General features: G+C 61.1%; 56 protein-coding genes and 2 pseudogenes (1 of these 58 cut by a window edge). 29 read left to right on the forward strand and 29 right to left on the reverse strand.

Features of this window, described 5'->3' with window-relative positions:
• Window positions 1–245, forward strand: a 245-nt coding sequence (locus tag HMPREF2526_RS13495; protein WP_210384408.1) for a hypothetical protein, incomplete at its 5' end; no start/stop codon positions are given.
• Between the two features lie 43 nt (window positions 246–288).
• Here the strand turns inward: HMPREF2526_RS13495 and HMPREF2526_RS08515 are convergent.
• Genes HMPREF2526_RS08515 through HMPREF2526_RS08525 form a run of 3 tightly spaced genes read right to left on the reverse strand, consistent with a single transcriptional unit; the run spans window position 289 to window position 2,446 of the window.
• Complete coding sequence (locus HMPREF2526_RS08515) at window positions 289–1,275, reverse strand: hypothetical protein (RefSeq protein ID WP_070547006.1); 987 nt, start codon at window positions 1,273–1,275, stop codon at window positions 289–291.
• Window positions 1,272–2,075 carry an ATP-binding cassette domain-containing protein gene (locus HMPREF2526_RS08520; protein ID WP_070547008.1) on the reverse strand — a complete coding sequence of 268 codons (804 nt, stop codon included), beginning with the start codon at window positions 2,073–2,075 and terminating at the stop codon, window positions 1,272–1,274. Before HMPREF2526_RS08520 ends, HMPREF2526_RS08515 begins: the two co-directional genes overlap by 4 nt.
• Window positions 2,072–2,446: a GntR family transcriptional regulator gene (locus tag HMPREF2526_RS08525; protein ID WP_046648800.1), complete on the reverse strand. Its 375-nt coding sequence runs from the start codon at window positions 2,444–2,446 to the stop codon at window positions 2,072–2,074. The genes HMPREF2526_RS08520 and HMPREF2526_RS08525 overlap by 4 nt, the downstream gene beginning before the upstream one ends.
• Window positions 2,447–2,671: 225 nt before the next feature.
• On the opposite strand from HMPREF2526_RS08525, the gene HMPREF2526_RS08530 reads away from it, so the two are divergent.
• Window positions 2,672–3,910 (forward strand): NYN domain-containing protein, encoded by a 1,239-nt coding sequence (locus tag HMPREF2526_RS08530; RefSeq protein WP_046648799.1) that lies wholly within the window; start codon window positions 2,672–2,674, stop codon window positions 3,908–3,910.
• 115 nt (window positions 3,911–4,025) lie between these two features.
• Here HMPREF2526_RS08530 and HMPREF2526_RS08535 read toward each other — a convergent pair whose 3' ends face one another.
• A complete protein-coding gene (locus tag HMPREF2526_RS08535; RefSeq protein ID WP_046648798.1) occupies window positions 4,026–4,850 on the reverse strand; it encodes a PspA/IM30 family protein in 825 nt (274 codons plus the stop codon).
• Window positions 4,851–5,007: 157 nt separating this feature from the next.
• Window positions 5,008–5,373, reverse strand: a complete 366-nt coding sequence (gene trxA / locus HMPREF2526_RS08540) for a thioredoxin (RefSeq protein WP_046648797.1) — start codon at window positions 5,371–5,373, stop codon at window positions 5,008–5,010.
• Window positions 5,374–5,522: 149 nt separating this feature from the next.
• Between trxA and HMPREF2526_RS08545 the strand changes: the two genes are divergently transcribed.
• From HMPREF2526_RS08545 to HMPREF2526_RS08560, 4 genes are read left to right on the forward strand one after another with little or no spacing between them, the layout of a single operon-like run.
• Window positions 5,523–5,723 (forward strand): heavy-metal-associated domain-containing protein, encoded by a 201-nt coding sequence (locus HMPREF2526_RS08545; protein WP_046648796.1) that lies wholly within the window; start codon window positions 5,523–5,525, stop codon window positions 5,721–5,723.
• 5 nt (window positions 5,724–5,728) lie between these two features.
• A complete protein-coding gene (locus HMPREF2526_RS08550) occupies window positions 5,729–7,900 on the forward strand; it encodes a heavy metal translocating P-type ATPase (protein ID WP_070547010.1) in 2,172 nt (723 codons plus the stop codon).
• An 11-nt stretch (window positions 7,901–7,911) separates the two neighbouring features.
• Entirely contained in the window at window positions 7,912–9,246 is a 1,335-nt protein-coding gene (locus tag HMPREF2526_RS08555) for an MFS transporter (RefSeq protein ID WP_070547012.1), read from the forward strand.
• A 28-nt stretch (window positions 9,247–9,274) separates the two neighbouring features.
• The gene (locus tag HMPREF2526_RS08560; RefSeq protein WP_070510213.1) at window positions 9,275–9,739 is read left to right on the forward strand and encodes a VanZ family protein; all 465 of its coding nucleotides are present in this window, start codon (window positions 9,275–9,277) and stop codon (window positions 9,737–9,739) included.
• A gap of 1 nt (window position 9,740) precedes the next feature.
• Here HMPREF2526_RS08560 and dnaB read toward each other — a convergent pair whose 3' ends face one another.
• From dnaB to HMPREF2526_RS08600, 8 genes are all read right to left on the reverse strand, one after another.
• Window positions 9,741–11,165 (reverse strand): replicative DNA helicase, encoded by a 1,425-nt coding sequence (gene dnaB / locus HMPREF2526_RS08565; protein ID WP_046648794.1) that lies wholly within the window; start codon window positions 11,163–11,165, stop codon window positions 9,741–9,743.
• Window positions 11,166–11,833: 668 nt separating this feature from the next.
• Window positions 11,834–12,286, reverse strand: coding sequence for a 50S ribosomal protein L9 (rplI, locus tag HMPREF2526_RS08570; RefSeq protein WP_010187895.1), 453 nt, complete (start codon window positions 12,284–12,286; stop codon window positions 11,834–11,836).
• A 46-nt stretch (window positions 12,287–12,332) separates the two neighbouring features.
• A complete protein-coding gene (locus HMPREF2526_RS08575; protein ID WP_046648793.1) occupies window positions 12,333–12,926 on the reverse strand; it encodes a single-stranded DNA-binding protein in 594 nt (197 codons plus the stop codon).
• A gap of 51 nt (window positions 12,927–12,977) precedes the next feature.
• Complete coding sequence (rpsF, locus tag HMPREF2526_RS08580) at window positions 12,978–13,268, reverse strand: 30S ribosomal protein S6 (protein ID WP_175973876.1); 291 nt, start codon at window positions 13,266–13,268, stop codon at window positions 12,978–12,980.
• 147 nt (window positions 13,269–13,415) lie between these two features.
• On the reverse strand, window positions 13,416–13,598 hold the full coding sequence (locus HMPREF2526_RS08585; protein ID WP_046648791.1) for a hypothetical protein: 183 nt from the start codon (window positions 13,596–13,598) through the stop codon (window positions 13,416–13,418).
• Window positions 13,595–14,950 carry a glycosyltransferase family 87 protein gene (locus tag HMPREF2526_RS08590; RefSeq protein ID WP_070547069.1) on the reverse strand — a complete coding sequence of 452 codons (1,356 nt, stop codon included), beginning with the start codon at window positions 14,948–14,950 and terminating at the stop codon, window positions 13,595–13,597. Before HMPREF2526_RS08590 ends, HMPREF2526_RS08585 begins: the two co-directional genes overlap by 4 nt.
• Window positions 14,951–15,013: 63 nt before the next feature.
• On the reverse strand, window positions 15,014–17,239 hold the full coding sequence (locus HMPREF2526_RS08595) for a transglycosylase domain-containing protein (protein WP_070547014.1): 2,226 nt from the start codon (window positions 17,237–17,239) through the stop codon (window positions 15,014–15,016).
• A 76-nt stretch (window positions 17,240–17,315) separates the two neighbouring features.
• A complete protein-coding gene (locus HMPREF2526_RS08600) occupies window positions 17,316–17,675 on the reverse strand; it encodes a DUF5318 family protein (RefSeq protein WP_070510184.1) in 360 nt (119 codons plus the stop codon).
• 170 nt (window positions 17,676–17,845) lie between these two features.
• Between HMPREF2526_RS08600 and HMPREF2526_RS08605 the strand changes: the two genes are divergently transcribed.
• The 3 genes from HMPREF2526_RS08605 to HMPREF2526_RS08615 all read left to right on the forward strand — a co-directional run bounded on the left by HMPREF2526_RS08605 (window position 17,846) and on the right by HMPREF2526_RS08615 (window position 19,886).
• Complete coding sequence (locus HMPREF2526_RS08605) at window positions 17,846–18,325, forward strand: MarR family winged helix-turn-helix transcriptional regulator (RefSeq protein WP_046648788.1); 480 nt, start codon at window positions 17,846–17,848, stop codon at window positions 18,323–18,325.
• 83 nt (window positions 18,326–18,408) lie between these two features.
• Window positions 18,409–19,392: a universal stress protein gene (locus tag HMPREF2526_RS08610; protein WP_070547018.1), complete on the forward strand. Its 984-nt coding sequence runs from the start codon at window positions 18,409–18,411 to the stop codon at window positions 19,390–19,392.
• Window positions 19,393–19,403: 11 nt separating this feature from the next.
• Window positions 19,404–19,886 carry a hypothetical protein gene (locus HMPREF2526_RS08615; protein WP_049154484.1) on the forward strand — a complete coding sequence of 161 codons (483 nt, stop codon included), beginning with the start codon at window positions 19,404–19,406 and terminating at the stop codon, window positions 19,884–19,886.
• 6 nt (window positions 19,887–19,892) lie between these two features.
• Here HMPREF2526_RS08615 and HMPREF2526_RS08620 read toward each other — a convergent pair whose 3' ends face one another.
• Window positions 19,893–20,822: an oxygen-dependent tRNA uridine(34) hydroxylase TrhO gene (locus HMPREF2526_RS08620; RefSeq protein ID WP_049154485.1), complete on the reverse strand. Its 930-nt coding sequence runs from the start codon at window positions 20,820–20,822 to the stop codon at window positions 19,893–19,895.
• Between the two features lie 406 nt (window positions 20,823–21,228).
• Between HMPREF2526_RS08620 and HMPREF2526_RS13635 the strand changes: the two are divergent.
• Both HMPREF2526_RS13635 and HMPREF2526_RS13640 read left to right on the forward strand, forming a co-directional pair.
• Window positions 21,229–21,438 (forward strand): annotated as a pseudogene (locus tag HMPREF2526_RS13635) (helix-turn-helix domain-containing protein); the annotation flags it as partial.
• A 19-nt stretch (window positions 21,439–21,457) separates the two neighbouring features.
• Window positions 21,458–21,813, forward strand: a pseudogene (locus tag HMPREF2526_RS13640) (helix-turn-helix domain-containing protein); the annotation flags it as partial.
• A 109-nt stretch (window positions 21,814–21,922) separates the two neighbouring features.
• On the opposite strand, the gene HMPREF2526_RS13500 reads toward HMPREF2526_RS13640, so the two are convergent.
• From HMPREF2526_RS13500 to HMPREF2526_RS08640, 4 genes are all read right to left on the reverse strand, one after another.
• Window positions 21,923–22,396, reverse strand: coding sequence for an NAD-binding protein (locus tag HMPREF2526_RS13500; RefSeq protein ID WP_210384409.1), 474 nt, complete (start codon window positions 22,394–22,396; stop codon window positions 21,923–21,925).
• Window positions 22,393–22,803, reverse strand: a complete 411-nt coding sequence (locus HMPREF2526_RS13505; protein WP_210384410.1) for an NAD(P)-binding domain-containing protein — start codon at window positions 22,801–22,803, stop codon at window positions 22,393–22,395. Before HMPREF2526_RS13505 ends, HMPREF2526_RS13500 begins: the two co-directional genes overlap by 4 nt.
• A 151-nt stretch (window positions 22,804–22,954) precedes the next feature.
• A complete protein-coding gene (locus HMPREF2526_RS08635) occupies window positions 22,955–24,319 on the reverse strand; it encodes a four-carbon acid sugar kinase family protein (protein WP_118853179.1) in 1,365 nt (454 codons plus the stop codon).
• 17 nt (window positions 24,320–24,336) lie between these two features.
• Window positions 24,337–25,716 carry a GntP family permease gene (locus tag HMPREF2526_RS08640; protein ID WP_070547020.1) on the reverse strand — a complete coding sequence of 460 codons (1,380 nt, stop codon included), beginning with the start codon at window positions 25,714–25,716 and terminating at the stop codon, window positions 24,337–24,339.
• A 426-nt stretch (window positions 25,717–26,142) separates the two neighbouring features.
• Here HMPREF2526_RS08640 and denD point away from each other — a divergent pair, with 426 nt between their 5' ends.
• Complete coding sequence (gene denD, locus HMPREF2526_RS08645) at window positions 26,143–27,111, forward strand: D-erythronate dehydrogenase (protein WP_070510162.1); 969 nt, start codon at window positions 26,143–26,145, stop codon at window positions 27,109–27,111.
• Between the two features lie 338 nt (window positions 27,112–27,449).
• Here denD and HMPREF2526_RS08650 read toward each other — a convergent pair whose 3' ends face one another.
• The gene (locus HMPREF2526_RS08650) at window positions 27,450–28,946 is read right to left on the reverse strand and encodes a DUF1846 domain-containing protein (protein WP_070547021.1); all 1,497 of its coding nucleotides are present in this window, start codon (window positions 28,944–28,946) and stop codon (window positions 27,450–27,452) included.
• A gap of 77 nt (window positions 28,947–29,023) precedes the next feature.
• Here HMPREF2526_RS08650 and HMPREF2526_RS08655 point away from each other — a divergent pair, with 77 nt between their 5' ends.
• Both HMPREF2526_RS08655 and HMPREF2526_RS08660 read left to right on the forward strand, forming a co-directional pair.
• Complete coding sequence (locus HMPREF2526_RS08655) at window positions 29,024–29,839, forward strand: Fpg/Nei family DNA glycosylase (protein ID WP_070547024.1); 816 nt, start codon at window positions 29,024–29,026, stop codon at window positions 29,837–29,839.
• Between the two features lie 10 nt (window positions 29,840–29,849).
• On the forward strand, window positions 29,850–31,448 hold the full coding sequence (locus HMPREF2526_RS08660) for a bifunctional ADP-dependent NAD(P)H-hydrate dehydratase/NAD(P)H-hydrate epimerase (RefSeq protein WP_070547026.1): 1,599 nt from the start codon (window positions 29,850–29,852) through the stop codon (window positions 31,446–31,448).
• Between the two features lie 161 nt (window positions 31,449–31,609).
• On the opposite strand, the gene HMPREF2526_RS08665 is transcribed toward HMPREF2526_RS08660, so the two are convergent.
• The 3 genes from HMPREF2526_RS08665 to HMPREF2526_RS08675 all read right to left on the reverse strand — a co-directional run bounded on the left by HMPREF2526_RS08665 (window position 31,610) and on the right by HMPREF2526_RS08675 (window position 34,130).
• Window positions 31,610–32,386: a YwaF family protein gene (locus tag HMPREF2526_RS08665; RefSeq protein WP_246819882.1), complete on the reverse strand. Its 777-nt coding sequence runs from the start codon at window positions 32,384–32,386 to the stop codon at window positions 31,610–31,612.
• Between the two features lie 101 nt (window positions 32,387–32,487).
• A complete protein-coding gene (locus HMPREF2526_RS08670; protein WP_070547031.1) occupies window positions 32,488–33,135 on the reverse strand; it encodes an ABC transporter ATP-binding protein in 648 nt (215 codons plus the stop codon).
• Window positions 33,135–34,130: an ABC transporter permease gene (locus tag HMPREF2526_RS08675; protein WP_070524189.1), complete on the reverse strand. Its 996-nt coding sequence runs from the start codon at window positions 34,128–34,130 to the stop codon at window positions 33,135–33,137. Before HMPREF2526_RS08675 ends, HMPREF2526_RS08670 begins: the two co-directional genes overlap by 1 nt.
• A 115-nt stretch (window positions 34,131–34,245) precedes the next feature.
• Here HMPREF2526_RS08675 and HMPREF2526_RS08680 point away from each other — a divergent pair, with 115 nt between their 5' ends.
• The 3 genes from HMPREF2526_RS08680 to HMPREF2526_RS08690 are packed head-to-tail and all read left to right on the forward strand — an operon-like array spanning window position 34,246 to window position 37,018.
• A complete protein-coding gene (locus HMPREF2526_RS08680; protein ID WP_070547033.1) occupies window positions 34,246–35,412 on the forward strand; it encodes a sensor histidine kinase in 1,167 nt (388 codons plus the stop codon).
• Window positions 35,387–36,007: a response regulator gene (locus tag HMPREF2526_RS08685; protein WP_070547034.1), complete on the forward strand. Its 621-nt coding sequence runs from the start codon at window positions 35,387–35,389 to the stop codon at window positions 36,005–36,007. The genes HMPREF2526_RS08680 and HMPREF2526_RS08685 overlap by 26 nt, the downstream gene beginning before the upstream one ends.
• A complete protein-coding gene (locus tag HMPREF2526_RS08690) occupies window positions 36,008–37,018 on the forward strand; it encodes an NAD(P)-binding domain-containing protein (protein WP_070547035.1) in 1,011 nt (336 codons plus the stop codon).
• A gap of 3 nt (window positions 37,019–37,021) precedes the next feature.
• On the opposite strand, the gene HMPREF2526_RS08695 is transcribed toward HMPREF2526_RS08690, so the two are convergent.
• The gene (locus HMPREF2526_RS08695; protein WP_046648776.1) at window positions 37,022–37,594 is read right to left on the reverse strand and encodes a VanZ family protein; all 573 of its coding nucleotides are present in this window, start codon (window positions 37,592–37,594) and stop codon (window positions 37,022–37,024) included.
• An 86-nt stretch (window positions 37,595–37,680) separates the two neighbouring features.
• Here HMPREF2526_RS08695 and HMPREF2526_RS08700 point away from each other — a divergent pair, with 86 nt between their 5' ends.
• Window positions 37,681–38,646 carry an MDR family oxidoreductase gene (locus tag HMPREF2526_RS08700; RefSeq protein WP_046648775.1) on the forward strand — a complete coding sequence of 322 codons (966 nt, stop codon included), beginning with the start codon at window positions 37,681–37,683 and terminating at the stop codon, window positions 38,644–38,646.
• A gap of 44 nt (window positions 38,647–38,690) precedes the next feature.
• On the opposite strand, the gene metS is transcribed toward HMPREF2526_RS08700, so the two are convergent.
• The 5 genes from metS to HMPREF2526_RS08725 form a co-directional block, all read right to left on the reverse strand.
• Window positions 38,691–38,858, reverse strand: a complete 168-nt coding sequence (metS, locus tag HMPREF2526_RS08705) for a methionine/alanine import NSS transporter subunit MetS (RefSeq protein WP_046648774.1) — start codon at window positions 38,856–38,858, stop codon at window positions 38,691–38,693.
• 25 nt (window positions 38,859–38,883) lie between these two features.
• Window positions 38,884–40,503, reverse strand: a complete 1,620-nt coding sequence (locus HMPREF2526_RS08710; RefSeq protein ID WP_070547038.1) for a sodium-dependent transporter — start codon at window positions 40,501–40,503, stop codon at window positions 38,884–38,886.
• 247 nt (window positions 40,504–40,750) lie between these two features.
• On the reverse strand, window positions 40,751–42,076 hold the full coding sequence (locus HMPREF2526_RS08715; protein WP_070547040.1) for an MFS transporter: 1,326 nt from the start codon (window positions 42,074–42,076) through the stop codon (window positions 40,751–40,753).
• Window positions 42,077–42,193: 117 nt separating this feature from the next.
• The gene (locus HMPREF2526_RS08720) at window positions 42,194–43,459 is read right to left on the reverse strand and encodes an AMP-binding protein (RefSeq protein WP_369816132.1); all 1,266 of its coding nucleotides are present in this window, start codon (window positions 43,457–43,459) and stop codon (window positions 42,194–42,196) included.
• 366 nt (window positions 43,460–43,825) lie between these two features.
• Window positions 43,826–44,446: a TetR/AcrR family transcriptional regulator gene (locus tag HMPREF2526_RS08725; RefSeq protein ID WP_246818623.1), complete on the reverse strand. Its 621-nt coding sequence runs from the start codon at window positions 44,444–44,446 to the stop codon at window positions 43,826–43,828.
• A 112-nt stretch (window positions 44,447–44,558) separates the two neighbouring features.
• On the opposite strand from HMPREF2526_RS08725, the gene HMPREF2526_RS08730 reads away from it, so the two are divergent.
• From HMPREF2526_RS08730 to HMPREF2526_RS08775, 10 genes are all read left to right on the forward strand, one after another.
• Window positions 44,559–45,017, forward strand: coding sequence for a hotdog fold thioesterase (locus HMPREF2526_RS08730; protein WP_070547044.1), 459 nt, complete (start codon window positions 44,559–44,561; stop codon window positions 45,015–45,017).
• A gap of 111 nt (window positions 45,018–45,128) precedes the next feature.
• Entirely contained in the window at window positions 45,129–46,115 is a 987-nt protein-coding gene (gene paaA / locus HMPREF2526_RS08735) for a 1,2-phenylacetyl-CoA epoxidase subunit PaaA (RefSeq protein WP_046648768.1), read from the forward strand.
• Window positions 46,116–46,162: 47 nt separating this feature from the next.
• Window positions 46,163–46,450, forward strand: a complete 288-nt coding sequence (gene paaB, locus HMPREF2526_RS08740; RefSeq protein WP_046648767.1) for a 1,2-phenylacetyl-CoA epoxidase subunit PaaB — start codon at window positions 46,163–46,165, stop codon at window positions 46,448–46,450.
• Window positions 46,447–47,283 (forward strand): 1,2-phenylacetyl-CoA epoxidase subunit PaaC, encoded by an 837-nt coding sequence (gene paaC / locus HMPREF2526_RS08745; protein WP_070547046.1) that lies wholly within the window; start codon window positions 46,447–46,449, stop codon window positions 47,281–47,283. Before paaB ends, paaC begins: the two co-directional genes overlap by 4 nt.
• A 27-nt stretch (window positions 47,284–47,310) precedes the next feature.
• Window positions 47,311–47,850, forward strand: a complete 540-nt coding sequence (gene paaD, locus HMPREF2526_RS08750; protein WP_049154813.1) for a 1,2-phenylacetyl-CoA epoxidase subunit PaaD — start codon at window positions 47,311–47,313, stop codon at window positions 47,848–47,850.
• On the forward strand, window positions 47,850–49,010 hold the full coding sequence (paaE, locus tag HMPREF2526_RS08755; RefSeq protein ID WP_070547048.1) for a 1,2-phenylacetyl-CoA epoxidase subunit PaaE: 1,161 nt from the start codon (window positions 47,850–47,852) through the stop codon (window positions 49,008–49,010). Before paaD ends, paaE begins: the two co-directional genes overlap by 1 nt.
• 11 nt (window positions 49,011–49,021) lie before the next feature.
• A complete protein-coding gene (locus HMPREF2526_RS08760) occupies window positions 49,022–49,798 on the forward strand; it encodes an enoyl-CoA hydratase/isomerase family protein (protein ID WP_070547051.1) in 777 nt (258 codons plus the stop codon).
• Window positions 49,799–49,872: 74 nt separating this feature from the next.
• Complete coding sequence (locus HMPREF2526_RS08765) at window positions 49,873–51,069, forward strand: thiolase family protein (RefSeq protein WP_070547053.1); 1,197 nt, start codon at window positions 49,873–49,875, stop codon at window positions 51,067–51,069.
• Entirely contained in the window at window positions 51,070–51,837 is a 768-nt protein-coding gene (locus HMPREF2526_RS08770; RefSeq protein ID WP_070547055.1) for an enoyl-CoA hydratase/isomerase family protein, read from the forward strand.
• 28 nt (window positions 51,838–51,865) lie between these two features.
• A complete protein-coding gene (locus HMPREF2526_RS08775; RefSeq protein WP_070547058.1) occupies window positions 51,866–52,717 on the forward strand; it encodes a 3-hydroxyacyl-CoA dehydrogenase family protein in 852 nt (283 codons plus the stop codon).
• Between the two features lie 28 nt (window positions 52,718–52,745).
• On the opposite strand, the gene HMPREF2526_RS08780 is transcribed toward HMPREF2526_RS08775, so the two are convergent.
• Entirely contained in the window at window positions 52,746–53,156 is a 411-nt protein-coding gene (locus HMPREF2526_RS08780) for a PaaI family thioesterase (RefSeq protein ID WP_070547060.1), read from the reverse strand.
• Window positions 53,157–53,258: 102 nt separating this feature from the next.
• On the opposite strand from HMPREF2526_RS08780, the gene paaZ reads away from it, so the two are divergent.
• Window positions 53,259–55,087: the 5' portion of a phenylacetic acid degradation bifunctional protein PaaZ gene (gene paaZ, locus HMPREF2526_RS08785; RefSeq protein ID WP_070547062.1), read on the forward strand. It continues 250 nt past the right edge of the window; 1,829 of the gene's 2,079 nt are visible here — the first part of the coding sequence; it begins with the start codon at window positions 53,259–53,261; the stop codon falls past the right edge of the window.

Consider the following 55,087-nt stretch of genomic DNA (forward strand, 5'->3'; position numbering starts at 1 on the left):
AGTACATTGGCACACTATTGAGTTCTCAAACATCGTCACCACACAGCCATACGGACCGCTTTAAGCGAAACGCAGTACTGCGAGTAAAGAAAATATTTGTTGCCAGGGCCTGTTTTCCTACCGCCTCGCTTCAAGAAGCTGAGTTCCTGTGGGGCGCTGTCGGTCGCGCTGACTCATATAAAGTTACACACGGCCTTGATAAAACACAAATATGCACTTCAATGAAGGTTTTTACCCCTTCTTGAAGTGCACTAAAACAACCTTTTTAACGCAGACATTGGATGGCGCTCAGTGTGCCCCAAACCAGCCCATGAGGCCCGGGCTAAACACGTTGGTCTTTTTAGCCATCCGGGGATATGCGGCAACCCACACGACGTAGATGATTGCCATCCCTGTGAGCGTCCACCACACAGAGATCTCAGAGTTAAGTAGCCACGCAAGCAACACGGCAGCAATGGCTCCGACCGTGACAGCCGTATAGGGCCATGTCTCTTTGTCGGTGATCGCAAAGCTCACGAGAACGGCAGCCATTGCAAGGGGAACGATGGTGAATCCGGCGAGGCTTCCGGTCCACATCAACGTCACCACATCAGTGACAGCTCCCAAGCCCACTGGAATCGCGGTACACAATAACGTCGCTGTGGACCAGGCCGCGCGTGGAACGCCAAAGGTCACCGCATCCTTCATCGAGCTGCGAACCGCGTCAGCCACTAGCGGCAGGACAATCAACGTGACTATGGCGCCTACGATGCCCAGACCCTTATCCCACAGCTTGCTCACCACGATGTTTATCGCAGTTGCGATGGCTATACCGAATGCAGCCCACATCCACGCGCGAGCTTGAGGGCGCAACACAATCTGGGAGACCGGGGACGCTGAGAACCAGCCCGTCGAAGAATCACCATCGCTGCCCGCAATAAGAGAGCTCGTGGTCAGGCGTGACGGCTCGGCACGTTTTAGCATGCACACTGCCCACATGAGCGCCGGCGCAATGAGGACCCACCACGGGAAAGCCCAGGGTGCGCTGACGAGAAGGAGCAAAAGCGCCAGGGAGGCATTGATTCGCCGGTGCCCGTTCCAGACGCGCGTACTGAGACCAAAGGTGAGGTAGCGCGAGAAGTCAGGCTGGACCAGGTAGAGCTGGAGCGCCATAAGGAGTGAATACCCGATGGCCCACCCTTGCCCACGGTCCATTCCCAGCACCGGAAGGATGACAATCCACATGGCGTAGAAGAAGCTGATCCAGCTCAGCGCCATATGTCTATAGAGCTTCATCGCGCCTCCCCCAGCGCCAGAACGGCCTGTTCGAGGGATACTTCGGTGGCACGTAGCCCCATTTCCTGGGCCATGGCAAAGACGTTGGCGGTGTGGTTGGGGCGGGCGTCGACAAGCACACGGTCAGCGACGGCTGAGGTTTCGCGCTCGAGCACCGGGAGCTGCAGGCGCCCCAGCGCGCGATCGAGGGCTTCGGCAGAGCCAGTGAGCTGGACGACACCCTCGATGAACTCATCGATGGGGCCGGACAAGGGGTTGTCCCCCATCAGGGCTACGGTATCGAGCAAACCGGAGAGCTCGTTGAGGTGGTGGGTGGAGACAATAATGGTGCGGCCGTGCTCTTCGCGTAGGACTTCGTAGAATACTTGCCGCTTGGAAGCGTCGAGGCCTAGGTAGGGTTCGTCGAGAAGCATGTACGGCACCCCCGAAGCCACCGCGACGATGAAGCTCGCTGCCGACTTTTGCCCACGGGAAAGCCCCGAGTAGTTCTTCATCGGTAGCTCGAAGCGCTCGACCAATTCCTCGGCGCGCTCCTTGTTCCAGGTGGTCCAGCGCAGGCTGGATACGGTGAAAATCTTCTTCAGGTTCCAGCCTTCGGGCAGGGGGTTATCGATACCCATGAGCACGATCTTGTTGAGCACCTTTTCATTGTCATAGGGCTTGTCGCCGTCGACCTTGATGCCGGAGCCACCCAATTGCCCGGCGATTTTGCGCAGCAAGGTGGTCTTACCAATGCCGTTGGGGCCGACAAGCCCGTGAGTCAGGCCGTCATCAAACGTGAAGTGCGGGGTGGAAATCATGAATAGAGTCCTCGGCTTTCTGCGACAAGGTCGATGAGGTCATGGAGTTGCTGGCGGGTATAGCCCAGGCGCACGGCTTCGTCGATAAGCGGCGCGGCGTACTCGGCTGCGAATTCCTGGCGACGCCGCGCCCGGATCAGTTCGGCGGCACCAGAGGTGACGAACATGCCGATGCCTCGGCGTTTTTCGAGGATTCCGAGATCCACGAGGAGGGTCAGCCCCTTGCGGGCGGTCGCGGGGTTGATGCTGTGGAAGGCGGCGAGCTCATTCGTGGACGGTGCCTGGGCACCCTCAGCGAGAGTGCCCTCGATGATGGCGTCCTCGATGAGCACCGCTATCTGACGAAAGAGCGGCTGCGCGGAGTTGTCCATGCAGACCCCTTAGCTGGTTGGTTACTCATGTAACTAACCATATAACCAACCTTCGGCCAGTGCAAGGTCTCCCCATTCCATATCTTTGACCTGGGAATTTCCTCAAGGTTATCGACGTTTTGTGACTAATGGGGCACACTGGACTACACCGGCCGTAGGCTGGAAGACCTCACAGAAGTGACCTAAGAAAATTAGTTAGAAAAAATAGAACGGAATTTAGGAGCCATGCTTGAACGAACACTTGTCTTCGTTGACACGTCATATCTACTCGCCAGTTTCTATAACTCCTGGGAGACGGGCGCCCGTGCCCAGCTAGAGATTGATTTACCCGAAGTGGTCAGCTCCCTCGGTTCGATGATTGAAACCCAGGTGGGCAACCGCGTTCACCGCCAATATTGGTATGACGGAATCCCGGATACCGGCCCCCACCGCTACCAACGCGCACTGCGCGTCTGCGACGGCGTCCAGCTACGCACCGGCCAGCTCATCGAGTGGGGCGAGCGTCGCACACAGAAAGCCGTGGACACCCGCCTTGTCGCCGACATGATCGTCTCCGCCATGAAAGGCCAAGTCACAGACTTTGTCTTGGTCTCCGGCGATGCCGACATGATTCCCGGCGTCCAAGAAGCCGTGAACAACGGCGTGCGCGTGCACCTCTATGGCTTTGGCTGGGATTCGATGTCCTCGGCGTTGCGCCATGCGTGCGACTCCACCACCATCCTGGATCCGCGGGAAGATTTCGCCGATGCAATGGAGCTCGAGGTCCTCGAAGGGCCGCTGCCGCCGACCATCCGCGAGCCCCAGCACTCCGAGGACGGCAGCGAGGGCGAAGCCGTTGCCACCGATGAGCACGCAGAGGAGTGCGACGAGCCCACCGAGGCGCAAGCCGCCTTCCCCTCCGCCCCCAAGCCCGGCCCGGCCACACCTTCTGCCGCCGCGACGGACGTTGCCGCGACTGCCTCTCATCCCGAATCGGCTGCGCCCGATACCTCCCGCAAGGAAGAGGAGCCTCTCCCCTCCGGCGAGCAGCCTTCCGCGCCCGGCATCGACTCGCAGGAGCCTGCGGGCGAGGAAGCGGACGCAGCCCCCGAAAGCTCGAAGCCAACGCCCAAGCCAGCTGCGCCCAAACCTTCGATGATGGCGCCGCGCCGCAAGCTGCGGTCGAAGTATGTTCCGCTCCCCGAAGAAGTGTGGAGCTCCGCCGGGTTCCAGTCCCCCTTTGACGTGGGGCAGCAATATGCCTCGTGGTGGTTCGACAACGCCGCGAGCGCCGATCAGCGCGACCAGGCCCACCTGCTCTCGGGCGGCGGCCTGCCCCCGGAGATCGATCGCCCGCTGCTGCAGTTCGCCTGCGAAACGCTGCACGAGTACACGCTGACAGAAACCCAGCGCGTCAACCTGCGCGATGGCTTTCACTCGGGCATCCGCGGCGTGCTCATCAATATCCGCCGCCAAGATAGCTAAACCGAAAATCGTCAAAAGGGACCTTGGAGAGCGTGGGGTTCTGAAACACCCCGGCCGCGCTGCGCGGCCCGCTCTAGAAGGTCCCTTTTCTGTGTAGTGGCTTGCTTCGCAGTGGCTACTGCTTGCCCTCGGCGGAGTCCGATTCGGCGTTGGCATCACTAGCATCAGAATCGGCGCCGGCCTCAAGCGCTTGGTCGCTGGCGAAGGGCGAGTTTTCCAGCTCCTTGCTCTTGGCCATCTCGGCGCGAATCTCGTCCAAGCGGGACGTAGCGGCCATGTCGTGGCCTGCAGCCGTGATCTCCTGAATGCGGCTACCACCCGCCGCCTGATGGAGCTCCTGGGCGCCGAGCGCATCCGCGTAGCGCTTCTCAATCTTGGCGCGCACCGAGTCCAAGGTCGGCGTGGAATCATCCGGCTTGAGCTCGTTCATCGAGTTCAAAGCCTCGGCGTTCTTTTCCTGCATCGCTGCCTGATCTGCCTGGGACAGCAACTGGTCCACCTGCGCCAGTTGCTCCTTCAGGCGGGCCTCCGACTGCTGCTGCTGGGCCTTCGCCTGCTCAGCAGCCTGGGTAGCCGCCTCGTGCTGCGTTTTCAGGTTAGCCAGCTCGTTTTCCACGGCGACCAGCTGGCTCGCCACGACCTCTGCCGCCTGGTTGTACTCGGCGGCCTTCTGCGGATCCTCAGAGGCATCCGCCAACTCCAGCGCCCGGCGGGTCTGATCCTGATAATCCTGCTGCGTCTTCACCAGGCGGTTGAGCTGCATTTCCAACTGGGTCTTGCGTCCAATAATCTCCGCTGCGTGTTCGGAAATCTCGCGATGCTGCTTCTTCGCGCCTTCCACGGCCTGCTGGATCTGGACCTTGGGGTCAGCGTTCTCGTCGATCTTCTGATCGAAAGAAGCCATCACATACTTCCAGCCTTTGCTAAATGGATTTGCCATCGCACTCACTCCTTTGTGGTTCCTGCAGCAGTAGTTAATGCAGCTCTTATTGGTGCCCTATATAAAAAGACGCTTTCCTGCGAGTGTAGCGATACTCACAGGAAAGCGCGCGCGGCGGGGCCACCGGGACCTCACCGCAGACAAGGACTAACCAGTTCTATTCCGCCTGCTGGCTCTCCACCTGGGCGCGGACCTCGTCCATGTCGAGGGCCTTAACCTGGCCAATGAGATCCTCCAGTGCCGCCGGCGGCAGAGCGCCAGCCTCGCGGAAGACCAGGATGCCGTCGCGGAACACCATCAAGGTGGGGATGGACTGAATCTGCAGCTTCGCGGATAGCTCCTGGTTGGCCTCGGTATCCAGCTTGGCGAACGTGGCATCGGGGTGCTCTTCAGATGCCTTCTCAAAGACTGGGCCGAAGCGCTTGCACGGGCCGCACCATTCCGCCCAAGCATCGACGAGCGTAATGCCGTCGCCGGAAACGGTCTCCTGGAACGTGTCCTCAGTGATGTCAATCGTTGCCATGTCTTTTCCTATCAGTCTCGGGGATATTTCTCGGTTCTATCAACCCCCAACGGTACACAAGACTCGATTATTCCTTGCCCACATACCCCAGGGGGGTATATCCTCGACAGTGACATTAACCCCCAAGGTAAGGAGAAGGATCCACCACCATGAGCACCACAACCTACACCGTTAACGGCATGACCTGTGGCCACTGCGAGCTTTCCGTCAAGGAAGAGATCTCAGAGATCAGTGGCGTCACCGACGTTACGGCCGACCACACCACCGGCGCCGTCACCGTGACCGGGGAGGGCTTTAGCGACGACCAAGTCGCCGCCGCCGTCGTCGAAGCCGGCTACGAGTTGGCCTAAACAGCATGACTACCAGTCTCACCCTCGGCATCACCGGGATGACCTGCACGTCGTGTTCCTCCCGTGTCGAACGCAAGCTCAACAAGCTCGACAACGTTGAAGCCACGGTCAACTTCGCCACGGAGTCCGCCTCCGTGAGTTATGACCCTGCAACGACGACGCCTGCCGATCTCATCGACGTCGTCGAAGGCGCAGGCTACGGAGCGTTCACCCTGGATGGTGAGGGGGAGACGTCGACTAGCACGGCGGAGGACGCCCGCGAGAGCGAAGCCTCCGATATCCTGCAGCGCACTCTGATCTCCGCGGCGCTCTCTCTGCCCGTGATGCTGCTCTCCATGGTCCCAGCGCTGCAATTCCAGCACTGGCAGTGGGCCTGCTTGATGCTCACGACGCTCGTCTATGTCATCGGCGGAGCGCCCTTCCACCGGGCCACCTGGGCCAATCTCAAGCACGGCGCCGCCACGATGGACACGCTCATCACGCTGGGCACCACCGCCGCCTTTGGCTGGTCGCTCTACGCGCTTTTCTTTGGCGATGCCGGGATGCCCGGCATGACCATGCACATGACGCTGCGCTCCAATGACGCGCAGATGGACCATATTTATCTCGAGTCCGTCGGCATGGTTATCACGTTCCTGCTGCTTGGACGATGGTTTGAGCTCAAAGCTAAGGGGCGCTCCTCCGAAGCGCTCACCACGCTGCTGACCATGGGAGCTAAGGAAGCCACCGTGCTTCGCGACGGTACCGAAACCCGCATTCCCGCCAGCGAGCTCCGAGTAGGCGATGTTTTTGTTGTCCGCCCCGGCGAGAAGATCGCCACCGATGGCGTGGTCCTCAACGGCCATTCCGCCGTGGACGAATCCCTTCTCACCGGCGAGTCGATGCCGGTTGAGGTTTCTCCCGGCAGCACGGTGACGGGCGCGACCATCAACGCCTCGGGTCGGCTCGAGGTACGCGCCACCCGCGTCGGGTCCGACACCGTCTTGGCCCAGATGGGCGCGCTCGTCACTGCAGCCCAGACGTCGAAAGCCCCGGTCCAGCGCCTCGCGGACCGTATCGCCGCCGTCTTTGTCCCCATCGTCATCGGCATCGCGCTCCTCGCGCTCCTGGCACACCTGTGGGTCGGCGGCGTCGCCCCGGCCTTCGTGGCCGCCGTGTCTGTGCTCATCATCGCCTGCCCGTGCGCCATGGGCTTGGCGACGCCCACCGCAATCCTCGTCGGCACCGGGCGCGGCGCCGAACTGGGAATCCTCATCAAGGGTCCGGAGATTTTGGAATCGACGCGCCGAATCGACACCATCGTGCTGGACAAGACCGGCACCATCACCGAAGGCCAGATGTCGGTGGGAGCAGTCCAACCTACGGCAGGACGCACGCAGCAGGAATTTCTCCGCCTCGCGGCCGCCGCGGAACAGGGTTCCGAGCACCCCATCGCACGAGCCATCCGCACAGCCTACGACGATGAGCTCCCCGCGGCCGAGGGCTTCCACGAGCTTCCCGGCCAGGGAATCGAGGCAACGATTGAGGGCTCCCGGGTGCGGGTGGGCCGGCCGCCTGCGGGCTATGACGGCACCGGGACGCAGGTGGGCGTCTACGTGGACGATGACTTGGTAGGAACCATCGAGCTACAGGATCGCATCAAGGAATCCTCCGCCGCCGCCATCGCCGCAATGCACAAGCTAGGGCTTACACCCCACCTACTCACCGGGGACAACGCCGGCGCGGCGCATACAGTGGCGCGGGCCGTTGGCATTGATGATGCCAACGTGACAGCGGAGGTCATGCCCGCAGACAAGGTAGAGACTATCGCTCGACTGCAGGAGCAGGGGCGGACCGTGGCCATGGTGGGCGATGGCGTCAACGACGCCGCGGCGCTCGCGCAGGCGGACCTCGGAATCGCGATGGGTGCGGGAGCCGACGTGGCCATCGAGGCCTCCGACATCACGGTGATGAACAACGACCTGCGCTCCGTCGCAGAGGCGGTGCGGCTCGCGCGCAGTACCCTGCGCATCATCAAGAGCAACCTTTTTTGGGCCTTCGCCTATAATATTATTCTTCTTCCCGTGGCAGCGTTCGGGCTGCTCAACCCCCTATTGGCGGGGTTGGCAATGGCTCTGAGCTCAGTCTTTGTGGTGACCAATTCTTTGCGACTTAAAAGCTTTACCCCCGCGGAGTAAGCTTAGCCTGCATGAATCGTCTTGATCATCGCTCTGTCTCACGCACGGAGAGGCTCGACCGCCTTCCCGTCACTGGAAAACACAAACGTCTCCTCTTTGGCTCCGGCATCGGCTGGGCGCTCGATGCCATGGACGTGGGCCTCATCTCCTTCATCATGGCCGCTCTGGCCGTGCACTGGGGGATCACGCCGACCCAGTCCTCGTGGCTGGCGTCCGTGGGCTTCATCGGCATGGCCTTGGGTGCCACCTTCGGCGGCCTCTTGGCCGATAAGTTCGGCCGCCGCCACATCTTTGCGCTAACCCTGCTGGTCTACGGCCTCGCGACGGGCGCTTCTGCCCTAGCAACGGGCCTCACACTCCTCATCATCCTGCGCTTCTTCATCGGACTTGGCCTCGGCGCCGAGCTGCCGGTGGCCTCCACGCTGATCTCCGAGTTCGCACCCCTCAAGGTCCGCGGGCGCATGGTGGTCTTGCTGGAGGCCTTCTGGGCCGTGGGCTGGATCCTCGCTGCGGTAATTGGAACGTTCGTCGTGGGGGCGTCGGAAAGCGGCTGGCGCTGGGCCCTAGCACTCGGCATGGTGCCCGCCCTCTATGCCCTCTATGTGCGCCTTCACTTGCCTGAATCAGTACGCTTCCTGGAGTCGAAGGGCCGCCACGAGGAAGCAGAAGAAATCGTCGCCTCCTTTGAAGCCGAGGTGGATGAGGCGGACATCGACCGCACGACCCCGGCACCGACCTACTCCGAGGAAGATGTCACCGCCACCAGCATCTGGTCGAAATCCCTGCGCGGGCGCACGCTGGCGCTGTGGACCATCTGGTTCTGCGTCAACCTGTCTTACTACGGCGCCTTCATTTGGATTCCGTCGCTGCTTGTCGCAGACGGTTTCTCCCTGGTGAAGTCCTTCAGCTTCACGCTGATTATCACCCTGGCCCAGCTGCCCGGCTACGCCGCAGCGGCCTGGCTCATCGAGGTCTGGGGACGCCGCTCGACCCTGGCGACCTTCCTCGTGGGCTCTGCCCTGTCCGCCGGATTCTTTGGCTTCGCCAACACTGAGGCCATGATCATCCTGGCCGGTTGCCTGCTCTCCTTCTTCAACCTGGGCGCGTGGGGCGCGCTGTACGCCATCGGCCCGGAGCTCTACCCCACCGCCCTGCGCGGGCGCGGTACTGGTGCGGCCGCGGGCTTCGGCCGACTCGCCTCCATCCTGGCGCCGCTTATCGTTCCGCCGCTCATCGCGGTGGCGGGCACGGGCTGGCTCTTCGTGCTGTTCGCAGCGGCCTTCGGACTCGCCGCTGCGGCGGCACTGACCCTGCCAGAATTCAAGGGTAGGACCCTTGCTCAATAGGGTCGCCCTCGGCGCGTGGGTCGCGGTCATGGTCGCGCTCACCACGCTCAAGCCGTTCTACCAGATTGGCTACCTTTGGAAGCCGGAGAACCAGCGGGTCCGTGACCTGCGCTTGGTGCCGCTTGATGAGCTCTCCGGCGGCACCTGGTTTGGCCCGCTTTTTGAGTATGCGGGCAATTCCGCCTTCTTCATTCCTTTTGGCATGCTCGTCTTCAGCATGTGCCGGTCAGTCAAGGCCACTGCCGCATGGGGCTTCGCGCTGAGTTTGGTATTGGAAACAGCCCAATACGCCTTCGCGCTCGGGCGCACTGATATTGATGACCTCATCTTCAATACCCTGGGTGCGCTCATCGGCGCAGGGTTTGCCAGGCTGTGCGGCGAGCGCTTCTTCCCGGTGTGGCGATGGCTGGCGCTCGCTGCGGCTGCGGTCTTCCTGGTCTTGGTCATCCTCGGCCCACGGTTGGGTGACCCCAACGCCGTGGTGGACCTGTAATTTAGCCGTGCGCCATGTTCACGAACTTGGAGTAGTGCAGCTGGTGCGCGACCTTCACCGTGTCGATCGGGCCGCCGCGGTGCTTGGCCAGGATGATATCCGCCTCACCGGCACGGGGATCATCGCGGTCTTGTGAGTCCGGGCGGTAGAGCAGCATAACCATATCGGCGTCCTGCTCCAGCGAGCCGGACTCACGCAGATCCGCCAGCTGCGGCTTCTTATCGGTACGGGATTCCGGGCCACGGTTCAGCTGCGAAATCGCAATGAGGGGAACCTCTAGCTCCTTGGCCAGCAACTTGAGCTGGCGCGAGAATTCTGAGACCTCTTGCTGGCGGGACTCCACCTTCTTGCCCGAAGACATCAGCTGCATATAGTCCAGCACAATGAGGTCGAGCCCGTGCTGCTGCTTCAGACGGCGGGCCTTCGAGCGGATCTCCATCATGGTGAGGTTCGGGGAATCATCGATGAACAGGGGCGCATCCTGGATGCGGTTGAGGGTGTCATCGATCTTGGCCCAATCCTCCGTGGACACGCGGCCACCGCGCATATCCGACAGCTTCACTTCCGCCTCCGCTGACAAGAGGCGCATGACGATCTCGGAGGCAGACATCTCCAGGGAGAAAACCACAGAAGTCTTGTTGTGCTGCAGAGAGGCCGAGCGCATGAAATCCATGGCCAGCGTGGACTTGCCCACGCCAGGGCGGGCGGCGACGATAATCATCTGGCCGGCACGCAGGCCATTGGTCAGGTTGTCGAGGTCGATGAACCCTGTGGGCACGCCCGACTCCACTCCGTTTTGTTGCAGGGCGGCGAGCTCATCGATCGTGGGGTCGATGAGATCACTCAGCGCACGGTAATCCTCGGTGGTCTTCTTCTGCGCCACGGCGAATACTTCCTGCTGGGCGCGGTCCAGCACGGACTCTATCTCCATGTCTTCGGAGCCCTGGAAGCCGAGTTGGACGACTCTAGTACCGGCGTCCACCAGCTTGCGCAGCACCGCCTTCTCCGCGACAATCTCCGCGTAATAGCGGGCGTTAGCCGCAGTGGGCACCGTGGCCAGCAGGGTATGCAGGTAGGGCGCACCGCCAACGCGTTCAAGGTTGTTATAGCGATCGAGACGGGCCGCAACAATCACCGCGTCAATATCCGTGCCTGCCGCGTAAAGATCGATCATGGCCTGGTAGATGAGCGTGTGCGCAGGATAGTAGAAGTCCTCCGGCTCCAGCTCCTCAATGACCTCCATGACCGTATTCGGGCTCAGGAGCATGGCGCCGAGGACGCCCTGTTCGGCCTCGCGGTCCGCGGGCGGCTGGCGAAATTCGCCGTAGCGCTTTGGCTCTTCCTGCCGGTAAGAGCGGCGAGGTTCCTCCTCTACCGGCTCCGGCGGCGGTGGAACGTGGTCGTCGTCAAAACTGGCATTAGTCATTGCTCATCAATCCCACCGTTCATTAGTCCCACCCTGGCCGTGCCTGAAGTTCTCACTCTTCTCCGCGCCGGACGGCCAGGCTTCGATGCAGTGCCAAGCGGCAACCGCGCGTAGTACACAACAGTGTAGCCGAGGGTCAAGACACTACCCCTTGGGCATAACTCTCACAGTTATCCACAGAGAGCTGTGGAATTCCCAGGTCAGCAAAGACATGGTGTACAAAGCCAGAGGTCAGAGCTGTGGATAACTTTGCAACGCTGTGACCAGCGAAGATTATTCCTGCAGGTCAAGGCGCGTTTTTTGAGGTGTGAAAATACGCACAAATTCCGTGGAGAAGTAGGGCCATTACCCCGATATCGCCGCTACCAGCGGGTTAACACATGGCGGCATGAGTGAATTCACCGTTAACTGAACGCAGGTTTATCCACAGGCTGGGAGAGTTATCCACAGGCCGCGCTTGGCGACATTTCCCTGCCTCCCGCGGTGCTAGATCTCCAAAAAGGCGACCCCGCGTAAAACGGCGCAAGGCCGTGCTTCCTCTCACCACCTCACATAGTGAAAGGAGCACGGCCTTAAAGCCTTGCTGTTGTCTTAAGGTCACATCCTGCGTACCGGCGCCGCGCCTCACACGCGGGCGAACGGAGGGTGACCGTCGTGCGCCTTAATTCTTAGGCAGCGACGACCGAGAAGTTCACCTTGCCGATAACGTCAGCGTGCAGCTTCAGCTCGACTTGGTAGTTGCCGGTCTTCTTGACCAGGCCCTTGGGCAGCACAACGATGCGCTTGTCCAGCTTCGGGCCGCCAGCGGCGGCAACGGCGTTCACGATGTCCTCAGCGGACACGGAGCCGAAGAGCTTGCCGGACTCGGAGGTCTTCACGGGGACGTTAACGTCCTTGAGCTCCTCCAGCTGGGTACGGATCTCGCGTGCGTGGTCCAGGTCGCGGATTGCGCGAGCTTCCTGGGCGCGCTTGATGCCCTCGATCTGCTTCTCAGCACCGCGGGTAGCAACGATTGCCAGGCCGCGCGGAAGCAGGTAGTTACGTCCGTAGCCGTCCTTAACCTCTACAATTTCGCCGGGGGCGCCGAGGTTCTCAACGGCAGCGGTGAGGATCAGCTTCATGATCCCTGCCTTTCAATTGAGTTAAATGAATACTTGCGTGACAGTCTTAGAACGGGGGTTCTGCATCCGCACCACCAAAGCTTCCCGCTTGGGGTGCAGAATTCCACGGATCGTTACTCGGAGCCGACTGCTGCTGAGACTGCTGCGGGGCAGAGGACTGGGACTGGTTTCCAGAGAAACCGCCCTGGTTTCCGGAGAAACCACCTTGGTTGCCGCCGCCGTAGTTAGCACCACCCTGCTGCTGGCCGCCACCATAGTTGCCGCCGCCGTTGCCGGACTTGCGGTTAACCTGTGCGGATGCATAACGCAGGGACGGGCCGACCTCATCAACCTCGATTTCAAAAACAGTGCGGTTTTCGCCCTCACGGGTCTGGTAAGACCGCTGGCGCAAACGGCCAGTAACGATAACGCGCATGCCCTTGGTCAAGGTCTCCGCAACGTTTTCTGCGGCTTGGCGCCACACATTGCAGGTGAGGAACATGGCCTCGCCGTCCTCCCACTGGGAAGTCTGCTGATTATAGCGACGCGGGGTGGAGGCAACACGGAAATTTGCCACTGCGGCACCCGCTGGGGTGAAGCGCAGTTCCGGGTCGGCCACAATGTTGCCGACAACCGTAATGTTGGTATCTCCCTGAGCCATGTCTTTACTCCTTAATATCGGTTACGTGGATTGCTCGAAACCCAGTATCCGCTATTTGCTGTCGGTGCGCAGAACCTTGGTACGCATAATGGAGTCGTTCAGGTTCAGACGGCGATCAAGCTCGAGAACCGAGTGGGATTCACACTCCAGCTCCACGACTGCGTAGATGCCCTCTTCCTTCTTGTTGATCGGGTATGCAAGACGGCGCTTGCCCCACACATCAACCTTTTCGACTTTGCCGCCATCCTTGCGGATCGTTTCGAGGAACTTGTCTAGGGACGGGGTTACGGTGCGCTCATCCTGGTTAGGATCCAGAATGATCATGACTTCGTAGTGACGCACGGACCTCATCACCTCCTATGGTCTAGTAATTGGTATCGGCCATATCACCTTTGCGGATATGGCAGGAGGGTCTGTTGCGTCAAGCAACCCTCACACAGTACCGCACTGACCGGCGGAAAAGGAAATCCCCCATCTCCTCGGCTGCCGCTAGTGGGTCGCCGCGACGAAGATCGCCGATCCCGCCGGGATCACCGTGAGAAACAGCAAAGCCAGCAAGCCCAGCACAACCGGCCAGGTGCGGTCTTGAGAGCGCTGAAACAGGTAGTAGGCGCTCAACACACAAAGGAAGCCCAGCGTGATGGAGACGATGCCCACGATGGTGATAGTCATCGTGCAAAATCCCCCGCCAACGGGTCCCTGCCGCCATGAGCGGCGCGGACCTTGTCCTCAGACTTGCCCCACATCTGGCGGATAATGAGCACGCCGATGGCAATGATGAAGCCATCGCGCGTCAGCACCGCGATATCGAGCATCTCGTGCGGCAGGCCCTTATTTTCCGAGCCGAGCATGTGCCAGGTGAGGATGGGCCAGAGGAGGGCGTCGGCAAGCGCCCAGCTAAAGATGAGCCGCCACCGCGGAAGCGCCAGGAGTGCCGGGACGACCAGCCACAGGGAGTACTGCGGGGACCACACCTTGTTGAAAATGAGGAAGGCCATGATGATGAGGTAGATCATTTCGGCTACTCGCGGCGCGCGCGGCGCCTTGAGACCCAGGATGGCAATCGCCCCGCAGCTCACCAGGAATGCCACGAGCGAGAAGGTGTTGAGGAATTCGGGCTCAAAGCTCACGCCCGTCACGCGGCTCAAGAGCGCATAGATCGTGGTCCATTCCGCACCGCGTTCTTGATTGAGCCGGAAGAATTCGCGCCAGGCCTCGGGGTAGGCGAGCGCCACGGGTAGGTTCACCACGAGCCACGTCACAGCGGTTGCCACGAACATCTTGAAGAAAGGCGCCCACCGCTTGTGGCGGATGGCCAACACCAGAAACGCGCCCAAGATAAACAGGGGCCACAGCTTGAATGCCGTGCCGAGCCCGATGAGAATGCCGGCGAGCCAGTTCTTGCGTTTTTTCACGGCGAGAAGGGCACCCACCATGAACGCTACCGACGGGATGTCCCAATTGGTGAAGGCGTGGATGACCACGAGCGGGCTGGCCGCCATGAGAATGGTATCCCATGCCCGGTTGCCCGTGAGCTGGAATACCATGACCACGGTGCCGACCCACACGAGGGACAAGATGAGCGTGGTCAGCCCAAAGTACCAACTGACCTCGGCCATACCAATCCACTCGACAGCCGGATACGTGGTGCGCGCCAGCCAGCCGACGACCCCCTGGAACAGGCCCGCCAGAACGGGGTATTCCATGTAGCGCGTGAGGTCTCCCTCCACCCAGGAGTAGGCATAGGGAAAGCCAGGTTGGTCCAAGCCGCGCCCACCATAGAGCGGCACGATGTCGTTATAACAAAAGGACGTGTACTGGCGGTTGCCATCCCAGTTCAGGCTGATGAGGCCGTCCTCGCCCCGGCGGCTGCCCGCACAGGTTGCCTTACTCAAGAATCCAAACGCCAGGAACGTCCACGCCAGCGTGATGATGACGCGCAGCGGCGTCCACCAACCAGAGTGGGACGAGCGGGCGAAACGCCCCGTCGGCCCGCCGAGGGCATTGACGGCGCCACGGGTCATCGATTCGGATGAGAGTGGGACAAGCTGCGAAGAAGTGTGATGGCTCACCGGGGGATCAATCTCCTATTGGCCAAGCAGTTGGTCGAGGCCATCTCCATTAAGGATGTCATCGAGCGAAGGTACTTCAGGGTTAGCGGGTTGCTCAGGTTGCTCAGGCTGGGCCGGCTGCTCTGGGCTACCGCCCTGACCCTCGTCGTGGTGCTCGCCGCCCTCGGCAGGTGCTTCCTCTTCACCCTCGGTGCTGTCGCTCTCCGGGCTCGCCGGCGTCTGGTTCCACGTGGTGGTCTGGCTCGGATCATAGACATATCCCGAGCCCCAGCTGCCGACGCCGTAATGAACCGGATAAGCCTGCGGGAAGGGCTGCTGCTCCACGTTGGCCAAAGAGGTGTCCAAGATGGACTTCCAGATCTTCGTCGGTGCATCCGAGCCGTACATAATTCCGCCCCACTGATTAAAGATCGCGGAGGTGTTATCGGCCGTGCCTACCCACACTGCTGTAGCCAGCTGTGGCGTGGAACCAACCATCCAGGCATCTTTGTTGGTGCCCGTATCACCCAGCTGTGTGGTACCAGTCTTGGAGGCCGACGGACGTCCACCGGCCAGTGCACCGTTCGACCATGCGGCAATCGGCTGCATCGCGGAGATCACGTTGTTGGCCACGTTGGCGGAGACGCGGCGCTCACCGCCATCGGTCGGGTTCTCGTAGAGGACTTCGCCAGCCGTGTTTTCCACCTTCTGCACGAAGTGCGGCTGGTGCCACACCCCCTGGTTGGTCAGGGTCGCCATTGCCGTCGCCATGTCGAGCGGGCGGGACTGGTACTGGCCCAGCACGACTCCCTCGTACGGCGTGCCACCGTTCTCCGTCAATGTCTTCTCGATCCCCGGCAGGCTGCGAGCAACGCCCAATGCGTGCGCCATGTCCGCAGTGTCCTGCATCTTGTTTTCCAGGTCATCCTGGAGGCGCAGGAAGGACGTGTTATAAGAATTCTTCAGCGCCTCAGCGATGGAACAGCTTCCGCAGCCGCCGCCCACGTTGTTCACGGTCTGCGAACCGGGCAGCTGGTACGGCGCGGAGGAGTAATACGTATTGAGGTCGATGCCCTGCTGAAGAGCTGCGGCCAGTGCCATGATCTTAAAGGTCGAGCCGGTCTGCAGCGGCGAATTGGCATAGTCCCAACCATTAGAGTCATCGCCGCCGAAGTAACCGCGTACAGCGCCCGTGGCTGGGTCGATCGTCACGGCGGCGGCGCGGGCGTCCTCTTGCAGCACAGCAAGCTGTGCGTGAGCGGCGTCCGTCGACGCGTTCTGCACGGTCATGTCAATGGTGGTGGTCACCTTGAGGCCGCCAGTGGCAAGCTGGTCCTCGGTAATACCCACGCGGGACAGCTCATCAATGACCTGGTTCTTGATGTGGCCATAGGCACCCGGCGCTTCGGTGTAGGCAGAATACTCAGACGGATCGCGGGTCTCCGGGAAGACGAGCTGATCGCGTTCAGACTGATCCAAGTCACCCATCTCAACGAGGCCATCCATGACGTAATTCCAGCGAGCTTGGGACCGTTCCTCATCTACCCACGGATCAAGGACGGACGGGGACTGGATAACACCCGCCAGCAGCGCGCCTTCTTCCTTAGTGAGGTCCTTGGCGTCCTTATTAAAGTACGCATTGGATGCAGCCTCGATGCCATACGCATTGCGGCCGAAGTAGACCGTGTTGAGGTAGGCGTTGAGGATGTCCTCCTTGGACCATTCGTTGGTCATCTTCACCGAGTAGATGAGCTCACGAATCTTGCGGACGTAGGAGTACTCGTCACCAACGAGAGTATTCTTCACATACTGCTGAGTAATCGTCGAGCCACCACCGGCGGAAGCATCACCGGTGAGCTTGCCCAAGACGGCACGGCCCAGACCTGTAAAGGAAAAGCCCGAGTTGGTCCAGAACTCGCGGTCCTCGGCCGCGAGGACAGAATCCTCAACGTAATCCGGGATCTCATCCAGGGTCACCTGGCGGCGGTTGCCCTCCGGTGGAACTAGTTTGGCCAGCTGGGTTTCGCCGTCGCCGGCGACAATCGTGGAAATCTGGCTCGGCTGCAGCTCCTTGGGCTCGGGGACGTCGTATTGCGTATACGCGTACCCAAAGAGCAAGGCGGGGATGCCGACAATTACGAATAAGACAGCGAGCACGATCCACGGCCAGCGGCGTGTGCGGCCGGACGAACGCCTACTCCTGTGCGAGGCGCTCTTCTTGCGATTACCTGACTTTCGCCCGGAGGTTTCCTTCTCGGTCACTAATCCGTGTCCTCATCAATCCTGTACAGAAACTGTAAATACATGCAGCTTACCGGCGTGAACTGGGAAGCCAAAACTACCTTCGAGCATAGACCGTGGCCGCTCGAAGCAGATGATTCCAGCGGCATGCCGGGCACACTTCCACGAAATGCACTGTAAACTCCAGCCCCTCGGCCGCCATTTCTGCAATTTCCGCCGCGCTACGCGCGCTTCCCGCACGGCGCTTTAAAGAGTCGCCATAAACCCAGCGGGTCAGTCGCAGCTCTTCGCCGCACACCGGGCACGGCTTCTGCATGTCAACGCCGTGGTGCTCCGCCGCCGCGCGAAGGAGAAAATCAGCATCACACAATTCTTCGCGCGTCACTTTTCCCGCGCGAAGCTCGCGCAGATGCTGTGCGCGCTCCCATTCATAGGAGACTTCGTTGCGGTAGGCCACTTCTGGCCTTGTCTTTGCAGACTCTGCCTTGGACGGAGAATTCACGCCGGACAGTGTAGTGCGGGCAGCGTCAACAATCTAGGCTCTCTTTGGGCGCTTCGTGACGCAAAACCTAATTTTTTACTCGGCTAACTACCGCCGCGAGTGGATCGTAGCTACACTTATTTTCCATGAGTGAAGAAACTATCGAATCCCCGATCCCCTACGAGGACGCCCTGGATGTTGCCCGCCAGATCCAGCCCGCGCTCAATAAGCTCATGCTCATCTTCCAACGCACAACGGAGGGCACGTCCCTAACCACCTCGCAGGTCTCGATCATGAATCAACTGCGCCTGCGTGGGCCCTCTCGCGTCAGCACCATCGCCCAAGCAGAGTTGATCCGGATGCCCACCGCGTCCAATGCACTGTACCAATTGGAGCGCCAAGGCTTCGTGGAACGGCACCGCGATGAAAAGGACCGCCGCGGCGTTCTCGTCGCCCTCACCCAGCTCGGCGAATCCGAGCTGACCATCGTCTCCCGCCAGCGTGCGGCAGCTTTGGCCGAGATCCTGCGCTGGCTTGAACCGGAGGACATCAAGGATGCCAATTCTTTGGTCAACCTGATTTCCAAACTCGCGGATGTGTACCGCCCCACCATGGACGGAAAATAGACCAAAAAGCGCCGGTAGAACAGATTTTATTTTAAAGCGTGAAGGGTCGATAATGAAGGAAACGACCCCGATCCTTTTGATGAATGGCTAAGAAATCTTCACACCCCGCGGAAGGACAGTCCTCCTCGGAAGACCGTATCCCCCCGCTTCGCGTACTCGTCTCGTGGAGTCCTAGCTCCACGGGCACCGAGGCCATCGAGTTTGCCGCATGGCTTGCGCGTTCCACGCCCGTTCAGATCCGGGTAGTATCCACGATTTCGCAACCCCTCACCGTGACGTCGCTCAGCAAGCTCAGTGGCTCCTATAAGCAGTGGTTCAAGAAGGAGCGCGCAACCTGCGAACGCGCCGTTAAGCAGGCCTTGGACGCAGCCGGGGTGGACAAGGACCAGCTCGATAAGAACGTCTCCGTTCTCATCGCGGGACCGTCCCGCCCGCAGCTGCTGGAGCAAGCGGCTACGGATTTCAACGCGCACGTCATCCTCCTGGGGGCCAACCAGTCCGCGCCGAAGGGCCGTTTCTTCTCCGGTTCTACCGCCGATGCGCTGCTGCACTACTCGCCGCTTCCCGTGGGTCTCACCCCGCGCGGTATCAAGCTGTCCAAGCACGGAGTGACGCGCATCAATTTCGCCTTCACCGAACTTGGCCGCGCTGACGATCCCGCCCTCCGGCACGCAGCTTGCATTGCGCAGCGCGGCGGCATCCCCTTGCGTATCCTGGCGTTTTCCGCCAAGGGGCTGGTCGACGTCCCCCTCGAATACTCCCCCACTTTTCCCTCCGACGCCCCCAATTGGCGCGAGCACTCGCTCTCGCTGTTGGACCGCGCCCACGATTTCATCGCAGAGGCCTTCCCGGAGATTTCCGTCACGACGGACATCGGCAGCGGCCACGGCTGGTCCGGCGCGGTGGATTCGCTCAAGTGGAAGAAGGGCGACCTGCTCTGCTTGGGCTCCTCCCCCATGGGACCGATCGAGCGCGTCTTCATCGGCAGCACCGCCACCGAACTACTCCCCCACGTGGGCGTGCCAGTCCTGGTCTGCCCGAGCACCTATGACCCCGAAGCACGTTAGACTTGCACAGCATGGCAGCAGAGCACCCCGAAAATGATCTCACGTCCGACGCGGACTATACCAACCTGCCTCGCCCCGAGCCCCGCAGCTTTGATGAGCTTGCCGACGAGCCCGATCCCCTCGCCGTCGCCGAGGCCAACCGCCGCTCCTCGCGCCAGGCGCTGTGGTTTATGGTGGCTATCCTTGTGAGCTCGGCGCTGTACGCGCTCCTCCTCGCTGGATTCTTCAGGTTCTTCGGAACCACGACCGACTGCCTCCGCGTGGAGTTCGCCGCTTGGCTGTGCACAAGGACCCAGCGCACGGTGTTCGCCACGACGACGCTGATCATCCCCTTCATCGGCATGATCGGCTGCGCCGTCATCATGGTGCGCAAACTCAAGGCCTACGTGCGCTGGCGCGGTTGGATGGCGATTTTCTGGGTCATGGCCGGCAACTTCATGATCTGGTGCATCAACGACATCCAGATCCTGCTCACCCCGGTGCTTGAAAACTAGCGAAAGCTAGGCCTGCGCCTGGGCCGCAGCCACCTCGGCGCAATCTGGACGCCCACAGTGCTGGGTTTCCACGTGCTGGATACAGTCATCGCAAATGAGCACCTGCTTGCGGCACGTGTCCTCATTAATGCAATTGTGGAAGGTATTCGTCCCCTTCCCACAGTGCACGCAGTGGCCGAGCTGAATAAAGCCTGGATCCTCTAGGCCCTGACCAAACTCGTGGTGCATGCGCTTGTCAAAGACGTACATCGAGCCTTCCCACAGGCCATCGTTGCCGTACTTTTCTCCGTAGCGGACGATGCCGCCGTCAATCTGATAAACCTCGTTAAAACCGCGGTTCTTCATCAGCGCGGAGAGGATTTCGCAGCGAATACCACCCGTGCAATAGGAGACCACGGGCTTGTCCTTCATCCAGTCATACTTGCCGGATTCGAGTTCAGCGATGAAGTCGTGGGTCGTACGCACATCCGGCACCACGGCATTCTTGAACTTGCCGATTTCCGCCTCCATGGCGTTGCGGCCGTCGAAGAAGACGACCTCCTCACCGCGCTCCTCCACCAGCTTGTTGACCTCTTCGGGCTTGAGGTGAACACCACCGCCGATGACGCCGTTCTCATCCACCTTGAGCTCGCCCGGCGCGCCGAAGGCCACGATCTCATCGCGCACCTTGACCGACAGGCGCGGAAAGTCTTCCGCTCCGCCCTCGGACCACTTGAACTCCATCTTCTTGAAACCCGGGTACTCGCGGGTCTCGCGCACGTAGCGCTTACACGCATCCATGTCCCCGCCCACGGTGCCGTTGATGCCGTGCTCCGAAATGAGGATACGGCCCTTGAGCCCGAGCTTTTCGCACAGGGAGCGCTGCCACAGCATGATCGCGGTGGGGTCCTCGATGGGAGTAAAGCAGTAGTAGAGGAGAATCTTGCCAATAGTCACGCCCGCAAGTCTAGGCCCGCTGCGAGGTAAAACCCCAATCTTTTGGGCACAGCGCTGCAACCGCTCTTAACCCAAAGCCCCAGACCTCGATCCCGAAACCTCCTGGTGGGTGGTGGGGCGTCGCCAAGCGCTTGCCGACGCCCACCTGCGTGCTGTCAAGGGGTGAATGCGCCACTTCGACCGGGAGGTAGTTGTGACGCGTTGGACTCCGAAGGATGTTAAGGAAGCCGCTATTGAGCGCGTGGTGGCAGGTGAGGCAGTTAGTCTCGTCGCGCGTGATGTGGGTGTGGGTCCCGATACGGTTTACGGTTGGTTGAGGGTAAGAGGTGTCGAGCCTCCTGGCAGGCGTGCGAGTCGTCTGCGTGATCCGTTTGTCCGTGAGGCTGTTGGGTTGGTGCGTGCAGGTATGTCGATCAATCAAGCAGCACAGACTGTTGGAATATCGACTGGCTTGCTTCACAGCAGGTTAAAGAAAGCTGGTGTAATCGAAGTGCGGCCTAGACGCGCCCACTTGTCACCTGATGAACGTGCCCAGGCCGTGGAGCGAGTGCTTGCTGGTGAGAACTGTCAGACAGTGGCTGATGCTATCGGTGTGCATCCTTCTACCGTGTATGAGTGGATAAGGAAGCAGCGGTATGCGAAGTCACGCCGGCAGCGACATCGCCGAACGCCTGATGAGGCGGTGGTGTCTATACCAGATACAGGCAAGAAGCTGGGTAAAGATTCTGGTATGCCAGCACCGATGAAAACTCAAGCCGTCGATGGATTTCCTAGTGGCGTATTCGACAAACACGCCTTAGTAGGGCGTGGTCGCAGGCTTACTGTTGAAGACCGTGTTGCTATTGAAGCGGGATGTCGTGTCGGTGATTCGGCACGAGCCATCGCGCAGAAAATCAATAGGCACCACAGTGTCGTCGCCCGTGAAATCACCCGTAATGGTTGGAAGATCGTCGATGAGGACGGCGCAGAGCAGCTGCGGTATAACGCCCACGGCGGAATCAAGCGCTATGCGCCGCTCACCTGCAGGTTGCGGGTTTTAGGTCTGGGGAAATGCGGTGTGCGCTGGAGGCGTCGAAGTCGGTCGCCTAAGTCAATACTCATCAATGCTCGCCGCGTAGCAGTTTGAAGACGATTGAATCGTCCTTACGCCCCACTCCCTCGCGATGTCCTCTGATATAAAGTTGCTCCGCCGTAACTGCAAGTGGTACTTCTTGGTGTACTTCTCGTGCAGCTTCCCCGACTAGTCCCATATCCTTCACAAAGATATCGAGTGCACTACGCACCTCATCAAAGGCCTCATCAACCATCCTCTGCCCGCGATCACCAAACATAAAGCTAGCTGCAGCTCCTGTTCCAAGCACCTTGTGCACCCGGGAGACTTCCAGCCCCATCGAATCCGCTAGAGCTAGTGCTTCGCCAGCAGCTGCGATATGGACGCCGCACAACAGCTGATTTACGATCTTGAAACGCTGGCCGTCGCCAGGACGTTCGCCGACTACGGGGGCGTTTGACGCCATTGCATCCAGAAGTGGCTGAACGACGGCCACAGCGGAACTGTCGCCAGACACCATCATGAGTAGATCCCCTGTTTTGCTCGTGCGACGCCGCCAGACACTGGTGCGTCAACGACATGTACGCCTGTACCCGCAAGGCCATCAACAGCTTGTTCAATGGCCTTCGGGCCGACGGTCGCCATAATGAGAATTACTGAACCTTGAGAAAGGTGAGGGGAAATTCCTTCTTCTCCGAATAGGACGGATTGCAACTGGTCTCCAGTTGCCACCATAATCGCGGTGACGTCGGCACCAGAAACAGCCTCACGAGCGTTAGAGGCAGCGCTCACTTGAGGTGCTACTGATTCGAGTGAAGAGGGCTGGACGTCAAATGCCGTGACGCTCATTCCAGCTGATGCGGTTGCGAGGGCCATTGGCCCTCCCATGGCGCCGAGCCCGATCCAGGCAACTTTTAGAGTGGTGCGCACTTAAAACTCCCTTGAGTGTAAAAATAAATTGGTAGGTACTGTGAAATTTTCCAGCTAATCTACTCTCGGTGTATGTAGTCATCGGGTAGATTCGCAGTTTTTGATATGCGGATTAAGGTTGGCCCTATTCTTTAGTGAGAAAAGGATAAGCCTAAGCATCTGTCGTGGCAGCTCGTAGCCTTTCAACGACCTCTGCCAAAGCCTCCTTACCGCCTACATTTCCCGGGAAAACTACGTACGGTACTCCGATCACGTCTTCAGGAGCTTCGGTAGCAGTAAACAAGCTAATCTGCCCCTCATAAAACTGACCTTGGACCTTGGCACGCTGAATCCCGAGGCCCGAAGCCGCTACCTCGTGGGATGTAATACCTCCCTTGGCGACGACCCAGGCTGGACGTGCTTCCCTTGCTGCTTGCACCACTGCAACGACTGCATCAGAGACTTGTCGTGCGATCGCGAGAGATTCAGCCTTTGACTCTGTCCTAATCAGTTCTCGACTCGTGTACAGGACGCAATCGGAACTCGCTAGCGCTTCTCTCACACGCATTGAAACCTCATCGATATGCTGCTCACGGGATCCTGAATCGAGCAGCTTAGGAACCTGCAGCTCAAACTCATGGAGATTGCTTCGCTGCTGAAGTACTGCAAGCTGTTGGCTCGTGAGCCCTACGTGTGAGCCAACGACGACGAGCCCATGAGCTGTGCGTGATGGATCAATTTCTAAGGAATCAGAAGTAATCAGTTGAGCGTTTCGCTGCCCAGCTAGGGAGCGAACGAAGGAAGGGCCGCAACGAGTCACAAACACTTTGCCCTGTTCTTCGAGTTCTGCCACTGCTTCTGACACGATATCCATGTCGGAATATTCGGTGGCATTAACTATTATCCAGCGTCGATTCTTCGCCTCGACGAGCTTTGCCTTGACCGTTTCTACGCCACCGTCGCGGATATCGGTGAGACTTATTGAGACACACTCCTCCGCGCGGACTATCCCACCAGACCTCTCTTCAAGAAAGTCCGCAAGGTTCGAGTGGGAATACCCAAATGTTGCGTCGTTCGCAAAGTCAGTGTCCTCCACCTGTTGCGCTTTTCCGTCCACTATGGCGAAGTGAACATCATTTTTAGTGAATCGGCCTGCTTCAATCATCGCCGGGCAGAACAAAAAGCCATCTACTTCGATGTTGTGCTCCGCAAGCGCATCAGCAATTGCATTTGGCTCTGCGATTACGTGGCCGCGAAGCGTTGAATCCGAGCGAGAAACAACATGTAGGCCGCGGCAGTCTTCCAAGCGTTCGACTACGGACCCAACCATTTTGCGGTTGATTTCTACGGCAGCGTCTTCATCGAGGGCGCGCGAATTCGTGAGGACAAAACACGCTGAACCTCGGTTCTGTAGCACCTCGGCCGGAATAGATGGATCAGTATCGAGGGCCACTTCGACGTTCGAAACGCACTGTGAGCCAGTAGGGTCGTCGTCAAGCACCAGAAGACGCCTCGATGGTGCCTCAAAAAGATTCATTTTTTCATGCCTTTCCATTACGCCATTGCTCCTAGTACTAGCCACAAGATTCCAACTACAACGAATCCAACTATTGACATGATCGTTGTCGTCACTGTGTAAGACTTCAACGCTGATGCGGTATCTACTTGGAAGTAGCGGCTCCACACCCAGAACAAAGAATCATTTACATGGCTAAATGCCATCGAGCCGATGCCGACAGTCACAGTCACCAGTGCTACTTGCAATCCATTAAGCTCCAGGGAGGCAATCATTGGTGCCACTAATGGGGCAGTTGTAAGTGCCGCAACGGTTGCGGACCCTTGGGCTGCGCGAATAAAAGCTGCAAGCAACCATGCCAGCACGAGCACTGGTAGCCCCGTGGACACCAGCAAATCAGCTACAGCATCGGCAACACCGGTTTCAGTCAAGACTTTGCCGAAGGTCCCCCCTGCGCCAGTGATCAAGATGACTGCGGCCGTAGCAGGAAGTGCCGAGGCTACAACGTCCTCTACCTGTTCCTTGCCCCAGCCACGTGCAAAACCTAAGACCCCAGTCGCGAATATGACGCCAATGAAAAGAGCGATGGGAGAGTCACCAACGAAGCCCAGGAAATCCCGTACTGCGGTACCTTCATCAAGCATGAGTGTAGATACGGTGCCACCCATAATGAGCACAAGAGGGAGGAGAATCGTGGCAAGAACGAGCCCCACTGACGGTGCCCCTCCATCATCAACTTCGACGTCTTGGTTTGCGGTAGTTCCGGCGGCTTGACTACCAACAGCTGGCACCGGAGAAAAAACCTTCTTGACTATGAAACCTGAGAACACTTGGCCTACCAGCCACATAACGACGGCAGGAATCAGACCAAGTAAAAGAACCATGCCTACATCAGCTTGCATCAGCTCTGAGGCGCCAACGATTCCAGGGTGCGGTGGGAGAACTACATGCACTGTTAGCAAAGCAGCAACTACAGGCAAGGCGTAGGCAAGCATATTTGTTTTTCCACCCATTCGACGGGCCACGGCAAGTGTGATTGGAACGAGCACGATTGTCGCTACATCAACAAAGACCGGAATACCAAAAATAAATGAGGCAGCGCCTAGTGCCCATGGTGCGCGCTTCTCGCCGAAGTTTTTCTCAAGAGAACGAGCTAGTACTTCAGCGCCACCTGAGACTTCCACTATTCGACCGAGCATTGCACCAAGCGTGACAATGAGAGCGACACCTCCGAGTGTTCCTCCCATACCATCTTTGAGTAGAGGTACAACTTCCGAAAGCGGTACGCGCGCTGCAAGTGCCAAAGCGATCGACACAAGTAGCATCGCGATAAATGGATGGGTCTTTGCTCTAATGATCAAAAAGAGAATGAGAGCTACCGCAGCAATGCCGAGCAGCACGAGCGTTGTTGGGGACATTAGAAATCCTCCTCGGTTCCAGAAACTTGGTGAAAGGCAATAAGCCCGCAAGGGTGCCGCCCATTCAGTCCTTGACAAGAATAAAAGACTCAATGTGAGGTGTCTTACGGTAGGATGTTAAAAGTATCTCACATCACTTGCATTGAGGGGAGTCTACCTATGATTGATGCGCGTGCGCTAAATATAAATTCTGCTTTGTTTTTCGAACGCTTATTGCTATAGAAAAGCCTCATCACTTCCGCAGTGCATTGGTTCACGAAAGTGGTTTATGACTTTCTTATTCCTCCCTATCGGAAGGAATTCACCCCATTTTCTATGCCATGGTCTTCAGAACCTTTTCTTGGCTGTTAGTGACTGGCGAAGCCCATCCTCAATACGAGAGGGGCGGGGCGCTGGCGGCCACTACATTCTTCATAAGGAGCAAGTATGAACATCGTTATCACTGGAGGTGCGGGTTTTCTCGGGACCCTGCTTATTCAGCATTTTCTTTCCGAGGCAGACCACGGCAAGCTTGATTTGAACGAGATTGTTTCATTTGACCTTGCTGCTGCCCGGGTGTCAGATCCGCGCGTGCGCTCCGTGGTTGGAGAGATCACCGATCGAGAGACTGTCCTACAAGCAATCACTGGAGAAACTGATGCAGTTATCCATTTAGCAGCCGTGCTTTCGGGTGGTTCGGAGGCGGATTTTGATTCGGCATTGAGTGTCAACATAGATGGCACTCGTTGTCTTCTCGAGGCCGTGCGTCATACTCGTAGCGCTAAGGGGGCTCATCCTGCACGGTTCGTCTTCACGAGCTCTCTTGCCGTGTTTGGGGGCAGTCTTCCGCAAGTAATGCCTGAATACTGGGCCACTCAGCCTGACTCTACCTATGGGGCAACCAAGTCCATTGGAGAGCTGCTTGTCAATGAGTATGGACGAAAAGGCTTCGTAGATGCTCGCATTTGCCGACTCCCTACGATCTCGGTGCGACCTGGTAAACCGAATTCTGCCGCGAGCTCATTTGCTAGCGGGATCATTCGTGAGCCTCTTAACGGTGTGCCGTCGGAGGTCCCCGTGCCGCACGATACGAGAATGTGGCTTGCATCGCCGCAAGTAGCAGTTCGTAATCTTGGAAGGGCACTCTTAGTTGAAGGCTCAAAACTCGGCTCGTGGAGAGTTATGAATCTTCCAGGAATTTGTGTCACGGTTGGCGAAATGCTGGATTCGCTTGAGCGTGTGGCTGGCTCTGAAACGAGAAAGCTTGTTAGTGACAAGCCTGATGAGAGTATTGCTGCGATAGTTACAAGCTGGCCGGGAAATTTCGATGTGTCAAGAGTGGAAGCCTTAGGTTTTGAACGTGATCGTGATTTCGATTCAATGGTGCAGCAATACCAGGATGACTTCTTGAGCTAGTTAGCCCGGGGTATTGGTGGCTTCGTTCTTCGATTGCGAACGACTGATTGAGTTTCGTCTTTTTCTGCGTGCCTCTTTCCCGGGACTTCAGTGGTTGACTAGGCGACCTGGTAGAAACCCTGGCTGGAATACGGGATGGGAGCATGATCCCTCCCCTGCACTTTGTCCACTCGCGTGGGTTGGCCCAGGCCAAACCCCCAGACCTCGATCCCGAAACTCCCTGGTGGGCGGTGGGGCGTCGCCAAGCGCTTGCCGACGCCCACCTGCACCTTTCGGGTTCCAGGTCTGGGGGAATGCCTGCGGGAAGGCGCTTCCAGCCAAGGTCCAGCAGGTGAGGTTTAGCGCTTCTGGTACAGCGCGCTCTTACGGGCAAAGACCGGATCGGAGGTCACCAGGACGCCGAGGTTGCGGAAGATGCCCTCGTCCACGGAACCCAAGATGGTGGTGGTGTGGACATCGCAGCCTTGAAGCTCCTTGAGCGCATCAAGCGCGCGGCGGGCGTTCTCGTCCTTCGCCGCGGATACCGACAGCGCGATGAGCACCTCATCGGTGTGCAGGCGCGGGTTCTGCGAGCCCAAGTGCTTGGTCTTCAACGTCTGGATGGGCTCGATGGATTCCGGGGACAACAAGTGCAGGTCATCATCGATGCCGGCCAAGTGCTTGAGCGCATTGAGCAGCGCGGCTGCGGAGCAGCCCAGCAACGGGGAGGTGCGGCCGGTGATGATGGTGCCGTCGTGAAGCTGCAGCGCGGCTGCCGGGCCTTGCGTCTCTTCCGACTTCTGACGTGCCGGGAGCACAACCGGACGGTCGGTGGACTTAATGCCGGCCTTCGCCATGACCACGGCAGCGCGCTCGGACTGCGTGGAATCAAGACCGTTGCGGGCTTCTTCCACCAAAGTTTTGAAGTAGCGGCGAATGATCTCCTGCTGGGAGGCCTCGCGGCAGACCTCATCGTCGGTGATGCAAAAGCCCACCATGTTCACGCCCATGTCCGTTGGGGACTGGTAGGGAACGGTGCCGGTCAGGCGCTCCAGCAGAGACTTCAGCAGCGGGAAGGCCTCGACGTCGCGGTTGTAGTTCACCGTCGATTCGCCATGCGCGGAAAGGTGGAAGTGGTCGATGACGTTGGCGTCGTTGAGGTCCACGGTGGCGGCCTCGTAGGCCAGGTTCACCGGGTGATCGAGCGGCAGGTTCCAGATGGGGAAGGTCTCAAACTTGGCGTAGCCCGCAGGCACGCCGCGCAGATTCTCGTGGTAGACCTGCGAGAGCGCGGTAGCCAGCTTGCCGGATCCCGGCCCCGGCGCGGTGACCACCACGAGGTCACGGGTGGTCTGAACATAGTCGTTCTTGCCCAGGCCATCCTCGGAGACAATGAGGTCGATATTGGCGGGGTAGCCCGGAATGATGCGGTGGCGTGCCACCGTGAGCCCCAGGCGTTCTAGGCGCTCGATGAAAGCCTCGGCCTGGCTATTGCCGTCCTCGAGCTGGGTCATGACAATGTTATTGACCAAGAAACCGCGGTCCCGGAAGACGTCGACAAGCCGCAGCACATCATCTTCATAGAGGATCCCTAAGTCACCGCGCATCTTCTGGCGCTCAATGTCCTTGGCATTAATGCAGACGAGGATTTCTACGTCATCCTTGATGCGCTCGAGCATCGCAATCTTGTTATCCGGGGTGAAACCGGGCAGCACGCGGGAGGCGTGCATATCGTCGAAAAGCTTGCCGCCCATTTCGAGATAAAGCTTCCCGCCGATTTCTTTGCGCCGAGCGTTGATGTGCTCCGACTGCAGTTCAATGTATTTTTCACGGTCAAAACCGATTGCGCGCCCCATAGTATTTAGGCCCTTCCGTTCAACGGGTAGTACCCGGAAAGTCTACAGCAGCACAGCCCCCGCGTAGACTTCTTGACATGCCTGAGGGACACGTTATTCACCGCCTTGCTCGGACACTCAATGCGGATTTCCGTAACAAGCCGCTGGCCGTGAGCAGCCCCCAAGGTCGGTTCGCTACGGAGGCCGCGCTTGTCGACGACTCTCGCCTCTCCCTCGCCGAAACCTTTGGCAAGCACCTCTTTCTCCACTTCGATGCGGATAACCCGCGCCACGTTATCTACATCCATTTAGGCCTCATTGGGTCCCTGCGCTTTGAGCCGTCTGCCGATGTGTGGGGCCAAATCCGGCTGCGCATCGATAACGGCACCACAGCCGCGAACCTGCGCGGCCCGCAGTTCTGCACGCTTATCACGGAGGAGGAGTACCAGGCCAAGGTGGCGAAGGTGGGCCAAGATCCTCTCCGCACAGACGCCGACCCGGATGCCCTATGGGCCCGCGTGCATGCCTCGCGGCGTAGCATCGGCGCGATGCTCATGGACCAAGGCCTCTTTGCTGGCGTGGGCAATATCTACCGCGCAGAAGCCCTTTTCCGCCAAGAACTCTCCCCCTTCATCCCCGGCAACCAGCTCGACCGAGAGGAGTTCGACGCCATCTGGTCGGATCTGGTCGATCTCATGGACTACGGCGTCGAACGCGGCCGCATCGATACGGTCCGCCCCGCCCATACGCCGGAGGCCATGGGCCGCGAGCCTCGCAAGGATGATCACGGCGGCGAGGTCTACGTCTACCGTCGCGCCGGGCAACCCTGCTACGTGTGCGGCACCGAGATCCGGGAGCAGGTCATGCAGGGCCGCAACCTCTTCTGGTGCCCCACCTGCCAACCCGCGCGCTAGGGTGTGGGTTATGCGCCCTGCTTATACCGTCGCCACTGTCCGTGCCGCTGAGAAGCGCCTGCTGGAACAACAGTCTCATGAGGATCAGCTCATGAAGCTGGCCGCCGCGGCGGTGGCAGAAACCGCATCAGTGATGCTGGAGGCACGCCCCGGCGCGGTGCTCATTCTCGCTGGTTCCGGCGGCAACGGCGGGGATGGGCTCTACGCCGGGGCGGTGCTGGCCTCACGCGGGGTTACGGTCCATGCCCTAGTTCCGGAGCGCTGCCACGAGGAGGCCCTCGCTGCGTTTTGCAGCGCCGGTGGTATGGTCCTTCCTTCCGACAGCGCGCCCTTAGGCAGCAAACTGTTAATCGACGCCATCGCGGGCCTCGGATCCGCACGGGGTTTAAGCGGCACCGCGCTCTCCCTCTACCGCGATACCACCGCTGCCGGGGCCGCGGTTTTAGCCGTCGACATGCCCACCGGCGTCGACGCCGACACGGGAGTCTGCGCCGCGGATGCCGTTAACGCCGATGTCACCGTCACCTTTGGCTCGCCACGCCTCGGCCACGCGCTGGCCGCCGAATGCGGGCAGGTCGTGGTCTCCGAGCTCTTCTTGCCCGGCGCGCCTTCTTTCGCTGAGACCCTCGCCGAACTCGATGAACCAGCGGCATTCATCGCTCACGAGCCCTCCGTTCCGACGCCCTTTGCGTGGCAATCGGGCGAACTCGATCTGCCTGGCGGGCGTGCTACCCGCCCCTGGCCGGTAGGCTGCACTGGCCCCATCACCGATCCCACACCAGGCGCGCGCTCCGATAAGTACTCCGGCGGGGTCGTCGCCCTGGCCGCCGGAAGCGATACCTACCCGGGTGCGGGGATCCTCTGCGCCACCGCAGCGGTACGTGCCACCCCCTCGATGGTGCGCTTCATCGGCGATAACTCGATTACTTCCCTTCTCCCCGAGCTGGTCTGCCATCCCGATGTGTCCTCCGCCGGGCAAGCCCAAGCCTGGGTCGTGGGCCCCGGCCGCGGTACCGATGCAACGGCGGCCACCGAACTACGCAAGGTGCTAGCGCAGGACCTGCCCACCGTTCTCGACGCCGACGCCCTGACGCTTCTAGCGCGCAATACCTCCCTGCGCCAGCAAGTTACCAAGCACCCGATGACCATCCTCACCCCGCATGAAGGCGAGTTCCGCCGACTCTACGAGGCCACTTTCGGATCTGCTCCCGATGCGTCTGATGGCTGGAGCTGCGCCATCCACGAGCTAGCCGAAGAGCTAAACAGCATCATCCTGCTCAAGGGCCGCTTGACCCGCGTCACCGCGCCGGGCCAGCCGCTCTATTCCTTCAATGCCGGTCACTCTTTTGCCGCGACCCCGGGCTCCGGGGACGTGCTCTCCGGCATCCTCGGCGCGGTCATGGCCCAGCTCTTCGCCGAAACCTCCACCGAAACCGCCGCCGCGACCACCGCCCAAACCATCACCGAGGTTCTCCACGCCGGCGCCATCCACGCGCATGCGGCGGCCATCGCTGCCGAGACCCCCGAGGGCTTCGCGCCCTGTTCTGCGTCCCAGATCGCGGCGGCCATCCCGCGGGCCATCGCGCGGCTCCTCAACGCGCAGCGCTAGCTCCGTGGCCCGGCGCTAGCTACGCAGCAAGGTACGTTTCGATCAAATAGCACCCCAGAAATTCGAAGATCTGGGGCCTTATTTGATCGATCCGTACCTAGCCACCACCGTGTGGGTACGTTTTCGCACACAAGCCCTAAAATTCCGCGGTTTTCGGACCGCTATTTACGAAAACGTACCGTGGCGCGGCGCAGGATCCCGGACGCGGTACCGACGGACTTGCGCATGAGCCCGCGTGGCCCCACCGCCACCGTGCCGCGGCGCAGCGAAGTGTTCTCCCAGGGCCACGTCATCCCCGCCCATACTGCTGCGACGGCGAGGGTCTCTGCCGCGATGTAGCCGGGCCAGGGTCCCAGCAGGTTGATGATGGAGGGGCTGCCCGGCGCGTGGTTGAGGAAGCCATAGTTGCCGTCGGTCTTCGCATTGACCGCCATGGCGGTGGCCATCCATACAGGTGTGACCTTCACGGCGAAGCGATAACCTTTCCACGTCGGCCGGTAGCCCAAGCCAAAGGTCAGCGCTAGCGGCACAGCAAGGGCCACGATGTGGAAGAACCAATATGTACCGAACCGCAGCCAGCGCGGTAAGAAGTAGTAGATGACGTCCGGGGTGATAATGGCCTGCGGGTTGAGGATGATGCCCCAGAAGTAGGTCAAGGTCAGGGCGTGCTCGTTGCCGGTAATGAGGCCCAGCGCCAGGATAGGGCGCAGCACATCGCACAGGTGCAAAGGCAAAGACTCCCGGATATCGAATTGCTTCGGGTCCAGGGAGATAACCGTCCACGCAGTGCCCGCCACCAGCAAGGCCCAGCCCACCATCCGGCGGATGAAGGTCTCGCGGGAGGTTCCTTTGATTCTGCGGGCGGCGACGATAAAGACCCCGCAGGCCACCACGGTGATGCTCAACATGAGTGCATGCAGCGCGGTCCACTGTTGCATGCGCGGGTAGTCAGTTGGGCTTACTCGGGGCTTGCGGGGTCGAATCATAACGGGGTATTAATTTACCCCTTTGTATGAACATGTGAGAGATGAGCGGGTTCTTACGCGGCTAGCTCGGAATATTCGGAGAGCTTTCCATCCTTGACCTCGACCACGTTGTCGGCATAGTCGAGCAGGCTGCGGTCGTGCGTGATGAACAGAGTTGCGGTATCGAAGTCATCGGTGACACCACGTAGCAACTTGGCAATCTCGCGGGAGAGCTTGGAGTCCAAGGCGGAGGTTGGCTCATCAGCAAGCAGCACGGAAGGCTGGCCCATGAGCGCACGCGCAATGTTGACGCGTTGGCGCTGCCCACCGGAGAGCTGGTTCATGCGGCGGTTGCCAAAGCCCTCCAAGCCCACGAAGCTGAGCAGCTCGTCAGCCCGGTCACCGCGGGGCTTGCGGCCCTCCATGTGGTCAATGATGAGCAGCTGCTCGCGCGCAGTCAGGGCTGCCAACAGGTTGGCCTGCTGGAAGATGAGCCCGCGGGTGCCGTGCATCTCAACGGATCCGGAGTCCGGCTCGATAAGTCCAGCGGCCACGGAGAGCAGGGTGGATTTACCGGAACCGGATTCGCCGATCACGGCGGTGAGCTCGCCGGGCTTGACGTCCAGGCTTACGCCGTCGAGTGCAGTTGTGCGGGACTGGCCGTCGGGGTAGGTCACCACGATGTCGCGGAGGGACAGGGCGGGAGTAACGGTGGTAGTCATTAGGCGTTGCCTCCTAGGGCGTCGAGCGGGTTAATCTTGGAAACGCGGCGGGTGGCCAGGAAGGCACCGGCGATGCCGAGCAGCCAGATGCCGAGTGCGGGGACGATGACGGTCATGGCGGAGACCTCGAAGGGCACGGCACCTTGGGCGGCAAGGCCCAGCAGCCAGCCGACGAGCGCGCCCACCCCAACGCCAATCGCCAAGATGATGGCTGCCTGAGCGATAGCGTCCTTGAGCAGGTACTTCACGCTGGCACCAAGGGCGCGCAGGATGGACAGGTCACGGGTGCGCTGGATGGTCCAGATGCTCAGGAAGGCGATGGTGACCAGCGCGGAGATACCGTAGAGGAAGGCCTGCATGGTCAGCAGGGAACCGCGCTCCGAGCTATAGGCCGGCAGGCCGGACAGGGCCTTGCCCATGGACACGGAGGTGTCGGTCGGCTCCTGGGAAAGCACGGCCACGCCCACCATGTCCTCGGGGGAATGGGAGACCTTCTGCCAGGTTTCGGTAGCGACCCACACCACCGGGGAGTGGGAGTAATACTCATCCTCAACCACCGCGTTCACGTCCAGGTCCACGCCGCCGAGGGTGCCCCGGGACGGCGCGTTCAGGGCCTCGTCGATGGATTGGCTCAAGACCATGCCTTCCTCCGGAATCACGGTGCTGGAGCCGGGGATCTGGGTGCCGGCGGGCAAACCGATAACCGCCACGCCGCCGTGGCCCTCCAGCTTGGTTTGGGAGGTACCCAGCGGAATACCAGAAGCGGGGACATCCTCGGCGAAGATCTCCGACTCGGTAAAGGAGGGATCTTCCGTCGAGAAGGTCACATAAGGATTCTGCTCCCCGAGTGCCTCAAGCGCGGAGGTATTTTGCTTGGACAGGCCTTGGGTCAGGCCGGACAACATAACGAGCAACAACGTAATTAGAGCCACGACGCCGCCGATCAGGAAGAACCGACCGCGGGCGGTGACTATCTCTCTCAATGCCAGGAACATACTATTTATCCTGCGTGTGCGGACGCCGAAAGTAATCGGGTAGCCAGTTGAACCTCTACTCAACCAGTTGGTTGATTCGCGCTCCCCTACCTAGGCGATAGGCTGGTGCCTCGTGATGATGAGCAACAAACTGTGGACCGTGGGACTGCATGCCATGTTCGGCTTCCTCCTCGTGTTCGGAGTGCTCCGCGCCTGGGCCGATGAGCGCCTCGACGCCCGCGTCCTCGGCCTCTCCATTGCACTCGCAGTGGTCTACACGTGTTTCGTCATCTTCGGTTCCCGCACCATTACCCGCCCCGTCCCCACCACGCTGTGGCTCGCCGCTTTGTGCTTGTTGTGGATCGGCCTCATGGTGCACGCCCAAGACTTCATGTGGCTCGAGTTCCCGCTGGTCTTCGTCTTCATCCATGCACTGCCCTTCTGGCCGGGCATTCTCGCCAGCGTGGTCCTGTGGGCCGTGGCCGCCTTCGTCCCCGCATGGATCCACCCGCAATTCTGGACCGCCGCCGCGGCCATCGGCCCGTTCATCGGCACCTGCTTCGCCGTGGCCGTCTACCACGCCGCCCGCCGGGTTCAGGCGGAGGCGGCGCACCACGAGGCCGTCGCCAAGCAGCTGCGTGAGACCCAGGAAGAGCTCGCCGCCAGCGAGCATCAAGCCGGGCGCCTCGAGGAGCGGGAGCGGCTCTCCCGCGAGATCCACGACACCGTAGCGCAGGGGCTGTCCTCCATCGTCCTGCTCAGCCGCGCCGCCAAGAACACCTCCACGCAGCAGGACGTCACCGAACAGCTCGCACTCATTGAGAAGGTGGCCCAGGACAACCTGGCCGAGGCCCGGCGCTTCGTCAAGGAGCTCGCGGCGCCTGCCTCCTCCATCGATAAGGAACTGCGCGCACTCGTGGATGAGCTCCAAGCCCAGGCCAAAGGGCTCGGGCTGCGTACCTATTTTGGGCTCAAGTTCACCGGTAGCGCTGACGTACCCGCCGAGTTTTCCCACGTCATCCTGCGCGCCGCGCGCGAAGGGCTGACCAATGTCATGAAACACGCCGACGCCGACCAAGCCGTGGTCACCCTCGGCTCTTTCACAGATGAGATCACCTTGGATGTCGTCGATAACGGCCGCGGCATCGAGGGCCCACGCGGCTTCGGGCTCACCGGCCTGGAGCAGCGTGTTCGCAGCGTCGGTGGCAGCGTCCAAGTAGAATCTTCACCCGCCGGCACCGCGCTCGCGGTGCGAATCCCAACAGGAGGCAGCAGCAATGGTCAACGTGATGCTCATCGATGATCACCCCGTGGTCCGCGCCGGGCTGCGCGCGATTCTAAACGCTTTCCCCGATATCGAGGTGGTGTTGGAAGGCTCCGATGGATCGGCCGTCGAAAAGCTAGCGGATGCTGATGGCCCCCATATCGATGTCGTCGTCTGCGATATCCAAATGCCGGACGTCGATGGTATTGCCGCCACCCGGCGCGTGCGCGAGCTCGATGGGCCCCCGGTGCTCATCCTGACCACCTATGACACGCAGGCGGATATCCTGGCCGCCGTGGAGGCGGGCGCGTTGGGCTACCTGCTCAAGGACGCCCCCGAGGACACCCTGCACACCGCGGTGCTCGACACCGCCGCGGGCAAGCGGACCTTAGCCCCCGAGGTCACGAACCTCCTGGCGGAGCGCTTGGCACAGCCGGAAACCGCGCTGTCTCCCCGCGAGCTGGAGATCCTGCAAGCGCTGGCCACGGGAGCCTCCAACAAGCAGATTGCCCAGCGGCTCTTCATTTCCGAGGCCACGGTCAAAACCCACCTCATCCACGTCTATCAAAAGCTCGGCGTGGAAACCCGCACCGCAGCCGTCTCCGCCGCCCGCGAGCGAAAGCTCATCCAATAGATGCATACCTACGATTGCATCGTGGTGGGTGGTGGCCAATCCGGCCTGGCCACCGGCTACTACCTGCGCCGCCAGAAGCTCGACTTCCTCATCCTCGACGCCAACTCCTCCCCCGGCGGAGCCTGGCAACACGTGTGGGATTCACTCACTCTTTTTAGCGATGCCCAGTCTTCCACCCTGCCCGGCTGGCCCATGCCCGCCTACCCCGGCTTCCCGCCGGCTTCCCACGTGGTGGACTACCTCACCCGCTATGAGCAGCGCTATGACCTGCCGGTCCGGCACGGGGTGACGGTGGAGCGCGTGCTTGACGACGACCCCCTCTTCCACCTCTTCACCACCCACGGTGAGTTCCGCTCCCGCACCGTCGTGGCTGCGACGGGCACCTGGTCCGCGCCGTTCATCCCCTTCTACCCCGGTGAATTCCAGGGGCGCCAATGGCACACGGCGAGCTACCCGGGGTGCGGTCCTTTCTTAGAGCGCGGCCACAACAATCCTGTAGCCGTTGTCGGCGCGGGCAACTCCGGTGCCCAAATCGCCGCCGAGCTAGCTCTCGCGGGCGTGGACACCACGTGGTTTACCACGCACCCGCCGCGCTGGATGCCGGATGATGTCGACGGGCGCGTGCTCTTTAGCCGCAACAGACAGCGCATGCTGGCAAAACTTCGGGGCGAGCCGGACCCGGGCTCCGAAACAGAGCTGGGGGATATCGTCATGGTCCCGCCGGTACTCAAGGCCCGTGATCGCGGCCTTCTGCGCGCCACCGACATGTTCTCCTCGCTGGACCAGTTGAACCGCGAAGGCTTCAGCGATCTCATCTGGGCCACCGGCTTCCGCCCAGCGCTGCGCCCCTTCCCTGGGCTGCTGGCAAAAGGAAAGCCCACGGTGGAAGGTTTCTTCCCCGTGGGCTATGGCTCGTGGACGGGCCCGGGCTCGGCCACGATTACCGGTGTCTCCCCCTATGCGCGGCGGGTGGCGGGGGACGTCGCCAAGCTCGTGCGTACGCCCAGCTAGGCACTACAGCGTCGCCATGGCGAGGAGCACCACCGCTGCCAGCGCAAGCAGGAATCCGAGGCGGCGCAGAATCTTCATCTGCTCTTCGCGTCCCACGCGCGCCATGAGTGCGGCGCCGAGGACAGCACCCACCGTGTTGTATAAGAGGTCGTCGATATCGCTAAAGCCCAGCGCAAAGATGTACTGGGCGCTTTCGATGCACAAGCTGATCACGAGCCCAAGGAGCATCGTCCCGCCCAAGCCCCAGCGAATCCTGACGCGGTTGCGCCCGGCCACGTAAATCGCCGCTCCCAGCGGCATGAAGAGAGCAATATTCCCCAGGAGATCGGTCCACCCGCCGTACCACACGGAGGCGTTCTCAAATCCGCCAAAGAGCTGCAGATTGACCCTTCGCACCGCATGCGCGGAGCCGTCCACCACGCCGGGGATGTCCATGAAGGGCTTGCCCACCGTCGCCAACACCACGACCACCAGGGACAGGGCTGCGACAAGGAGGGAATCACGAAGCAGGTGCCGATACGGATCCGGCGCGGGCCGCAGCCGATTGCGCGGGCGTTGAGCTTCTATCCCAGTCATGCGCCTCACCCTAGTGGTTTTCGCTGACAATCGGCTGAAGCAGTAGCCAGAAAACACTGCTTCACATCCTCTGTACGATAGTGTCCATGAACACACTGATTGTCACTCGCACCGATTCCGGAGTAACGCACTCGTTCCAAGAGCAGCCCCTGCTCGGGGAAGGTGACACGGTCGTGGATGTGCAGTTTTCCTCCCTCAATTACAAAGACGCCATGGCCCTGGAGGGCGATAAAGGTGTCATGCGCATCGATCCGCTCGTCCCGGGCATCGATGTGGTGGGCACCGTGGTGGAAACGTCCGATTCACGCTTGAGCCCTGGCCAGCTTGTCGTCTCCTGCGGCGATGGCCTGGGCGAGTTCCGCCATGGCGGCTACACCACCCGCCAGCGCGTCAACGGTGAAGCCACCATCCCCGTGCCTCAACGCTTCAGCGCGCACGATGCCGCCGCGATTGGCACGGCCGGATACACCGCTGCTATCTGCGTGAACCAGCTGCGCACGCACGGCACGACGAAGGGCCATATCCTCGTCACCGGTGCCACCGGCGGCGTGGGCTCCATCGCGGTCCAGCTGCTCAAGTCTTCCGGCTACGAGGTCACCGCCGTCACCGGCCGCGTGGAATCCCAGTCGGAGTACCTCACCTCACTCGGCGCGGATCACGTGCTTGACCGTGCAGCGCTGTCTGAGACCGGCCGCCCGCTGCAGAAGGCGCTGTACGACGGCGCCATTGACACCGCCGGTTCCACCGTCTTGGCCAACGTGCTGGCGCAGGTGCGCTGGGGCGGCGTGGTGGCGGCCACCGGTATGGCGGCTGGTCCGGACCTTCCTGCCTCGGTGCTGCCATTCATCCTGCGCGGCATCGTGCTGGCCGGCGGTAACTCCGTCGATGCGCCCCGCGAGGTGCGCGAGGCGGCCTGGCAGCTTCTCGACGAACACCTCGACCTCACCATGCTGAACTCTATTACTGAAACGGTGCCGCTGGCCGATGTCGCCACTGCCGCTCAAGAGCTGCGCGCCGGCTCCCGCCATGGGCGCACGGTAGTCGAGATATAGGAAGGGGCAGGTGTGAGCGGGCAGCCGTTTACTGCCCGGCCCCTTTAGTGGTGCACGCGGTGCGATAGGGACTCGTCGTCGGTGCCGGGGGCATTACCCAGCTCACCGGTGAATTCATCGTCGCTGCGCGCCAACCAGATGGAGGACACAACCAGTCCGCCCCAGATGACGACGACGAAGAGGATGAAGAGCAGGATTGCGCTTGTAGTCATTGTTATTCTCCTTTCCTACTAGCCGCTACTTGTCGTCCGTGTTCGGTGCGGCGGCGTTGCCTGTGGCAAGCGGGTTCGGTGTGCCGGCCGGGCGGCCGCCCACTGGGACGCCGTAATCAGACGTCTCTATGCCGTCTAGGTACTTGTTTCCGCGGAAGTCCACTAGCGGCATGACGAAGCTAACGAGCAGAATGACGCCCAGAACCGCCCAGCCAAAGAGCCCAATCTGTGTGGAGGAGTAGCCCTCATAACCTTCGCGGACAATCGTGATGATCTCGTTGACCAGGAAGTAGACGAGCAGCAGCGGGGTCGCGACGAAAGTCAGGAACTGCCAGAAGCCACCCACCTTGAACTGCGACACGGCGTTGATGTGCTGCTGGATCTCGCGGCGGCGGCCGGTCACCCAGCCGACGACTACGAGGGCGCAGATGGCGCCGAAGACGATGCCCAAGTTGTTGGTGAACTTATCCATGATGTCCAGAGTGACCAGGCCCGAGGAGGTGGCGAACAGGAAGCAGGACAGTACTCCCATCGCGCTGCCAACGCTGATGGCAGAAACGCGGCGAGAGATGTTGAACTTATCTGCCACGGCGGAGACAACGACCTCCATGATGGAGATCAGCGAGGTCACACCGGCCAGGAACAGGGAGCCAAAGAAGAGGACACCGAACAGCCAGCCGAGCGGCATGAGGTTAATGATCGTCGGGAAAGCGATGAAGGCCAGACCGATACCAGACTCAGCCACCTCATCGACAGACACGCCCTGCTGGGCGGCCATGTAGCCCAGAGTGGCGAAGACACCGATGCCGGCGAGAACCTCGAAGGAGGAGTTCGCAAAGGCGGTAACCAGGCCCGTGTTGGTGAGGTTGGTGCGCGGCTTGAGGTAGGACGCGTAGGTGATCATGATGCCGAAACCGATGGACAGGGAGAAGAAGATCTGTCCGTAGGCGGCGATCCACACCGACGGGTTGCTCAGCACGGACCAGTCCGGAGTGAAGAAGGCGTTGAGGCCCTCGGCGGCGCCGTCAAGGAAGAAGGCGCGGATCACCAGAATGATGAACATGACGGCCAGGACCGGCAGGAAGATGGAGGTCAGCTTGCCGATGCCCTTGTTGATGCTCGTGGCCAGCGTAGCGATGCAGACAACCCATACGAGGATCATGACGCCCAGAATGGATGGGACAACGTGCCCGGAATAGGTTGCCTCCGCGTCTGCTTGGAGGAAGTCAACCATGAAGTACGTCGAAGGATCCTCGCCCCACGTCTGCTGCAAGGACTTAATGGTGTAGAGCGCTGCCCACGCAATGATGGCGGCGTAGTAGATGGCGATGAAGAAGTTCACGCCGACCTTGAACCAGCCGATTCCTTCCCAGCGGCTGCTGATGCGGCGGAATGCCAGCGGCGCAGAACCGCGGAAGCGGTGACCAATGGCGAGGTCGAACCACAGGATGGGGATACCGGCGGTCAGCAGGGCCACCATGTATGGGATGAGGAAGGCGCCGCCGCCGTTCTCATAGGCAACGTAAGGGAAGCGCCAGATGTTACCCAGGCCGACGGCGGAACCGATGGCGGCCATGAGGAAGACGAAACGCGTATTAAAAGTATCGCGTGTAGAGCGAGTCTTATGCGGGGTTGATGTGGTCATGAGAGAACTTTCTTCTTGAGCAAATATCGCGCACCACAAGACCGTAGGAATTGTTTATACGGGCCGCGTACGACGAGTATTAGCGAGAAGCTTAGCCTACCTGCCAACCTATAGGTACCGTTTTGAATAATTATTTACCCCCACAACGCCACACCCCCTTTAGGGCCTGACCCTCCAACCGGAACAAAAGCCAGCGGAGAAAGGGTTAAGCGCTAAAGGGGGTGGCGGGTGAACAAACTCGGGGCGATTAAACGTGCAGATCGCGGTCCTGAATACCCTTCGGGACGGTGAGCACACCGATGAGGGAAACGACCGAAATCGCGATGCCGTAGGCGGCGATGGCCATCGAGGTCTCGTACCGCGTGTACAGCATCTCTGCAATCATCGGGGCAAAGGCACCACCGATGATGGAGCCGAAGGCGTAGCCGATGGACACGCCCGACAGGCGCACCTTCACCGGGAACATCTCCGCGTACATCGCTGACTGCGGGCCATAGGTCGCACCCAGGATGACACCCAGGAGGAACACGGCTACGCCGAAGAACATAACGTTGCCCGAGTCAACCGCCCAGAACACCGGGGTGATATACAGCGCCAAAACGATGTAGCCGCCAATGAACGTCGTGCGGCGCCCCAAACGGTCAGACAGGTGGCCGAAGTACAGCGTGCCGATAAACCAACCAATCGACGCGACCAGGGCTACCCCAAGGGCCTGGGGGCGGGTATAGCCCACGACCTTCGTGCCATAGGCGGTGAAGTAGGCGATGACGAAGTAGCCAATCGCGTTGTTGGCGGCAAAGATAACTGCACACTTGATAACGGTTCCGAGATGGCCCTTGAACAGGACCGCGAGCGGTGCCGTGGACTTTTCCTTCAGCTCTTCCATCTCCGCGAAGGCCGGGGACTCTTCCACTGCCCGGCGGATCAGGTAGCCCAGGAGAATGAGCACCACGGAGGACAGGAACGGGATGCGCCAGCCCCAGGCAAGGAACTGCTCCGGAGTGAGGACGGAGGAGAGAACCAGCATGAAGATGGTGGCAAGAAACATACCAAGAGGCACACCAACCTGCGGGAACGCACCAAACAGTCCGCGCTTGCCGTGCGGGGCGTGCTCAACGGCCAGCATCGCTGCACCGCCCCATTCACCGCCGGCGGAGAGGCCCTGAAGGATGCGCAAGACCACCAACAAGATAGGTGCTGCCATGCCGATGGAGGCGTACGTCGGCAGCACACCCATCAACATGGTGGCCAGGCCCATGCCGACCAACGTGACCACGAGGACCGGCTTGCGTCCGAGCCGGTCACCCAAGTGGCCGGCCAAAATTGCCCCGAGAGGACGGAAAAGGAAGGAAATACCCAGCGACGCCCAGGCAATGATCTGTGCGAGGGAGGCGCTTTCGTTGGAGACCGGATCGAAGTACTGGGTAGCGAAGATCAGGCCGGCGGCCTGAGCGTAGATGAAGAAGTCGAACCACTCAATGGTGGTGCCGACCATCGAACCGGCGAGCACGCGCTTGTGCTCTGTAGTGATTCCCGGCCCTTGGGCAGGCTGTTGGGTGACTGGTGCAGACATAGTGGGAGTCTTTTCTCTATGGGTGCAGAAGCACGGTGGATACAGTTAAAGCCAGTGAACGAAAGGGGCAATGAGTGAGGCGGGGCGTGCCGAAGAAGCCGAGAACGCTGCAGTGTTTTACTGATCGCGGTTGTCGACGATCCTCTTGGCCTTGCCCTCACCGCAATCGACGTGGTCAGTAATCTCGACGCCAACGGTGACGCCGATGCGCTCCTTAATCTGTTTCTTCAGCCACGCGGCGGAGGCATCGATCTGATCAGGAGTAGCCTCCGAGGAGTGCTCAACCACCAGGGTGAGGTGGTCCATACGGCCACGCTTGCTCAGCACGCACTGGTAGCGCGGGCGAAGCAGGCGGTCCTCGGTGATGATCTCCTCGAACTGCGACGGGAAGCAGTTCACGCCACGCAGGATGATCATGTCATCGTTGCGAGCGGAGATGCGGTCGATGCGGCGCATCGAACGCGCAGTGCCCGGGAGCAGGCGGGTGATGTCGTGGGTGCGGTAACGAATGATCGGGAAGGCCTCCTTGGTGAGGGAGGAGATGACCAACTCGCCGTACTCGCCGTCTGGAACCGGCTGCATGGTCTCCGGATCGATGATCTCTGGGTAGAAGTGGTCCTCCCAGACGGTCAGGCCATCCTTGGTCTCGACACATTCTTGGGCCACGCCAGGGCCCATTACCTCGGAGAGGCCGTAGATATCGGTGGCCGTAATGCCGAAGCCTTCTTCGAGTTCGCGGCGCATTCCCTCGCTCCACGGCTCGGCGCCAAAGACGCCGGCGCGCAGGGAGGATTCGCGCGGATCCAGGCCTTCCTTGCGCATGCGGTCAAGGAGGTTGAGCACGTAAGACGGCGTACCCAGAATTGCGTCCGGCTGGAAGTCCTGCATGATCTGGATCTGGCGCTCCGTCTGACCACCGGAGGTCGGAATCGCCGTGGCTCCTAGGGCCTCAACGCCATAGTGAGCGCCCAGGCCGCCGGTAAAGAGGCCATAGCCGAACGTAATCTGCACCTTATCGCTCTTGCGCAGGCCGCCTGCCCGCAGCGAACGGGCTACGAGCTCGGCCCAAATACGCACGTCATTCTCGGTGTATCCCACGACGGTCGGGCGACCCGTGGTGCCGGAAGAAGCGTGGATGCGGGAGATTTGGTTCTGGCCAACAGCAAACATCCCGAAGGGGTACTCCGCGCGAAGGGTTTCCTTGTCGGTGAACGGGAACAGCGCAAAGTCCGAGAGTTCCTTGAAGTCATCCGGGTGAACGCCCTTCTCATCGAACGCACGGCGGTAGTGCGGGACGTTGTAGTACGCGTGGCGAAGCTCGTTCTTCGCGCGCGCGGTCTGCAGCGCAATGATTTCATCGCGGGAGGCGTACTCAATGCCCATCTGGGGGCCGTGGTGGTCAGAGAAGATATCAAACGTTGCGGTCACGTCAGTTGCCTTTCATTTCGAGGAGAGGGGAATACCACACCCTTTAAGCTCCCTCGAAAGTGCTGCAAGAAGTTGGTTAGCTGGGACAACGCACAAAAGTACGTTAATTACTTACCGTTCGGTTGGGTAAGTCTTGTGACGTACACTACAGGCCGTTGTGGTGATAGACAACACAATTAGGCCAAGTTTTTGAAGCGCGACACATCATCGCAGGCCACGGCGGTTTCACCGACAAAAGAAGCCCCCACCCCCATATGGAGCCCCAACGGCGGAGCGAAACGCTCGCCCCCGACTAGCCGATCGACTACTTGCCCATCGCGACTAGCCCGTCGCTTGCGGAGCTAGGCCGCCAAAAACAACACTCTCAAAAGCGCTGGCCAGCTCCTCGGCACCAAGTCGCCCCTCCGGCTCGTACCAATCAGACGTCGAGTTAATCATTCCGAAAATCATGCGGGTCAACAGCGGAGCCTCAATGTCGGAGCGGATAGCCCCCTCCTCCTGAGCAGCCTCCACCAGCGGAACCACGGAACGCGTCAGCGTACGGCGGCGCTCCAACGCGCTCCGCTCCACCTCGGAGTTTCCACGCAAACGGAGCAAGAGCGCGACAGACTTCGGGTCGGAGCACAGCACCTCAATCGAGCCACGCAACAGCCCGCGCACCCTCTCCCCCGCCGATACATCGGCCGCGGCCATCTCTTCCGCGACCGCTTCCAAACGGCTCAGTGCCTGCACTACCGTGAGCTCCAAAATCTCTTCTTTCGACGAGATGTGGTGATAGAGCGCGGACTTAGAAATCCCCAATTCGCTCGCCACGTTATCCATCGACGTGGCGTCGTAGCCGCGGGCTGTAAAAGCACGGACAGCTGCACGAATGACATCTTCACGGGAGTAGCCGGGGCGGCCACGTGCCGCGCCCTGGACAGCGGATTTCTCATTCTTCACGCAGTCCATTCAAGCAGAGAGCCCCGAGCACCGTTAGACTAGTGAGCCACCACACCCCTTTTCGCTCCTTCGGCAGCACTGCGGAAACCCCTTACCTCAAGGAGGAATTCCCATGAGCACCGAGCACCCCATCCTCGCCCCCGGCGTCGCCAAAGGCCCCGAGTTCACCCACGTGCGCACCATGTTCGACGATGACCGTGCCACCGCGGAGATTGGCGCGAAAATTACCGCGCTAGACGTCGGCAGGTGCGAAGGCCACTTCACCGTCCGCCCGGAGATGTGCAATGGACATGGCACGGCACAAGGTGGCTATCTATACATGTTTGCCGATTCCATCTTCGCCGGCGTTTGCAACTCCGGTGGCGACTTGGCCGTGGCCGCGCACAATTCAATCCACTACATCGCCCCCGCCTTCGAAGGGGATGTCGTTGACGGGGTTGGGGTGACCCGCCAAGCCTGGGGCCGCAACGGCGTTGTCGATGTCACCCTCAGCATCAAGGGAAAGCCCATCGCCGAATTCCGCGGCACGTACCGCGTGCTGCCCGCCAAGCCCCAGAACCGCAACAAGTAGGGCGCAGCTCACAAACTTGGTTGACATAGCTCACACATGCCCCATATACTGACCAACCAGTCAGTAAGTATCACCGAGCCGACACTGAGCAGAGAGGGAACGATTCCTCCCATGACCCCATCAGAGAAAACACTCGCCGCCGTCCCGGCCGCGGATGAAGCACAAGCACAGCAGCGCTTCGACGAGCTCATCGCCGAAGACTCCCGCATCGAGCCCACCGACTGGATGCCCGCTGCCTACCGCAAGACCTTGACGCGTCAGATTTCCCAGCACGCGCACTCCGAAATCATCGGCATGCAGCCGGAGGCCAACTGGATCAGCCGCGCGCCTTCGCTCAAGCGCAAGGCCATCCTCATGGCCAAGGTGCAGGATGAGGCCGGCCACGGCCTCTACCTCTACTCCGCCGCGGAGACCTTGGGCACCTCGCGCGACGAGCTGGTTCAGCAGCTGCTCGACGGCACCGCCAAGTACTCCTCCATCTTCAACTACCCGGCGCGCACGTGGGCCGACATCGGAGCCATCGGCTGGTTGGTGGATGGCGCCGCCATCTGCAACCAGGTACCGCTCTGCCGCGCCTCCTACGCCCCATACGGTCGCGCCATGGTGCGCATCTGTAAGGAAGAGTCCTTCCACCAGCGTCAAGGTTGGGAGATCCTCTACGAGCTGTCCCACGGAACCCCCGAGCAGAAGCAGATGGCGCAGGAAGCCATCAACCGTTTCTACGGCCCAGCACTGCAGATGTTCGGCCCGCCGGATGATGACTCCCCCAACTCCAAGCAGTCCATGGCATGGAACATCAAGCGCTTCTCCAACGACGAGCTGCGCCAGCGCTTCGTGGACATGATTGTCCCGCAGGCCGAAGCCCTTGGCCTGCACTTCGAGGACCCGGACCTGAAATGGAACGAAGAGCGCGGCCACTACGACTTCGGCGAGCTCGACTGGTCCGAGTTCAAGGCCGTCATCAAGGGCGAAGGCCCCTGCAACGTGCAGAGGATGCAGCGACGTCGCCAAGCGCATGCCGACGGCGCGTGGGTCCGTGAGGCTGCCGCAGCCTACGCCGAGAAGCACCACTCGGCTGACACCTCGCTTATCGCCTAAGCCCAAGCACACTGCCCAACCAGCCACGACACTTTAAGGAAGATTCCATGTCCAGCTCCACCTGGCCCATGTGGGAGGTCTTCGTACGCTCCTCCCGCGGCCTTTCCCACGTTCACGCCGGCTCGCTCCACGCACCGGATGCCACCATGGCCCTGCGCAATGCCCGTGACCTTTACACCCGCCGCAACGAGGGAACCTCCGTCTGGGTTGTGCCCAGCGAAGCCATTGCCTCCTCCGACCCGGACTCCAAGGGCGGATTCTTCGAATCCCCGCAGGGCAAGAGCTACCGCCACGCCACGTACTACGACAAGTCGGAAGGAGTGCCGCACCTGTGACCGGATTTGCAGCCGCCGATTCTGCGACCAAGCAATCGCAGGGCAACGGCATCACCGCAGAAGACATCGCCGCCTCCGGCGCAGTGGCCCCCGAGGACACGGCTCGCTATGCGCTCATGCTGGGCGATGACGCCCTCATCCTGGCCCAGCGCCTGGGCTGGTGGATTTCGCGAGCACCGGAGATGGAGGAGGATATCGCCCTAGGAAACATCGCCCTCGATCTCATCGGGCACGCCCGCTTCCTCCTCACCTATGCCGGCACCGCATGGGGCAAGACCGAGGATGACTTGGCCTACTTCCGCAATGAGGAGGAGTTCCGCTCCGCGCGCCTGGTCGAGCAGGAAAACGGCGACTTCGGCTACACCATCGCCCGCCAGCTGCTCTTTTCCTATTACCAATACGGGCTCTACACCGCCCTGTTGGAGTCCACAGATGAGACGCTGGCGGCTATCGCGGCTAAGGCCATCAAGGAAGTGGAGTACCACGTCGACCACGCCAACCAGTGGGTTCTGCGCCTGGGCCTTGGCACCGAGGAGTCTCACCGCCGTATCACGGAGGGCCTGATGTACATGTGGCCCTACCTTGACGAGCTCTTCGAGGATCTCCCGCTCCACGAGAAGCTGGCGGCAGAAGGCATCGCTGTTCTGCCCTCGAGCCTGCGCGCGCAGTTCGATGAGCGCATCGCCTACGTCCTCGACAAGGCAGGTCTGGCCATCCCGGAGGTCAAGCAGGCTCGCTCCGGGCAGCGCACCGGGCGCTTTTCCGAGCACCGCGGTTTCATCCTCGCGGAGATGCAGTCCCTAGCTCGCCAGCACCCCGGCGCGACCTGGTAGAGAAAAGGAAAGGACCAAGGTTTCATCGTGTCCATCACAGATAAGTCCCACCCGCTGCGCCCCACGCAGCTTGACGACGCCCACGTGTGGGACGTCGCCGCCGAGGTGCCCGATCCGGAAATCCCCGTTATTTCCATCGCTGACCTTGGCATTCTCCGAGAAGCACGCCTGGAAGGCGATACTGCGGTGGTCACGATTACCCCAACCTATTCCGGCTGCCCCGCCATGGAGCACATCACGACAGACATCACCACAGCGCTGACCGACGCCGGCTACGCCAAGGTGCGTGTTGACCTCGTTCTCCACCCGGCGTGGACCACCGACTGGATGACGGAGACCGGCCGGCAAAACCTCAAGGACTACGGCATCGCGCCTCCCAGCGGTAAAACCCGGGCCACACCAGAAGGTCCTATCCCGCTCACACTCGAACCGCCGCCGGCCATCGAATGCCCCCACTGTGGCTCCCGCCGCACACGTAAGCTTGCCCAATTCGGTTCCACCTCCTGCAAAGCTCTCTATAACTGCCAGGACTGCTTGGAGCCCTTCGACTACTTCAAGGTGCACTAATGACCACGACCCCGTCTGCCCCCGCAAAAAAGAAGGCCACGTTCAACACCCTGACCGTGTCCGACGTGCGCGCATTGACTAAGGACTCCGTGGAGGTTTCCTTCGCCATCCCTCCGGAGCTGCAAGACGACTATGACTACATCCCCGGCCAGTACGTTGCCCTGCGGGCGACTATCGACGGCCGCGAAGTCCGCCGCTCCTATTCCATCTGCGATGTGCCACGCGACGGTATCCTGCGCGTCGCCATTAAGCGTGACCGCGGTGGCGTGTTCTCCACGTGGGCCAACGACACCCTGAAGCCCGGCGACACCATGGACGTGATGAACCCGCAGGGCGCGTTCACCTCAAAGACCCACCTGACCGGTCTCAACAACCCCGAGGCCGTGCGCGAAGAGCTGGAGAAGCTAGAGAACCCACACCTCGTGGCCATTGCAGCGGGCTCCGGCATCACGCCGATCATGGCCATCGCCCAGACCGTGCTCCATACCTCCCCCGACACCACATTTGAGCTCATCTTTGCCAACAAGGGCGGCGGCGACGTCATGTTCGCCGAAGAGATCGGTGACCTCAAGGACAAGTTCCCTACGCGCTTTGCCGTGCACCACGTCCTCTCCCGCGAGCAGCGCGTTAACCCACTGTTCTCCGGGCGCATCGATGCCGAAAAACTCCAGACTCTACTGGATAACGTCGTGCGCACAGACACTGTCGACGAATGGTTCCTCTGCGGCCCCTTTGAGCTAGTGCAGCTGGTGCGCGATGAGCTGGCCGGCCGCGATGTGGGTGAGAAGGACGTGCGCTACGAGCTGTTCACCACCGGTAAGCCCTCTGGGGATCAGAACCAGGCCGGGCGCCACGTCGAGGTGGATCCGGAAGGCGATAACGTCAGCATCAACTTCCAGCTCGATGGCCTCTCCGGCTCCGTGGAGTCCCCGGTTTCTGCCAACGAATCCCTGCTCAACGCCGCCCTGCGCGTGCGCTCCGACGTCCCCTTCGCCTGCGCCGGCGGCGTGTGCGGCACCTGCCGCGCCAAGCTGGTCGAGGGCGAGGTCGACATGGCGGAGAACTACGCGCTGGAGGCCGATGAGGTCAAGGCTGGCTACATCCTGACCTGCCAGTCGCGCCCCACCACGCCCACCATCGTCCTCGACTTCGACGCCTAGGAGAAACATCCATGATCGACCTGCACCACGACGCCGAAGCCGGGGTTATCGAGCTCGTACTCAACAACCCGAAGGCCCTCAACTCCCTCGCGGAGGAAGACCTCGCCGAACTCTCTCGCTGCCTCGATGAGGCCGCGCAGCTTAGCCCCCGCGCACTCATCTTGCGCGGTGAAGGCAAAGGCTTTTGCGCCGGCCGCAACATCAAGGGGCTCAACCCGCGCGAAGACGACGCCACCGCCTACCTCGCGGACGTTGTCACTCCCGTGCTCACAAAGATCGATAACTTCCCTGCCCCCACCTTCGCCGCCGTGCACGGCCCCTGCCTGGGTGTCGGCCTCGGTCTCGCTTTGGCCTGTGACGTCGTCTACGTTGCCGAAGATGCCAAGTTCGGTTCCCCATTCGCCAACCTAGGCGCCACTCTCGATTCGGGAGGGCACTCCCTCTTCGTCGAACGCCTCGGCACACACCGCGCGATGGACCTCATCATCACCGGCGAACTCATCTCCGGTGCGGAAGCGGTGCGCGCTGGCCTCTTCTCCCGCGCGCTACCAGCAGAGGAGCTGCTGGAGTTTACCCGGGGCGTCGCCCAGCGCGCAGCCCGCGGCGCCACCCAAGCTTTTCTCACCAGCCGCACCCTGGTCCAGGACATCCGTGACAACGGCACTGGGCTGTGGGCCAGCGTCGATGCCGAGAACATCGCCCAAGGAAAACTCTGCGATACCGAGGACTACTACGAAGGCTTCGCCGCTTTCAATGAGAAGCGCCCGCCGGTCTTCCACGGACGCTAAAACCTCCAGACCTTCTAGAACGCATACCGCGCAGTTCACACAGCGCAGTACACACACAATAGTTAAGGAATCATATGACTGCATACCTGGTATCCGGCTTTCGCACCCCCGTGGGCCGCTACGGCGGCGCACTGTCCTCGGTTCGCCCAGATGACCTCATGGCCACCGCCATCAAGAAGACGGTGGAGGAGGCCGGACTCGATCCCTCCGCGGTGGATGAAGTCATCATCGGCAACGCCAACGGCGCCGGCGAGGAGAACCGCAACGTCGCCCGCATGTCCTGGCTGCTCGCCGGGTTCCCGGACACCGTTCCCGGGATGACGGTCAACCGTCTGTGTGCTTCGGGCATGTCCTCGATTGCCCTGGCCACCGCCCTCGTGGAATCCGGCCAGGCGGATATTGTCATCGCCGGTGGCGTCGAATCCATGTCCCGCGCGCCCTGGGTCATGGAGAAGCCAAGCAAGCCTTTTGCCAAGCCAGGCCAGGTTTTTGATACCTCCATTGGCTGGCGTTTTGCCAACCCAAAGTTCGCGGAGCAGGAGAAGATGACCTACTCCATGCCGGAGACCGCCGAGGAGGTGGCCAACGTCTTTGGTATTAGCCGCGAGGATGCGGACGCCTTCGCTGTGCGTTCCCAGGAGCGCGCGCTCGCCGCGATTGAGGCCGGCAAGTTCGCCAGGGAGATCGTGCCCATCGAGGTCACCGACCGCAAGGGCAACGTCACCGTCGTCGATACCGACGAAGGCCCCCGCCCGGGCACCACGATGGAGGTCTTGGCCAAGCTGCGCCCGGTGACCTCCCTGGGTGACGTCACCACGGCGGGCAACGCCTCCTCGCTGAACGACGGCGCCTCCTGCGTCATTGTCGCCTCCGAGGAAGCCCTCAAGAAGCACAACTTGACCGCCCGCGCCCGCGTGGTGGCCAACTCCGCGCGCGGTGTGCGCCCGGAAATCATGGGCACGGGCCCCATCCCGGCAACCCGCGACGTGCTCGAGCGCGCCGGCTGGGAGCTGGACAGCGTGGATGCCGTCGAGCTCAACGAAGCTTTCGCATCACAGTCCATCGCCTGCATCCGCGAACTGGGCTTGGATGAGGACAAGGTCAACGCCTGGGGCGGCGCCATCGCGCTGGGCCACCCGTTGGGTTCCTCCGGTTCCCGCATCACGTTGACCCTGCTCAACCGCCTGGAAACGGACGGGCTGCGCCGCGGCATCGCCACCATGTGCGTGGGCGTGGGCCAGGGCACCGCGATTGCGATTGAGAGGGTGTAAATGACTACTGCCATTGAGATTTCAACGCGCGGTGAGAAGGACGAGATAGTCGTCGCCAAGCTCAACCGCCCCGAGGTGCGCAACGCCATCGATGAGCAGATGGTGACGGAGTTCCACGCACTCTGCGCGCAGCTCGAGTCCGAGCCCCGCATCCTCATCATCACCGGCTGCACGGTGGATACCCCGAAGGGCCCGCGCGGCATCTTCGCCTCCGGGGCGGACATCGCACAGCTTCGTGAGCGCCGCCGCGAGGATGCCCTCCGCGGCATCAACTCCGGCATCTTCCACCGCATCGCCTCGCTGCCCGCCCCCGTCATCGCGGCGGTGGATGGCTACGCCCTCGGCGGCGGTCTGGAGCTGGCCTTAGCCGCGGACTTCCGCGTGTCCACTCCTTTTGCCAAGTTTGGGCAGCCCGAAGCCGGCCTGGGTATCGCTGCCGCCGCGGGTGCCACGTGGCGCCTCAAGGAGTGCGTCGGCACGCCCCTGGCGAAAGAAATCCTGCTGGCCGGGCGCATCCTCAACGGCGAGGAGGCGCTGGTCAATCACCTGGTCAGCGAGTTGCACGAGCCGGATGCGCTGGTCGACGGTGCCCTGGCACTAGCCGGGCGCATTGCCAAACAAGACCCGCTGGCCGTGCGTTTGACCAAGCAGCTCATCTCTATGCCTGATGCGGCGCACCCGGCGGTGGACAACATCGCCCAGGCCGTGCTCTTTGAGTCCCCCGCCAAGTTTGAGCGGATGCAGGCCTTCCTGGACCGCAAGAAATAAACCTTCCACCCACAAGGAGAGTCAACTCATGTCCCCAGTACTGCAGGTTCCTGCCAAGGTTGGTGTGCTCGGCGGCGGCCGCATGGGCGCCGGCATTGCTCACGCCTTCCTGGCCGCCGGCGCGTCCGTGACCGTGGTGGATATCAACGATGACGCCGTGGCCGCCGCCCGCGAGCGCGTGCACAAGGCCATCCGCGGCTCCCTCGACCGCGGGGCGGAAGGCACCTTCGAATCCTGGGATGAGCGTCTCAGCTTTTCCACCGCCGCCTCCGCCTTTGCCGGCTTTGACCTCGTGGTTGAGGCAGTTCCGGAGTCGATGGATCTCAAGGTGGCCGCCTTTAAGGATATCGCCGAAGCCGCCCCGCAAGCCGTCGTCGCCACCAATACCTCCTCACTGTCGGTATCCCAGTTGGCAGAGAGCATCCCCAACGACGTCATCGGCCTGCACTTCTTCAATCCGGTCCCGGCCTCCAAGCTGGTGGAGGTGGTCGTCGCCGAGTCCACCCCTGATGCACTCGTGGACACCGCCAAGGGCTGGGTCGAGGGCCTGGGCAAGACCGCAGTGGTGGTCAAGGACGCCCCAGGCTTCGCCTCCTCCCGCTTGGGCGTGGCCATTGCGCTTGAGGCCATCCGCATGGTGGAAGAAGGCGTGGCCTCACCGCGCGATATCGACAACGCCATGGTGCTGGGCTACAAGTTCCCCATCGGCCCGCTGGAGCTGACCGATATCGTGGGTCTGGATGTGCGCCTCGGCATCGCGGAATACCTCGAGTCCCAGCTGGGTGAGCGCTTTAGCCCGCCGCAGCTCATGCGAGACATGGTCGCCCGCGGGGAGCTGGGCCGCAAGTCCGGCAAGGGATTCTATGACTACTCCGAGTAAAGCGCGCGCCCCTATTTCCTAACGCCCCCTACTTGCCGTTCCCCTTAGGAGCCACAAGCGCGTTGGTAATACGCGCCGTGCACAGCCTCCTCCCCTCGTCGTCAACGATGACGATCTCGTGGGAGCACAGCGTCTTGCCCAGCTTGATAGCGGTGGCCGTCGCCGTGACCAGGCCGGTGCGCCCAGAGGCGTGGTGCGTGGCATTGATGTCCACGCCCACGGCGACCTTGCCCAAGGTTGAAGCGTGGATCACCGCCGCCCAGCTGCCGACGGCCTCGGCGATACAGGCCATGGCACCACCGTGGAGCAAACCGAAGGATTGGGTATTGCCCTCAACCGGCATGGTGGCCACCACCCGCTCGGCTGACTCTTCCAGGATTTCTACCCCCATCTTCTTATCCAGCTCACCCAACTGAATCTTCCATACCTCTGCGGCCATGCCGTGCTCCTTACTTAATCCTAGAAATGTGACTCAGACTATACTAGCCTGTATTTACTGACCAACCGTTCGGAAACTAATGGAAAGGCCAATCTTTTCGCTATGACTGCAGCCCTCGTCCCCAGCTATCTCTCCGGCCAGTGGCTCACCCCAGACAATCCCTCGCGCGTTGCTGACGTGCACGATGCCTCCACCGGTGACGTCGTCGCTAGGGTTAGCGCCGAAGGCCTCGACATCGCTGACGCCATCGACTACGCACGCGGCACCGGGCGCGAGGGACTCCAGAAGCTCACCTTCCACGAGCGCGCCCTCAAGCTCAAGGAGCTGGCGATTTACCTCCAGGATCACCGCGAAGAGCTCTACGAACTGGCCAACAAGGCCGGCGCCAACAAGCGCGATAACTTCGTCGATATCGACGGCGGTATTTCCACCATGTTCACCTTCTCCTCGAAGGGTCGCCGCGAGATGCCTAATTCCACCGTCATGCCGGATGGTGAGGCGGAGGTCTTCTCCAAGGACAGCTCCTTCATCGGCCGCCACATCTACACCTCTATCCCTGGCGTAGCGGTACAGATCAACGCTTTCAACTTCCCCGTCTGGGGCATGTTGGAGAAGTTCGCCCCAGCCTTCATCGCGGGCGTGCCCTCCATTGTTAAGCCAGCGACACCGACCGGCTACATCACCGCGGCGTGTGTTCGCCTCATGATTGATTCCGGAATCCTGCCGGAGGGCAGCCTGCAGCTCATCTCCGGCTCCGCTCGTGACCTGCTGGATCACCTGGATTACCGCGATCACGTAGCCTTTACCGGCTCTGCCGATACAGCGAATACGCTGCGCGCACACCGCAACGTCATCGAGGGTGGCATCCAGTTCAGCGCGGAGGCGGACTCCCTCAACGCCGCCATCCTCGGCGCAGATGTTACCGCGGATTCCCCGGAATTCGATGCCTTCGTCAAGGCGGTCTTCGGCGAGATGACCTCGAAGGCAGGCCAGAAGTGTACCGCCATCCGCCGCGCCATCGTCCCGCATGCGCTTGTCGACGCCACCATCGAAGCCCTCAGCGCACGTCTGCGCGACAAGGTCGTCGTGGGTGATCCGCGTGATGCCTCCGCCACCATGGGCCCGCTGGTCTCCGCGGATCAGAAGGCGGACGTCGCGGAGGCCGTCGAGAAGCTCAAGGCAGGCGGCGGTGAGGTTGTCTACGGCGGCGAGGAGGCCGAGGGCGCCTTCTTCAACCCCACTATCCTGCGCTTTGCCGATAACCGTGCCCAGGCCGTCCACGACACCGAGGCCTTCGGCCCCGTCGTCTCCTTCCTGGGCTATGACTCCCCCGCCGAGGCTGTCGAGCTCGCCGCCCTGGGCTCCGGCTCCTTGGTCGCCTCCGTCATTACGCACGACCCGCAGCTCGCCCGCGAGTATGCCCTCGGCATCGCCGCCCACCACGGCCGCCTGCACTTCCTCGACCGTGATGATGTGAAGACCTCCACCGGCCACGGCTCTCCCCTTCCGCACCTCGTGCACGGCGGCCCGGGCCGCGCCGGCGGCGGCGAAGAACTGGGTGGTGTACGCGGCATCCTGCATTACATGCAGCGCACCGCAGTTCAGGGAACACCGGATCACCTGACCGCCATCACCGGCCAGTGGCACCGCGGCGCAGCCGTGCAGCGCGTCACCCGCGCCGACGTGGAGAACGGCCAGGGCATTCACCCCTTCCGCAAGGACCTGGCCACACTGAAGATTGGTGACCAGTTCGCCTCCGATCTGCGCCACGTTTCGCTCGAAGAAATCCTCGAGTTCGCAGAGAAGACCGGCGATACCTTTTACGCCCACACGGACGAGGAAGCCGCAACGGCCAATCCCTTCTTCCCGCGCCGCGTCGCACACGGTTACCTGCTGGTCTCCTGGGCTGCGGGCCTCTTCGTGGAGCCGGC

It is taken from the genome of Corynebacterium sp. HMSC070E08, from assembly GCF_001808895.1.
GTDB classification, from domain to species: Bacteria; Actinomycetota; Actinomycetes; order Mycobacteriales; family Mycobacteriaceae; genus Corynebacterium; species Corynebacterium hiratae.

What these genes read in the sequence shown, in the direction of transcription:
- HMPREF2526_RS08550 (WP_070547010.1), top strand. Translation starts at nt 5,729, where the DNA reads ATGACTACCAGTCTCACCCTCGGCATCACCGGGATGACCTGCACGTCG.
- HMPREF2526_RS08615 (WP_049154484.1), top strand. Translation starts at nt 19,404, where the DNA reads ATGGCAGCAGAGCACCCCGAAAATGATCTCACGTCCGACGCGGACTAT.
- HMPREF2526_RS08520 (WP_070547008.1), bottom strand. Translation starts at nt 2,075, where the DNA reads ATGATTTCCACCCCGCACTTCACGTTTGATGACGGCCTGACTCACGGG.
- HMPREF2526_RS08635 (WP_118853179.1), bottom strand. Translation starts at nt 24,319, where the DNA reads ATGAATCTTTTTGAGGCACCATCGAGGCGTCTTCTGGTGCTTGACGAC.
- HMPREF2526_RS08665 (WP_246819882.1), bottom strand. Translation starts at nt 32,386, where the DNA reads ATGCAACAGTGGACCGCGCTGCATGCACTCATGTTGAGCATCACCGTG.
- HMPREF2526_RS08535 (WP_046648798.1), bottom strand. Translation starts at nt 4,850, where the DNA reads ATGGCAAATCCATTTAGCAAAGGCTGGAAGTATGTGATGGCTTCTTTC.
- HMPREF2526_RS13500 (WP_210384409.1), bottom strand. Translation starts at nt 22,396, where the DNA reads ATGATGGTGTCTGGCGACAGTTCCGCTGTGGCCGTCGTTCAGCCACTT.
- HMPREF2526_RS08585 (WP_046648791.1), bottom strand. Translation starts at nt 13,598, where the DNA reads ATGACTATCACCATCGTGGGCATCGTCTCCATCACGCTGGGCTTCCTT.
- paaA (WP_046648768.1), top strand. Translation starts at nt 45,129, where the DNA reads ATGACCCCATCAGAGAAAACACTCGCCGCCGTCCCGGCCGCGGATGAA.
- HMPREF2526_RS08710 (WP_070547038.1), bottom strand. Translation starts at nt 40,503, where the DNA reads ATGACCACATCAACCCCGCATAAGACTCGCTCTACACGCGATACTTTT.
- HMPREF2526_RS08605 (WP_046648788.1), top strand. Translation starts at nt 17,846, where the DNA reads ATGAGTGAAGAAACTATCGAATCCCCGATCCCCTACGAGGACGCCCTG.
- HMPREF2526_RS08680 (WP_070547033.1), top strand. Translation starts at nt 34,246, where the DNA reads ATGATGAGCAACAAACTGTGGACCGTGGGACTGCATGCCATGTTCGGC.
- paaE (WP_070547048.1), top strand. Translation starts at nt 47,850, where the DNA reads ATGACCACGACCCCGTCTGCCCCCGCAAAAAAGAAGGCCACGTTCAAC.
- HMPREF2526_RS08640 (WP_070547020.1), bottom strand. Translation starts at nt 25,716, where the DNA reads ATGTCCCCAACAACGCTCGTGCTGCTCGGCATTGCTGCGGTAGCTCTC.
- HMPREF2526_RS08555 (WP_070547012.1), top strand. Translation starts at nt 7,912, where the DNA reads ATGAATCGTCTTGATCATCGCTCTGTCTCACGCACGGAGAGGCTCGAC.
- HMPREF2526_RS08780 (WP_070547060.1), bottom strand. Translation starts at nt 53,156, where the DNA reads ATGGCCGCAGAGGTATGGAAGATTCAGTTGGGTGAGCTGGATAAGAAG.
- HMPREF2526_RS08660 (WP_070547026.1), top strand. Translation starts at nt 29,850, where the DNA reads ATGCGCCCTGCTTATACCGTCGCCACTGTCCGTGCCGCTGAGAAGCGC.
- HMPREF2526_RS08770 (WP_070547055.1), top strand. Translation starts at nt 51,070, where the DNA reads ATGACTACTGCCATTGAGATTTCAACGCGCGGTGAGAAGGACGAGATA.
- metS (WP_046648774.1), bottom strand. Translation starts at nt 38,858, where the DNA reads ATGACTACAAGCGCAATCCTGCTCTTCATCCTCTTCGTCGTCGTCATC.
- HMPREF2526_RS08760 (WP_070547051.1), top strand. Translation starts at nt 49,022, where the DNA reads ATGATCGACCTGCACCACGACGCCGAAGCCGGGGTTATCGAGCTCGTA.
- trxA (WP_046648797.1), bottom strand. Translation starts at nt 5,373, where the DNA reads ATGGCAACGATTGACATCACTGAGGACACGTTCCAGGAGACCGTTTCC.
- rplI (WP_010187895.1), bottom strand. Translation starts at nt 12,286, where the DNA reads ATGAAGCTGATCCTCACCGCTGCCGTTGAGAACCTCGGCGCCCCCGGC.
- HMPREF2526_RS08590 (WP_070547069.1), bottom strand. Translation starts at nt 14,950, where the DNA reads ATGACCCGTGGCGCCGTCAATGCCCTCGGCGGGCCGACGGGGCGTTTC.
- HMPREF2526_RS08575 (WP_046648793.1), bottom strand. Translation starts at nt 12,926, where the DNA reads ATGGCTCAGGGAGATACCAACATTACGGTTGTCGGCAACATTGTGGCC.
- HMPREF2526_RS08650 (WP_070547021.1), bottom strand. Translation starts at nt 28,946, where the DNA reads ATGGGGCGCGCAATCGGTTTTGACCGTGAAAAATACATTGAACTGCAG.
- HMPREF2526_RS08530 (WP_046648799.1), top strand. Translation starts at nt 2,672, where the DNA reads ATGCTTGAACGAACACTTGTCTTCGTTGACACGTCATATCTACTCGCC.
- HMPREF2526_RS08730 (WP_070547044.1), top strand. Translation starts at nt 44,559, where the DNA reads ATGAGCACCGAGCACCCCATCCTCGCCCCCGGCGTCGCCAAAGGCCCC.
- HMPREF2526_RS08690 (WP_070547035.1), top strand. Translation starts at nt 36,008, where the DNA reads ATGCATACCTACGATTGCATCGTGGTGGGTGGTGGCCAATCCGGCCTG.
- HMPREF2526_RS08700 (WP_046648775.1), top strand. Translation starts at nt 37,681, where the DNA reads ATGAACACACTGATTGTCACTCGCACCGATTCCGGAGTAACGCACTCG.
- HMPREF2526_RS08720 (WP_369816132.1), bottom strand. Translation starts at nt 43,459, where the DNA reads ATGGGCATTGAGTACGCCTCCCGCGATGAAATCATTGCGCTGCAGACC.
- denD (WP_070510162.1), top strand. Translation starts at nt 26,143, where the DNA reads ATGAACATCGTTATCACTGGAGGTGCGGGTTTTCTCGGGACCCTGCTT.
- HMPREF2526_RS08775 (WP_070547058.1), top strand. Translation starts at nt 51,866, where the DNA reads ATGTCCCCAGTACTGCAGGTTCCTGCCAAGGTTGGTGTGCTCGGCGGC.
- HMPREF2526_RS08560 (WP_070510213.1), top strand. Translation starts at nt 9,275, where the DNA reads ATGGTCGCGCTCACCACGCTCAAGCCGTTCTACCAGATTGGCTACCTT.
- HMPREF2526_RS08525 (WP_046648800.1), bottom strand. Translation starts at nt 2,446, where the DNA reads ATGGACAACTCCGCGCAGCCGCTCTTTCGTCAGATAGCGGTGCTCATC.
- HMPREF2526_RS08515 (WP_070547006.1), bottom strand. Translation starts at nt 1,275, where the DNA reads ATGAAGCTCTATAGACATATGGCGCTGAGCTGGATCAGCTTCTTCTAC.
- HMPREF2526_RS08695 (WP_046648776.1), bottom strand. Translation starts at nt 37,594, where the DNA reads ATGACTGGGATAGAAGCTCAACGCCCGCGCAATCGGCTGCGGCCCGCG.
- HMPREF2526_RS08670 (WP_070547031.1), bottom strand. Translation starts at nt 33,135, where the DNA reads ATGACTACCACCGTTACTCCCGCCCTGTCCCTCCGCGACATCGTGGTG.
- HMPREF2526_RS08545 (WP_046648796.1), top strand. Translation starts at nt 5,523, where the DNA reads ATGAGCACCACAACCTACACCGTTAACGGCATGACCTGTGGCCACTGC.
- HMPREF2526_RS08685 (WP_070547034.1), top strand. Translation starts at nt 35,387, where the DNA reads ATGGTCAACGTGATGCTCATCGATGATCACCCCGTGGTCCGCGCCGGG.
- HMPREF2526_RS08610 (WP_070547018.1), top strand. Translation starts at nt 18,409, where the DNA reads ATGGCTAAGAAATCTTCACACCCCGCGGAAGGACAGTCCTCCTCGGAA.
- HMPREF2526_RS08655 (WP_070547024.1), top strand. Translation starts at nt 29,024, where the DNA reads ATGCCTGAGGGACACGTTATTCACCGCCTTGCTCGGACACTCAATGCG.
- HMPREF2526_RS08765 (WP_070547053.1), top strand. Translation starts at nt 49,873, where the DNA reads ATGACTGCATACCTGGTATCCGGCTTTCGCACCCCCGTGGGCCGCTAC.
- HMPREF2526_RS08715 (WP_070547040.1), bottom strand. Translation starts at nt 42,076, where the DNA reads ATGTCTGCACCAGTCACCCAACAGCCTGCCCAAGGGCCGGGAATCACT.
- paaB (WP_046648767.1), top strand. Translation starts at nt 46,163, where the DNA reads ATGTCCAGCTCCACCTGGCCCATGTGGGAGGTCTTCGTACGCTCCTCC.
- dnaB (WP_046648794.1), bottom strand. Translation starts at nt 11,165, where the DNA reads ATGACTAATGCCAGTTTTGACGACGACCACGTTCCACCGCCGCCGGAG.
- HMPREF2526_RS08675 (WP_070524189.1), bottom strand. Translation starts at nt 34,130, where the DNA reads ATGTTCCTGGCATTGAGAGAGATAGTCACCGCCCGCGGTCGGTTCTTC.